Here is a 57,671-nt window from a genome sequence, read left to right on the forward strand (position 1 = left end):
CTACTTTCGTATCAACCATCGGAACAAAGCGATAATCTACCTTATATGGTCTGAAGATAATTTCAGAATCTCTTCGATAAAGGTATAGAATCATTTGACCCGGAAGATTCTGTCGACTGAGATTTCGAAGTCAACATAGCTATATTCGACCTTGACAGCGGATCGAAGTCCATATCGCTCCTGATCTAGAAATACTGATTGTAAATCTATTGAGTGAATTCAATATATATGTCCCGTTTTTAAACAGAGACTCAGCACAGGTGGAGATGCCGAGTGCCAACGTTCTATTGAAATGCGATATGGCTGGTGACGATACGAGGTTGATCCAGGGAAAGGACCTCGGGTTCGATCCGCTGCAGCTCCTCGATATTCCAGTTGCCATTGCGCTCGAGCAGCACCAGGGCCTCGGCCTTGGATGGTGCCAGCACCGTTACATCAGCCTGTAGATAATTTTCCTTGTGGATATGCGGCTCATCCAGCATGGACCAGCTGGAAAAGCGTTTGCTGTGACGCCAGACAAAAAGCAACATCTTTTTCCTCCATAAAATGGATAATGTATAAAACGGGGACAGTCCTACTGTGAAGTTCTTGTTCTTACGAGGCCGAATGCCTATCACATTTTCACTAGCCTCCCTTCCCAAATGTTTCCAGATTGTTTTTGCTGATCACTTTGGAAGGTGTGTCAGGCAGCTTGCAAGAAACTAACTGAGGGTTAACCGAAACCTTAGTTAATTGTCAAAAACGAAAATATAATCATTTACAGTTTATGGTGGCAGGTGGAGTGGTTTTCCTATATGGTCGGCCTGAAAATGAACCGTTTGTATACACATAACAATCTTGGCCTTTGAGGAAACCTGATACTCATGCTTGCGATCATCACCAATTGTTGGGCACTATTCTGCGGAATGGGCCTTATCATGCTCGGCAACGGTCTGCAGGGCACCCTGCTGGGCGTGCGTGCTTCCTTGGAAGGATTCAGTACGACCATCACCGGGTTGGTCATGTCCGGCTATTTCATGGGGCTGATCCTCGGGTGCAATATAGTACCTAAGATGGTGAGAAGGGTGGGACATATCCGCACCTTCGGCGCTCTTGCCTCACTTGCCTCGACGGCCATACTTGTCCAGGCGGTTTTCGTCGATCCGTTCACATGGTGTGCCATGCGGATTGTTACCGGTTTTTCGTACTCTGGGCTCTTCATCGTTGCCGAGAGCTGGCTAAACGAGGCTTCGGACAACGGCTCCCGTGGTAAGTTGCTTTCGGTCTATATGCTGGTCTCTTTAGGCGGCATGGCAGGCGGACAGATGCTGCTGAACCTCTGGCACCCCTCAAGTTACGAGCTGTTCGTTCTTGCTTCGCTGTTGATCAGTATCGCCTTGATACCCATTTTGCTTTCTGTTGCACCTACCCCCCAGTTCGAAGTGATGGAAAACATCTCCATTCTGAAGCTTTATCGGGTATCTCCTCTTGGTGTATTCGGAATGTTGATCAACGGTATGTGCTACGGGGCAATATTTGGTATGGGAGCGGTATACGGTGCAGAGATGGGGATGTCCACCCACCAGGTTTCCATTTTTATGGGGGCCTTGATTGTGGGAGGATTTGTCTTCCAGTACCCTCTCGGTTGGCTTTCTGACACAGTCGGCCGTTCGCTGGTAATTATCATCTCGGCTTTGGTCGGAGCCTGTACTGCAATTTTTGCTATATATTATACGGATACAGGATTGATTCATTATGCTCTGATTGCTTGTGTCGGAGGCTTGACCATGCCTTTATATTCGCTGTGCGGTGTGCATACCAACGACTATCTTACGCCAACGCAGATGGTTGCAGCCAGTGGTACACTCGTGCTGATAAGCGCCACCGGTGCGACTATTGGCACGCCAGTAACTGCACTCGCCATGGAGTACCTAGGCCCAGCAGGTTTTTTTGGAAGTCTAGCCACTATGCTTTTAGTAATCTGCCTGTTTGCCATCAGCAGATCGATGGATCGGGGCCATGCCAAGAATGAGCGTGGAAAATTCGTGGTAATGGCCAGTACACCGCTTGCAGCATCACTCAACCCAGAGGTGGAACTCGACGAACTTGAGGCCGCCGTAGCCGAAAATGCCGAGCAAGTCAAAGAGAGCTTTGATGAGCTTATTGAAGAGACAAGTTAAAGTTGTTCTTTTTATTGGAAAAGGGAAGATCTCTAAAAAGTGATTTAATCGTCACGGCCATCGTGAGAAATTGGCCATAGGCGATTCGACAAATTACTGAGGCAGGCCTTTAAGATGATATTGCAATGGGCAAGGAGGTTGTTGATGAACATGCTGCTGATTGTTCTTTTTGTCGTTTTGATTGCGCTGGTTCAACCAAACTGTGCCGCCAACGCTGATTGCTGCACGCGGCGATGAAACTTCCTTTATGATCCTGCAGCCCAGCGGGAGCGGAACCAGGTACCAGGGCCGTAATGAAACCTTCTGGGAACATCAGGGGGCCGCGACAATCACCTGGGGCTATGGGCAACCGGAGATGCACTGCAAGAAAGCGCCATGAGCTAGAGCCCTTATCTCCGGCAATGGTCTCCGTTCACTATACTGGTAAACTTGCGAATGGCAGCATCTTTGATTCATCAGTCGGAAAAGTACCTCTGGTCTTCACAATAGGCGAGGGCGAAATTATCGATGGCTTCGAGGAGGGCGTTTTGAGTAAACAGCCTTTATTGTAGAAATACATACTCAACTGTAAGGCTTCAGCTGGAAGGTGCCGCCGACAAGATTTCAAAAGTCCAGATAGCTATATTCGATCTCAACTGGATCGAAAATTACCGAAAGGGAGGGATATCTGGTGGAAAAGTGAAAACATCTCAGGAGAGGTGATTGGCGTATTTGACAGATTCGAGGTAACTTTCTCGTAATTGATCGTCTGTGAGCAACAGGTCGTACTGGAGTTTCTTGCACTCAGTTTTCCGATTTCTTTCAAAAGCCTCGGACAGGCGAAGAAAACCAGTATAGGTATTTACTTTTCCCAACAGGGTATCCTTAACAACTGCATTGATAGGTAGTTTCTCCAAAATCCCCGACATTGGCATGTCCAACATTGCATCGAGTAAGGAGAAGAGTCCAATAATGAAGAGATCGCTACATTCACTTCCTGAAAGGGACACTGAATTCCCCAGCAGCTCACAAAATTTGGCACGCACCAGGACCATCCGCACCAGTTCTTCCGGTTTTTCGGAAGCCAGCTCCGAGATGACAATCAGCATGACAAACCGCCTCAGCTCCTTCTCGCCAAGAAAGGCCACAGCATGCGTCACCGACTTGATCTCCTGAAGACGATAGAAATAGGCAGAATTCAAAAATCGCAGCAATTTGTAGGTAATCGCCACATCCGTCGAAATTATATCACGCAATCGATCGATATCGCATTCTTTTCTTGCCATCTCCGCCAGGAGCCTAAGCAGATTTGCCTTAATTGATGATATTTCCCTGATCCTGATCTTTTCAGGTCTACAGAAAAAATAACCCTGAAAATAAGAAAACCCCATACGATTAGCGAGCACAAATTCATTTTCCGTTTCAACCTTTTCAGCCAACAGCTTGACCTGATGGTACTTGAGATGGTTAAGGGTTCGGACCAAGGTGTTGAGGGGAGTAAGACGGACATCAATCTTAACAATGGTTACGAGCTCGAGTAGGGGTTCAAATTTTCTGTCATAAACAAAATCATCGAGAGCGAGGGTATAGCCGTTTTCCTTCAGGTTTCGGCACATAGAGATTATCTCGGCGGTCGGTTCGATATCTTCGAGGATTTCTACCACTATCTTCGTTTTGGGAAAGTTGAGAGGAAGGTTGTTTTCCAGCAGATCCTTGGTGAAGTTGATAAAACAAAGTCGATTATTTGAGATAATTTCTATATCGCCGGTGAGAAAAGCGCTGGAAAGAAGACTCGCGGTCGCCTGTTCACCACTCACCTGGCCCAGCATATTACCGGATGCCCCGCGGTAGAGCAACTCATAGCCATAGAGTCTTTTATTGATATCCAGTATCGGCTGTCGGGCAATAACCTGTTCCATGCTCTGGCCTGTGACCTTACCTCCCTATATCCTCTATAATAACAGTAATAGCTGGACTGCAGATGAAGCATGAGACCGCTTCGCTGTCATTTTTTACGCATTTTTTTTGCAAAATATTTTATCAACTGCTCCTGATCCTCGGTCTCCAAAAGAGTAAAGCAGATGGCCGTAAACCCATTCTCGACCCTCACAACCACTCCCTGTGCCTGGATAACGGAATCCTCGCCAAGCAACGCAATGGAGACGAGGACCTTTTCCTGCATCGACAGTGGCAGACTCGGTTGTTCAAATGCACAGCCTACAGTAGAGACATTAAGCAGCACCGCTTCACCAGCATCATAGGCGGTCTTGTAGCTCACCTGGTGATGGCCGCAGGAGAATCTCAAAGCACGCCGTTTTGATTTCATTTTTGATTCCAGAGAGCTTTATCTTCCAAAAATTTAACTGCACCGTGCCACGGGAGCTTACTACAAAGTGAGATAAACCGGATATTCCAGAGCAATGTCCCTTCCTGTGTCTTTCTATCCCCCCAATGAAAACGTACTCATAATCCTGCTTCAAGCGAAAATACCTTTTTGGGTGACAGTCAAAAAAACAAAACACACCCGGTAGCAGCAGGTATTAATGCGTACGTTGATTAGCGTATCATACAAAATAGTGGCGGGTCAAATTTAGTACATCAAAATGCAAAAAGCCGAAAGGCAGCTACTGGAATCAACATTTTTGGGACAACGGAAAACTGATAAGAATTTGGGATGGGGGGGAACGTTGGTTGTATAGCAGAAAGAGCATAACAATAAGTACATCAAATTATTGGCATAGCTCTATAAATGGCGGAGGAGCAGGGATTCGAACCCTGGGTGGAGTCTCCCCCACAACGGTTTTCGAGACCGTCCCGTTCGGCCGCTCCGGCACTCCTCCGTCCGACGACATTGATACCAATATTTTTTTAGTTCTTCAAGAAGATTAAATGTCTCCGTGAGTATATGGTGTGAAGAAATAGTTTGACGATTCAATCGGCGGGTTACTATATTCTGCCGGACAGAGGAATCACACCGATCAAACGTGCACGAACCAACACCCAAAAAAGCCGGTCATTTGGTCGAACAGCCGACGAAACCCCAGGGACAATCCATGAAAGCATACCTGACCTTATTTTTATTTGTTTTTTTCGTCCCTGCATCCTTTGCCGGCTCCCTGCCGGATGTGCCGCATATCGTCGTTACCGGAGAAGCTGAGCTGCGTACCACGCCGGATATTCTTACCCTTTCCCTGAGCATCACAGAAACCGGCCTTGAAGTGGCTGCGGCCAGAAACAGTATCGAAGCGCGATCGATACAATTGATTAATGCCCTTGCAGCGCTGGACATAGCCAAAGAGGATATCAGTTCGGCCCAGTTACAGATCACACCGCATTACAACTGGAACAACCAGGCGCAGATCTATGTCGGCACCGAGGTGTCGAGAACCGTCGACGTGACGCTCAGGGACCTGAGCCGCTATGATGACCTTATCCGATCAATTATCGATGCCGGAGTGGCACAGATACATTCCACCCGCCTCAGCTCCTCGAAGGAAAAAGAATTGCGCCAGGAGGCACTGGCTGCGGCAATCGCCGACGGCATGAACAAGGCCCGGATCATGGTGGCCCATCTGCCGGAACAAATCGGCGCTGTCTATTCGATGGCACCATCGGTTTCCAGCGCCCCTTTTATGGAGGCCAGGTATAAGATGGCCGCGACGGACAGCCAGAGTGCTTTCGAACCGGGAACCATACTTTTCAGGGAATCGCTGCAGATAGTTTTCTACCTGGTGCTGGGAAAATAAACCGCCGTTCGGTTCACACCCTCACCGTCCTTGCCTGCCTGCCAGAAAGGTGCGGACCACCTGCTCCACCGCATGGCTCAGCAGGTTAAAACCATCCTGCATTGCCGACTCGAGCGTTTGCGGTCCGGTGCAGATGGAAAAGACGGCATCGATTCCAACATCATACAATTCATCAATTCTTTCGCCCACACCGCCGCAAACCGCGATGCACGGTACGCCGGCCTCCTGGGCGGCGCGGGCGACACCGGCCGGGGCTTTATCGTATTTCGTCTGGAAATCAATCCGCCCCTCAGCGGTCAATACCAGATCGGCACCACGGATCTTTTCTTTCAGCTTGACGATATCGATGACCAGGTCAATTCCCTTGCGCAGCTCCGCCCCCAGAAAAGCATGTAATCCTCCGCCAAGCCCTCCTGCCGCCCCGGCTCCAGCCATATGACGGATGTCGATACCCATATCCCGGTCAATGACCCGGGCTAAATTTTCCAACCCGGCATCAAGCTCGATAATCTGCTCAGGAGATGCTCCCTTCTGCGAGGAATAAACGTGCGATGCGCCATTTGGCCCGATCAGTGGATTGGTTACGTCACAAACCCCTTCAACCACCACCGTTTTTAACCGCTTGTCCACCTTACCTCCGTCAATGGTATGAATCAGCCGCAGTGAGCTGCCGATCGGCACAAGCGCTGTACCCTTGTTGTCCAGAAATATATAGCCTAAAGCCGAGGCCATGCCGATACCACCATCGCAGGTGGCGCTGCCGCCAAGGCCGACGATAATTCGCCGCGCACCTTTATCCAGAGCCGCCCGAATCAATTGTCCGGTGCCATAGGTGGAGGTTTTTGTTGGATCCTGCTCATTTTTCGGCAGAAGAGCAAGGCCGCTGGCCTTGGCCATTTCTATGACCGCAACCCCTTTCGCCTCGGCCAGACAAAAGAGGGAAGAGAGCGGTTCCAGCCTCGGCCCCAGCACCGTCGTCTCAATGAGTGTCCCTGCAAGAGCCTCTACCAAGACCTCGGTCAGTCCATCCCCGCCATCGGCAACCGGAACACAGACCACGTGACAATCGGGCATTGCCGCCAGGATACCCTTTTTCATGGCCATGGCTGCATCCATGGCCCTCAAACTTCCCTTGAAGGCGTTCGGTGCGGCAATAATTCGCATGCTCACTCCTCATTCAATTATTTTTTGCTACACTGAAATTATTTGCATATTTCGTCAACAGAGATATTATTAATTATTCTCATTTTGATCTACAACAGGACAAAAAAATGGCGACAGACATTGTAAATAATACGCTTCAGCGGCTGATCGGCGAGCAGATCAATCTTCCTTCGCCGCCGACGATCGCCGCACAGATCCTAAAAACCATCCAAAACGAGGAGAGTTCCCACAACGATCTGGAAAAAATAATTTCGATGGATCCGGCACTTACCTGCAAACTGCTGCGTATTGCCAATTCAGCATTTTATGCACTGCCCTACAAAGTATCCAATGTCAACAGGGCGGTGTCCATCCTCGGCACCAACGTCATTAAAAACATCGCCCTCTCCTTTGTCATCGCCGGTAGTCTACGCGGGGAAACGGACTCCTCCTTTGATTTTGAATATTTCTGGCGTCGTTCGGTAACATCGGCGGTGGCGGCGGAACTGGTTACCGGATTGCTGCAGGAAAAAAATGAGGATATTTTCGTTACCGCCCTTCTTCAGGATATCGGAGTGCTGATCATGTTCCTGAATAAAGACCGGGAATATGTTGCCACCCTGGAGCAATGCAGCATGGACCGGGCAACAGACCAGATCGGTGCAGAACGAAAGATGTATCAGTTTGATCACCAGCAGCTCGGCTGCACGCTCCTGGAAAACTGGGGTATCCCGCAGTCCATTGTCCGGCCGATACGCTACCATCACCAGCCGCAACTCGCCCCCGAAGAAGATCGCAGGACATCTTCCATCCTCTATGTGGCAAATCTGCTGTCTATAATTTACAGCAATACGGAAACTGCCGAAACCGTCCGGGAGCTGCAGACAAAGATGGCCGATTTTTTCAATATCACCGCCGACCAAACGAGAACGCTTCTGGACAACGTTGCCGAGAAGAGTCTTGACATCCTGAAGATATTTGAAATCGATTCAGGCCAACTGAAGCCCTATTCACAGATGCTGCAGGAAGCCAATGACGAACTGGGCAAATTAAACCTCTCCTATGAACATCTGGTGCTGGAACTCAAGGAATCGAAAGAGAAATCGGAAAGATTTGCCAATGAACTGCGCAAAGCCAATATCCGCCTGGAGGAACTCGCTTATCGCGATGGTTTAACCGGTCTGTATAATCATCGATATTTCCAGGAAGCGCTCAGCAAGGAAATGATCCGTACCAAACGCTATAAGCACTCGCTGAGCCTGATCATGTTTGATATCGATTTTTTCAAGGAAGTAAATGATACCCACGGCCATCCTGCGGGCGATCAGGTCCTGATCAATCTGGCCCAAGCCATCAGCGCTGCTGTCCGACCCAGTGACATACTCACCAGATACGGCGGCGAAGAGTTTGCCGTGGTACTCCCGGAAACAACCCAGACGGGGCTGAAAGTTTTCGCCGAACGTCTGCGGCGCTGTGCCGAGGCCGTAACAACGATACATAAGCAAGCGGCGATTAAAATCACCATCAGTTGCGGCGGTGTCCACTTATCGCCACATAACCACGTGATGCAGCAGGAACTGATACATATCGCTGATCGAGGACTCTTTCTGTCAAAAAAAAATGGTCGCAACAGGGTGACCATCCTGCCCATAGAATCAATCGCCAATTAAAGAAAGTAGTGGAAAAGGGGAAACGCGTTTTCCACCCCTGACTTTGTCGATAATAACCTTAAAAAGAGCCCAAAACCTATGAAAAACACATGCCGTTTTTTTCCCCTCTACGTAATTGTGTTTTTGACCTTTCTCGCCCTCCCGGCCTTCTGCCCGGCAGAAGCACAAACCAGGGTCCTCTCCTGGGAGGAAGCGGTAAAAGCGGCCCGAGGTCAGACTGTCGACTGGTACATGTGGGGCGGTTTCCCGGCCGTCAATCAGTACGTCAACGGCTATCTGGCTACTGAACTGAAAAAAGAATACGACATAACCCTGCGCCAGGTCCCGGTAAAAGATATTGCCGAGGTGGTCGGCAAACTGGTCGTGGAAAAACAGGCGGGCAAGGATAGTGACGGCAGCGTCGATCTCATGTGGATCAACGGTGAAAATTTCCGCACCTGTAAGCAGCAGAAGCTGCTCTACGGCCCTTTTACTGACAACCTGCCGAATCAGTACCTGGTCGACTGGTCAAATCCGACGGTACAAAACGACTTCGGCACACCAGTCGACGGCCTGGAATCGCCCTGGGGCAGTGCCCAGATGGTCATGATCCACGATTCGGCAAGAACCCCCGAGCCTCCCCGGTCGATCGAGGCTCTGCTGGCATGGATCAAGGCCCATCCCGGGCGATTCACCTACCCGGCTCCGCCGGATTTCACCGGTTCGGCCTTTGTCCGGCATATTTTTTATCACGTAGCCGGAAGTGTCGATACCTGGCAGGGCGAGTATTCCCAGGCTGCATTCACCAAGGCGGCCGAGGCCACCTACACCATCCTGCGTGAGCTGAAAAAATCTTTATGGCGACAGGGCGATACCTATCCGGAATCGCCGGTGAGGATGAATACCCTTTTTGCCGACGGGGAAATTGATTTTTCCTTTTCCTATCACCAGGGCGAGGCGTCACGGAACATTCTCGACGGCCTCTTCCCGCCGACGGTGCGCACCTTCATTTTCGACGAAGGCACTATCGGCAATACCCATTTTGTTGCCATTCCCTACAACGCAAAAGATACTGCGGCAGCGATGGTCGTGGCCAACTTTCTCCTCTCACCGGCCGCCCAGCTGCACAAGGCAATCCCGCAGGTCTGGGGGGATTTCCCGGCGATCACACCATCCAGGCTGCCATTGCCGTGGCAGGAAAAATTTGCTGCCCTGCCTCGCGGACCGGCTACACTTGGCGATGCGGAACTCCAGTCCCATCAATTGCCGGAACCGCCAAGCAAAATTCTTGTTGAGCTGGAAAAAGGGTGGATAGAACACGTGCTGAAAAACAGATAATGGTGCGTTTGCCCTCCTCCGCCGCACCTCCTGCGCATACAAGGCGCAGGACCTCGGCCCGGCGGCTGTTCGCCCTGCTCGCTCCGGCCTTATGCATTATCCTCCTGCTATTCGGCGGAGGTCTGCTGCTCGGCCTGCTGCAGGCCCTCGGTCATGTGCCGTCGCAGGCTTTGTCGACCATCAGCGGCCAACACTTTCTCCATGTTCTGCAAGATGCCGATTTTGCTAAAAGCCTGACGCTCACCCTGTATATTGCCACAACCTCGACCGTGATCGCCGCCTGCATCAGTGTCGTGCTCGCCCTTGCCCTCACGCGCTGGGCGGCGGACAGCCGGGCCATCAATTTCCTCCTGCAGATTCCCCTCACCGTTCCCCATCTGGTGATTGCCCTCTCGGTGATCCTGCTGCTGACACCGTCAGGACTCTTTTCCCGGCTTTTCTCGACCCTGTCGATCATCTCGTCGCCGGCGGATTTTCCACTCCTGGTCAACGACGGCTGGGGCATCGGCATCCTTATCGTCTATATCTGGAAGGAAGTGCCGTTTATCACCTTTATGCTGCTCTCCGTCCTGAAGAACATGGGATCGGAACTGCTCGAAGCGGGATCGACCCTCAACGCGTCGAGACGCCAGCGCTTTATGTACATCATCCTGCCGATCATCGCCCCCAGCCTCGGTTCCGCCTGCCTGATAGTCTTTGCTTTTACCTTCGGCGCCTTTGAGGTGCCCTATCTGCTCGGCCGCACCTACCCTCTGGCGCTGCCCGTCTGGGCCTACAAAAACTACAGTGACATCGATCTCCTGGCCCGGCCGGAAGGAATAGCCATCGGCCTGATCATCGCCGTGATCGTCATCCTGGCGATCATTGCCTCCCAGCTGCTCCTGCATTTCGGCCGCAAAAGAGGGCTCTCGATATGAGATCACCACGCCTGCTGCTCCTGTCGCTGCTGTTTACCGTGCTGCTGCCCTTTTTGCCGCTGGTGCTCTGGTCGATCAGTGAAAAATGGTTCTATCCGGATCTGCTGCCGCAGGCCCTTGGGCCACGGGCCTGGAGTTACGTCTTCGGTACCGCCGGCAGCCAGCTCGTCTCCGGCCTGTTCATCAGTTTTGCCCTGGCCCTGGTGACCACACTGGTGTCGCTGCTCCTCGGCATCCCGGCGGGAAGGGCCCTCGGCCTGTATGACTTTGCCGGTAAGAAGCTGCTTGCAGTATTACTTATTCTGCCGATAATCGTCCCGCCGCTGTCCGTTGCCATGGGGCTGCATCTCTGGTTTATCCGCCTGGGACTGGCCGAAACCTTCATCGGGGTGGTGCTGGTCCATCTCACCTTCTGTCTGCCCTACACCATCTTTGTCCTCTGGGGCGTGTTCACCGACTATAATCCGGAATTTGAAGAGCAGGCCCGATCGCTGGGTGCCTCGCCGATCAGGGTTCTCCTGCAGGTAACGCTGCCGATGATCCTGCCCGGGATCACCGTCGCCGCTTTATTTTCTTTTCTTCTTTCCTGGTCGCAATACCTCAGTACGCTTATTATCGGTGGCGGCAAAATGCTCACCCTGCCGATCCTGCTCTTCTCCCTGATGGACAGCGGCGATCGTCCGGTAGCTGCCGCAGTCAGTCTGGTCTTTATTTTTCCGGCCTTTCTTGCGCTGCTGGGCAGTGCCCATAACCTTGGCCGTCATGGCCTGCAGGGAGTACGCTGATGGGACAGCTGCAACTACGGAACCTGACCCTCCGCTACGATGAAAAACCGGTTATCAGCGACCTCTCTTTAGATATTCATGACGGCGAAATGGTCTCCCTGCTCGGCCCCAGCGGCGTGGGCAAGACGACTATCTTAAAAGCAATCGCCGGTTTAGTGCAACCCGCCTCCGGACAAATTATCATAAACGGCGAAAGTGTCGATCACTTGCCGGCCGAAAAACGTGACACGGTGATGATCTTCCAGAAACCCCTGCTTTTTCCCTTTCTCGATGTTGGCCGAAATATCGCTTTTGGCCTGAAGATGGCCAAAATGACCGAGCCGACAGCGGAAAAAAAGATCGACAGGATACTTGCCATAACCGGCCTGGAAGGGTTGAAAAACCGGAAAATTCACCAGCTCTCCGGAGGACAGCAGCAGCGGGTGGCCCTGGCCCGCGGCCTGGTCCTCGAGCCCTCGGTTTTGCTCCTTGACGAACCACTGAGCAACCTCGATGCGGAGCTTCGCCAGCAGATGCGGCAACTGATCCGCAGCGTGCAGGCCCAGACCGGAACGACCATGCTCTTTGTCACCCACGATCAGAGTGAGGCCTTTGCCATCAGTGACCGGATCTGCCTGCTGCTCGACGGCAGCCTGCGCCAGACCGGCACGCCGACGGAACTCTTCTATCGGCCGGCCGATGTTGAAGTCGCCCGTTTCTTCGGCTGTACAAATTTTCTGCATGGCAGAATTCGCAACGGCCTGTTCGAGAGTGATCTGGGCAGTTGCCCGACATCTCTTGGCGAATGTCCCGAGGCTACGGCGATGATCAGGCCGGAGGATATCGTGCTCTCTTCCGAAAAAAGAGACAACGTCACTGCCGGCAAGATACGAGAGCTGCAATTTGAAGGCTCGACAATCCGCCTGCGTGTCGAGACTGCGGGCATAACTTTTACCGTGATCAGCCTTCGCGCCGATGTTCATCCGGAGCAAGTCGTCTGGCTGCATTTCCCTCCAGAGCGACTGCATATTTTTCCCAAGGTCGAGGCATCATGAAACCGCTCCACGACCCTTTTACTCACTATCTTGACAGGGTACAGCATTATCTCCGGCGACAGTGCTGGGATGACGTGCCGACGATGGCCGGACGGAAATTCACCGTCTCCCCGCTGGCCAAGGGTGAATATAACCTCAACTACCTTTTGCAATCGGCACAGACCCAGCTGGTCTTTCGCGTCAATATGGCCAGCCAGATCAATCGACAGGACCAGATTGTTTATGAATACAAGGCACTGCAGCTTTTGCAGCATTCAGGGGTTACCCCGATCCCCTGTTTTGTCGATGACAGCCGTCGCCTCATCGACCGGGGCATCTCGATCATGCGCTATCTGCCCGGAGTTCCGCTCGACTACCAGCTCGATCTGGACGGGGCGGCAAAAACCCTGGCAACTGTCCACCAGGTGGAGGTTGCCGCCTCGAACAATCACCTGATTGTTGAACGACAGCCGCTGTCGCTGATCTATGACGAATGCGTCGGTCTGCTGCAGACCTACTTGAGCTCCGAGCTGGCCGATGCGGATATGTGTCGTTTTCTGGGCGAGGTGACCGCCTGGGCGGCAACGGCGAAGGCCAAGGAGCAGTACTTTCTTGACGATCCGTGGTTGTGCATTGTCAACACCGAGGTCAATTCCGGAAATTTCATTGTCAACCGGGCCAAGCAGACAACCCACCTCATCGACTGGGAGATGCCGCGCTGGGGAGACCCGTCAACCGACCTCTGCCATTTCTGCTCGCCGCTCACCACACTGTGGAAAACCGGTTTTCGTTTTTCTGGTGAAGCCATCGCTCTTTTTCTCCGCGCCTACGCACGAAACATCCGCTCGGCCCACCTGCGCGACACTCTGGAAGATCGCCTGCGACTCAAATTCCCCTTTGTTCTGCTGCGCGGCATCTCCTGGTCAGCCATGGCCTGGGTCGCCTACCAGACCGACTACAGCGGCATCCACAACGAGGACACCCGACTAAAACTGCAAGAATATATGGATCTTTCCTTCATTCGTTCTCTCTTTCAACCGTTCATGAAAAGCTGACAGGTCTCCCCAATCATGTACACCAACAGCCGACTGCTGCTTTTTACCAGATATCCCGAGGCGGGAAAAACCAAGACCAGACTTATAGCACAGCTTGGCGCCGACGGTGCCGCCCTGCTGCAAAAACGCCTTACCGAGAGAGTGGTCGTGCAGGCACAGCTGCTTGCGAAGCGATGCGGTACAGAGACAATTGTCCACTATAGCGGCGGCAGCGGCGAAAAATTGACCTCCTGGCTGGGGCCGGTGCGCTGTGTTGCCCAGACGACGGGGGATCTCGGTCAACGCATGTGTGCAGCCTTTACGCACAGCTTTGCCGAGGGGGCGCAGACGGCCGTGCTCATCGGCAGCGATATCCCGGATATCAACGAGGGTCTCCTGCACCAGGCCTTTCTCTGTCTGCTCGGCACCAAAGAGGTGGTCATAGGTCCCAGTGCAGACGGCGGCTATTATCTGATTGGCCTCGTCGCCCGGCAGGCGACACGGCTCCTGCCTGTACTTTTTGACCAAATGGTCTGGTCGAGCGCGGACCTTTTTGGTGTTACCATGGATCGCCTGCGGCAGGCAGGCTATGATGCTGCCGCCCTGCCTGTTCTGCAGGACATCGACCTTCCCGCCGACCTGTCCCTGGCCAAAGCCCGAGGTCTGCTATGACGTTAGCGCTGTCGATCATCATCCCAACCCTGAACGAGGAACAGGTTCTCGGTAAAACCCTTGCTCGGCTTGGCAACGAGAAAAACTGCGAGGTGATTGTCGTCGACGGCGGCAGCAGCGACACAACGCTCACCTTGGCTGAAAAAACCGGCTGCAGAACCATTTCCAGCGCAAAAGGGCGGGGCAGACAGATGAATGCGGGTGCCGCCGCAGCAAGGGGCGAGGTGCTGCTTTTTCTCCACGCGGACACCCTGCTGCCGGATAATTTTTGCCGGCTCATTCATGACGCCGTTCGCCTGCCATCCTTTGCCGCCGGCGCCTTTTCGCTAGCCATCGACAGTCCGGCACGAAGCCTGGCAACCATTGCCTGGTTCGCCAATCTGCGCTCCCGCGTGCTGCAGCTACCCTATGGCGACCAGGCGTTTTTTGTCAGCAAAAGGATGTTTGACGCCATAGGCGGATTTCCCGAGATGGCGATAATGGAGGATTTCGTTTTCATACGGAAAATAAAAGAAGCAGGCAAGATCATCATCCTGCCGGAGCGGGTCATCACCTCGGCCCGTCGCTGGCAAAATATCGGTATCGTACGCACGACCCTGATCAATCAGGCCATCGTTTGCGGCCATGGCCTCGGCGTATCTCCGGCCACCCTTGCCGTATGGTATCGACGCATGCGCGGGGTCGACAGACAGTCACAATGAGAGAGAAAATGATAATCTCCGGAGAAACACCGAAGCAGATGAAGAGTTTTGCGACGTCATCAAACTTTACAAACAAGGATTTCATACACACTGTAGAAAATCAAAACCCATCCATCGGTTCCAGGGACCTTTTTTGAAACTTTCCGGTAACTTCAGCAATTATTGAGAGGAGAACTCTTCATGTCGAGCAGTTTCGGTACACTCTTTCGTATAAGTACTTTTGGAGAATCCCACTGTAAAGCAGTCGGCGTCATCATTGATGGCTGCCCGCCGGGGCTTTCGCTCTCGGCGGAAGACATTCAGCCGCAACTCGACCGGCGACGCCCCGGCCAGAGTGCGCTGTCGACGGACAGGCAGGAGGCCGACCAGGTGAGTATCCTGTCCGGCACGGAGAACGGTAAAACCCTGGGCACGCCCATTGCCCTGCAGGTAGCCAACAAGGACCAGCGGCCGCAGGATTACGGCACGATGCGTGACATCCCCCGCCCCTCCCATGCCGACTATACCTACCAGATGAAATATGGCATCAGGGCGTCTTCCGGCGGCGGGAGATCGAGCGCCAGGGAGACTATCGGTACCGTGGCCTCGGGGGCGGTCGCCGGCAAAATACTGCAGGAAAAATTTAATATCGACATCGTTGCCTGGGTCAGCAGTGTCGGGGAAATCGATGCAGGCCCAATAGACAGCAAGGTCATTAGCCGGGCCGACGTCGATGCCACGATCATCCGCTGTCCAGACCATGCCGCCGCTGAAAAAATGGAGAAAATGGTTGCAGCACTGAAAGAAAAGGGTGACTCGGTGGGCGGTATTGTTTCCTGCGTTATCCGCAATGTACCAGTTGGCCTGGGCGAGCCGACCTTTGACAAACTTGAGGCAAAACTGGCTCAGGCGATGCTGGCCATCCCGGCGACAAAAGGTTTTGAAATCGGTTCAGGCTTCTCCGGCACACGCATGCGCGGCTCCGAGCATAACGACCCTTTTACCCGAAAAGGTGGCCGGCTGGGGACGACCACCAACAATTCAGGAGGGGTCCAGGGCGGTATCAGCAATGGTGAGCCGATAGAGCTGCGCATCGCCTTCAAACCTCCGGCAACTATCTCCCTGCCCCAGAATACCGTTGATTTTGCAGGGGAAACGGCGATACTTGCAGCAAAAGGTCGCCACGATCCGTGCGTCGTCGCCAGGGCCGTCCCCATTGTCGAGGGGATGGCCGCCCTGGTCATTGTTGATATGCTTCTTCGTCAGGAGGCACGTAAGGCCATGCAGTTTAGCTAGCCTTACGAATAACCGGCGAAAAACCCATCTTGCCGAAAATTCGCCGGTCCGGCCACATACCCAATAAAAATTTATTGAATCTCTTGCCGGAAAGCGGTATTAATTCTAGGTTCAGGGCAAGAGATGTGCATGCCTTTTTGCTAGGTATACCGGTATTACCCGTATACTCTTTTTACCCCTTTGTTGCGGCAGTTGAGCTGTCAATTGGCGGCATCACATCCTATAACAGACGAAAACGGCACTGTTTTTCCCTGGCGGAACCTTAAATGACCCCTAAACGCTCCATCTTCAGCTGGTATCTTGACCGTTTTTCCCCCCCTGAAGGACTTCTTCTTCTGATTCTCTCGGTTATTGTCGGGGCAAGTACCGGTCTGGCTTCTGTTTTCTTTGTCAAACTCATCTTTGCCATCCAGGATCTTTCCTACGGCTCATTCTCCGACCTTCTTCCTTTCCTCGGAAAATGGATTTATCTGATAGTGCCGATTCTCGGCGGTCTGCTCGTCGGTCCTCTTATCCTCATGGCGCAGGAGGCAAAAGGACACGGGGTACCGGAAGTTATGCAGGCCCTTATTCTGCGGGGTGGCCGTATCCGCGCCCGGGTGGCTGCGGCCAAGATTACCGCGTCGGCCCTGTGTATCGGCACCGGCGGATCAGCCGGTCGTGAAGGCCCGATCATCCAGGTCGGGGCGGCGCTCGGCTCCTCCATCGGCCAGGTCCTGCGACTCTCCGACGAACGTATCCGTAATCTCGTCGCCTGTGGTGCGGCGGCAGGAATTGCCGCAACCTTCAATGCACCCATTGCCGGTGTGGCCTTTGCCATCGAGGTACTTATGTGCGGCCTGCAGATGCGGGCCTTCGGCAATGTTGTCATTGCTGCGGTTTCCGCCTCCGTGGTCAGCCGATCCATCATCGGCGACCGATTTGCCTTCCAGGTTCCAAGCTACAGCATCAACAGTTCCCTGGAGATCATTTTGTATCTGATCCTTGGCCTCGTCGCTGCCATTGTCGGCATCATGTTCATGCGCATGCTCAATTTTTCCGAGAACGTTTTTGACCGCTGGAAATTCCCCCAGCTTTTCAAACCGGCGGTCGGCGGCCTGCTCCTCGGAGTCCTTGGTCTGCTCTATATGCATCTGCCCAATCTCACCTTTCCGGTCGCTTCGGCTGCGCATGGGGCAGAACTGGATACCCCCATCCCGCATATGTACGGCTCCGGTTTCCCCTTCATTGAGGCGGCAATTCAAGGCAATGCCCCGCTGTGGATTTTAATACTGCTCATCTTTCTCAAACCGCTCGCCACCTCCTGCACCCTTGGCTCGGGAAATTCGGGCGGTGTGTTTGCGCCCTCACTTTTTACCGGAGCCATGCTCGGCGGTGCCATGGGCCACCTGTTCAGTTACTGGTTTCCCTCTATCGGCAATAATACCGGGGCCTTTGCCCTGGTCGGCATGGCGGCGCTCTTCTCGGCCACCGCCCGGGCGCCACTGACCGCCATGCTCATCGTTTTTGAGATGAGTAACGATTATTTCATGATCCTGCCGCTGATGGTCGCCGGAGTTACCGCCAGTTATTTTTCCCAGTGGCTGCATCCGGAATCCATTTACACCATGAAACTTGCCAAGCGCGGCGTCCGTTTTGTTGAAGGCCGGGATATGGATATCATGCAGGGTGTCAAGGTGAGCGAAGTAATGAAGAACAAGCCGGTAACCGTACACAAGGACGCCTCCATTTCCGAGGCAATGGCCCTGTTCCAGGAGACCAACATCCTCGGCTTTCCGGTACTGGCCGACGACAACAAACTTTGCGGCATCATCACCCTTCAGGATGTCCACCGGGCACAGTCACAGGAAAATTTCAGTTCACGGGGCATGAAGGTGTCCGATCTGGCCGTGGAAGATCCGATTACCGTCTTCCCCGACGAGCCGATATGGGTCGCCATCCAAAAAATGTCTCCCCGGGATCTGGCCAGGCTGCCGGTTATCTCGCGTGACGGCTCCGGCAGACTCTGCGGCATCATCAGCAGAAGCGATATCCTTCGAGCTTACGATGTCGGTATTGTCCGGAAGCAGCGGGGACAGATTGTCGAACATCAGGTGGAACTGAGAAAACAGAAAGAAAACGGCTATGTCGAATTTGTCCTGCAGGAAGAAGACACCTGCAGTAACGCGATGGTCAAGGATCTGTCCCTGCCCGAGACCATCAATATGGTTTCCATCAAGCGAGGCGGCCAGATCCTCATTCCCCGGGGCCATACACAGCTGCATGTCGGAGATGTGATCACCGTCTACGGTCGTCTCAAGGATATCGACGGCATCAAAAATTTTCTCAACGCCTGTAAGCTGCCCGCGCAGACGTCCTGAGCCTACTCGGCGGAATCCTTCACACCGCCGAGCAGAACACTGCCGATAATAAACAGCAGGAGAATACTCAGGATCCCCCAGCGTGTCTCTCCGGTCATACGTCCGACCAAGCCCATCAGGAGAGGCCCACTTATCGCCGCGAACTTACCGAACACATTATAAAAACCAAAAAATTCGGCGCTCTTTTCCGCCGGAATGAGTTTGCCGTAATAGCTTCTGCTCAGTGCCTGTAATCCGCCCATGGAAGAGGCGACCAGAAAGGCGATGCACCAGAAAGTTATGGTTTTATGCAATGGGTCCCCGATGACCGGCAGCAAAAAAGCCATAAAGGTCGCCAGACAGTAGACGCCGATCCCGGCAAAGAGCATTCGCCTGGTTGAAAACATTTCCGCCAGGCGGCCAAACAGCAGGGCAAAGGGAAAGGCGACAATCTGGATAAAAAGAAGCATGACAATCAACATGGTCACCCCGAAGCCAAGATCCCGGCCGTAGGCGGTTGACATGGTGATTATCGTCCCGACCCCATCTATATAAAAAAAGTAGGCCGCCAGAAATAGAAACACCTGCTTGTGCTGCCGGACCTCTTTCACCGTATGCCAGAGCCTCGTCAGACTTCCAGCAATTCGACTGGTGTCGGCGGGGAGATAATGTCTCTGGCGCAGGTTTTTCATTGCCGGCAGCGAAAAGAGCAACCACCAGCAAGCGACGATTACAAAAGACGCCCGCAGGGGACCGACCGGCAAGCCGTCCTGCATACCTTCATTGAGGATGAGGCCGATGATGAGCAGGAAAGGCACAACGCTGCCGACATAGCCATAGCCATAGCCCCGGGTGGAGACAATATCCATGCGTTCCTTACTGGTGACGTCAACCAGAAAGGCGTCATAAAAAATATTCGCCCCGGCCCAGCCCACCCGGGCAAAGACAAATAAAACAAGACACAGCAACCATTGCCCTGCCTCGACAAAGAGCAGCAGAAGGGTAAAAACCATGCCGAGAAAGATGAAGAAGAGGAAAAAGCGTTTCTTCATGTCCTTATAATCAGCCAGGGCGCCAAGAATCGGCGAGAGGACGGCGAGAATAAAAGATGCCGTAGAATTGGCAAAACCCCAGTTTGCCGTTGACTCGGCGCCGCTCATCCCGGCCGCCGCGACATCCTTGAAAAAGATCGGCATCAGTGCCGTCACCATGATCAGGACAAAGGCGGAATTCCCCACATCGTAGAGAATCCAGCTGATTTCTTCGTTTTTCCATTTCCTGCCCACCGGCACCCCCTCATTTTCTCAACCGTCCTGCCCTTTGCTCCCCTGCCGTGCATGCCGAGATAAACGAAAAAGTTGACAGCATATGCAGTGGAAAGTATATGCTCTCTGATGGATGTCGAAAAATTTTAACATACCACCTGCTCAGCACCCCCGCTTATGCCTCTTTTAACCTATTTTTCTCTGGTCTTCACCATGCTGCTGTGGGGCGGTACCTTCATTGCAGGAAGACTGCTGGCCGATTCGGTGGCACCGGCCAGTGCCGCTTTTTTACGATTTGTCATTGCCTCCTCGGCAATGCTTGTCGTCACCCTGCTGGTCGAGAAAAAACTCCTCTGGCCTCCAAAAATGCAGTGGCTGCCGCTTATCCTGCTGGGGATGACCGGTGTCTTCGCCTACAATGTCTTTTTCTTTAACGGTCTGCACCATATCAGTGGTGGTCGCGCCTCGCTGATAATATCCTGCACCCCGCTGGTCATAACCATTTTCGCCACCTTCTTCCTGCGCGAACGGCTCACCGCCCTGAAATCCTGCGGAGTTCTCCTGTCTCTGAGCGGAGCCGTCACAGTTATCAGCAATGGTCATCCCGGCGCACTCTTTACCGGCGGTTTCGGCCCCGGCGAACAGGCCCTGCTCGGCTGCGTCCTCAGCTGGTCCGCCTACTCGATTATCGGCAGATCGGTTCTCCAGACACTCTCCCCGCTGAGTGCCGTCTGCTACTCATCGATGATCGGGACTCTGCTCCTTGCCGTGCCGGCGGCCCGCGAAGGGCTGTTCAGCCGCCTGTCAACCATAACTTCCGTTGACTGGACCAGTCTGGCATACCTGGGTTTTTTCGGCACCGCCATTGGTTTTTCTCTGTATTATCAAGCTATAAAGAAAATAGGTGCGACAAGGGCCGGTATCTTTATCAATCTCGTGCCCCTGTTCTCCATCCTGCTCTCCTGGCTCATTCTCGGGGAATCAGTGAAACCGGTCGTTCTGGCCGGCGGCCTGCTCATCCTTACCGGAGTGAGTCTCACCAATTATCAGACAGCCGCAAAAGTATCGTCGGATAACAGCTGACTTGCCTGAAAAGCGCCTTGGATCCCAGGTATTTTCACCGGGCCTCGGCCACGCAGGCGACACCCGCATCGGCGAGCTCGGCCACAACCTGGGCCTGCGAGGCTGGGTCGACAGGGCGGCTTCCCTGCAGCAGGACGCGGGTTTGAAAACCAAGGGAGGCGGCATCGAGGGCGGTGTATTTGACACAATAGTCCAGGGCCAGACCGACAACATCCACTTCTCCGATGCCCTGTTCCAAAAGGACGGTTTGTAAGCCGGTATCATGGCGCCGCGCATTGTCGAAAAAGGCCGAATAGGAATCGACATTGCGGTCCATGCCTTTTTTGACCCGGTGGATCCGCCGTCCTGCTGCTGCCTCTTGTGTTAAAAGTTCTTCAATTTCCTCGGCCAGACCTGCTCCCCTGGTCCCCTCGACACAATGATCCGGCCAGAGCATCTGCGGCAGGCCGGTGAGTTCTCCCAGGGTAAACGGTTCTGCTCCGGCATGGGCCGAGGCAAAGGACCCATGTCCGGGCGGATGCCAGTCCTGACTGGCAACCAGAAGGTCATAGTCATGCCCGCTGCGCACGAGATCGACGACAAAGGACAGGATCGCATCGCCATCGGGTACCCCCAGTGGCCCGCCGGGAAGAAAATCCTGCTGTATATCGACGAGAATAAGTGCCCGCTTCATGTCACCCTCCTTCACTCATTGATAAACTCATAAAAAGTCGGATTTCAAGACGGCTGCACCACCTGCTGCCCGCCTTCGTCGGAAATCCGCTGGGCAGGAATCCTGTCTCTTGCCGGCCAGTGAAAGGTGAGCTGCGGAAAGGGTATTTCCCAATTATATCGGGTTGCCGCATCGACACACCAGCGCTGGATCGCCCGCTCGAGCCTGGAATAGATGTCCGCCACCTCGCCTTTAAAGTCGGCGATCACCAGCAGATCTAAAGAAGAAGCTCCGGCCTCTTTAAATTCGACAAGCAGATTGAGACAGGTATCGCCATACCCTTCCTCTTCAATCTTCTCCTCGATGAAGGTTTTCAAGAGCGTCGGGATACTGGTGGTCACCTGCGCCTGCAAGTCATAACTGACCCCAAAGACTACCCGCAGCCGGAAGTTGCGGGAAAGATTGACCGGATTCTGTCCGAGGAAATCGCCGGTTTGAAAGAGATAACGCTTGCCGCCGCGTTCAACCGTCTCCACCAGCTCATGACTGAGGCTGACCACCTTGGTTCTGGGCCGATCCCCCACCACCACCCAGTCTCCCTTTTTGCAGGGAAACCAGGGTTCTTCCGGGGCATACGGCCTGGACACCATGCCGACAATCTCCTCTATCGGCAGCCGCAGGTGCATGCCCAGGGTAGGGTTAAACAGACGGCAGAAGACATGAATATTTTCAACCTTCCAGGGGACTCCTTGCAGCAGCAATCTTTCTCCCTCGCGGACCGAACCGATGTTGAGCATCAGCCGCCCCTGCTGCCAGAGCCTCGGCACAGTCTGGCGTACGGTCCAAAATAGGCCGAGAAAAAAGATGATGGCCATACTCAACAGAAACCAGTCTTCCGCCTCGTACAACACAAAAAAGAGGCCGATAACGCCTGCCACCAAGGTGAATACGCGCAGTAAAAGGTCGAGAAGCCGGACATGGAAAGGTCGTTTGTCCAGTTTGACCCCAGGCAGATAGCGGAAAACCAGGCGATGCAACAGACGACCGAAAAGAACAATGGTGCCAAAGGCGAGCAGGGCCACCAGAAGATATAAGCCGCGAACGCGAAAGAAATCACGAATGGACTTACTGAAGCCCTCGACAATACTGCCTTCTTTGTCCTGCATCTGGCTCAGTTCAAGCCGAGTAAGCTCGAGTTTGTTGCGGATCCTGTTTTCGGTATTGCGCCATTCCGGCAGCAGTTCCTTGATCTGTTTTTTGATGTCCGGATCCTTGGTAACCTCGTACAATCGCTCTAGCTGAGTGACGGCGTTGGTGGCAACGGGCGTCAAATTTGACAATTCATTAATGGTATCCTTGAGTTTTGTCTTCTGCCGGGCACGAACCGTCAACATCTTCACTTCTTTTATCGCCGGTTCGACGAGGGTGGCAATCTCATCTTTCCAGCTGAAGGTCTCGGTTTTTTTCTCGACAAAAAGACCAATCTCCACCCCGGTAGCGATCCGTTCAAAATCCTTGGTGGAATCAGACAACTGCCTATCCAGGCGGGCCAGCTCCTCCTGCAGTCTCTCCTTTTCCGCATCCGACGTGCTGGTTTTAACCTTCTGACGAGTCAGGTCCAGCTGCTTTCTCAAATTTTGCTGCAACTCAACGAGCGAAGTCAGCATGTCCAAAGTTTCTTCCGGCGATGCCTGTTGGACGAGGGAAAGATCTTCCGAGGGAATTTCCCCGGCCGGGTCAGCGGCGACCAATCGCCCCGGTGAGAAAATTATGACAAGAACAAGCAAGAACAACCGATTAAAATAATACAAGTTTTCAGCCTCCGTCAGAGCTTGTCGCCGCCGCAGCGATCGCCGAAATTTTTTGATTCTCGGTATTGATATAAGGTTGTATTACCGGGACCATTCCCTTCAGCACCTGAAGCGGCAGCGCAGAGGTAAAACTGAAAGCGTTGGCGGATCGACCGCTGACAAAAGCGATCAATGTGCCGAAATGATTGTCGCCAAGATAAAAAACGAAGGTTGCAGTCCGGTTCAAGGTCCGGGATGAGGTTTTGTGCCCGGACGAGGATGAATTTACTATCCGGTTATCGCCAGTGCCGGTTTTACCACCAATGGCCAGCGGCAGACCGTCCCCTTGCTGAAAGCTCTGCGCCAGACGCTTGGCGGTTCCTTCACTGACAACTTTGCCCAGGGTTTCCTTGAGAACCTGGGCGATTTCCGGGCGCAGCACCTGGACTGGTTTGGGCCTTGGACGCTGGGCAATAGTCTCGTAAGGTGTATTTCTGGCAAAGGCGACTTCGGTAAACCGGTGCGTCGGGATGCGTTTCCCATCATTAATAATAATACCCATCAAGTCAGCCAGCGCCGCCGGTCGATCACCCGAACTGCCAAGGGCGGTGGCCAGCGACGGGACCAGATGATCAAAGGGATAGCCCATGTTTTTCCACCGCCGGTGGATATCCGAAAAGGCGTCTATTTCCAGCACGATCCTGACCCGGGAATCTCTGGCATTTTTCGCTTTGGTACGCATCAGCCAACCGTAAACCTCTCGCCGTACCTCCGTGCTTTTCATTATTGCATCCTGGAGAGAGACATCACCTGGTTGCCGCAGATAGTCAAGCAGCCACAATTCCAGGGGGTGCACCGCAGCGAGGTACCCTTTATCCTGCAGGTTGTACGAGCCCGGCTGGTATTTTTCATACATCCCCGCCAGTTGTCTGTTCGTTAAGGTGCTTGTCGGCAGCCGGCTGCGAATAAACCGGATGTAGGCATCCTGATCCGCCTCCGGCAGGAGATGGCGATGGACGATAGTCAACCTCAGGGCTCGCGGATTCATGCCTGCCAGGAGAGTTTCCAGCCGTTGGTCAGCGTTCATGTTGCGATACTTGTTCCAGAAACGGGCGAGGAAGACTCTGCTTTCCCGATCAATAAATTTATCGAGCATCACCTTGCGCCGGGGATCATGGTCATCGATGACGATCTGCCGGTTGTTCTCCCATTGGCTGGCCTGGGTGTACCGGACGATATCCTGCATGATCCGGACAAAGGGCAGGTTGAGTGAATATTGCAGCGCTTCGGTTACGGTGGCCATTCTGTGATTGTCTTCCTTTCTAAAATTACTGAAGGTATGCAGACCACCACCGGTAAAAAAACGCTCGCCAGGATTTGCTGAATATGACCGGAGCATGGCGGCTTCAAGCAATGCTTTCAGCGGCATACTCGGATTCTGCAGCAGCTGATAGCCGACCCAGCGGGAAAGAGTATCCCGGGTCTGCTCCATCAGGTTTTTGAGCTCGGCTGGCGGCCGCGCGGAGAGATCCGCATGCAGCTCGGCCATAATTTCGAGATAGGTGGCCAGCGTGCGCAGCTTGGCCGTCGAACCCAATTCAAGTTTACTTCCCTCGTTTAAATCGAAGGGCAGTTGCGTGGTATCGGTCTGCACCCGTACCATGTTGCCCATTGGCGTGCGCTCGAACAAGGTAAAACTGTAGCTGAGTTCATCTGCCTGGTCCGGGGTCAGCAGATACTTGCCGAGCAGGCCATAGTTGCCGGCGACATCGCTCTTTTCCAGGTTTTTCAGATAAAGGTTAACCTGCTCCTGTAACCGGTTGTTCAAAGTGGAGGTGACAGTGATGTCCATCCGGTCAAGCGAATAGAGAGAGGTACCAAAAAGAGGGCCGAGACGGTTACGAACGACATTTACACCCTTATTGTTAACGATCTGCCGCGCCGCTCCATTGTTACGGAAATCCCGAAAGAAAAGCGGCTGCGCCTGGGCCGCTTCACTGAGGGCCTCGGAAATACTGCCATTCTGGGCCAGCAGCCTGACATAACTGTTCGACAGTATCGCCAGCTCCTTGCGTCCCCCGACAAGATAGAAAGATGGCCGCCGATGGGCAATCATCAGGCTGACAACCTGCTTTATGATCCGGGCCTGTTTCTCGAGGTCCGGCCCCGTTGGATCCTGCAGATTCAACAGCCGGTTCATTTCGTCAAACTCCGTCCCATACCAGACGAACAAACCATCCCCCAGACCATTGACTTCCCCGAAACCTGGAGCTGCAGAAAGGGGAACGGAGTTGACATAGTCAAGCACCAGCTGTCTGCGGAACAAAGAGGTGTCCTCCCCATCCTGATAGGCTCGCACACTTGCCGAAGCCATCTGGATAAGTTTTTCCTTGGCCGAGGAGGTCATACCGTTATCCGAATGACGGAATTTTTCCATCTGGGTGCCCAGGGTACTCCCACCCATTGCCGGCATGTCGAGATTGACCAGTTCGCCGGCCTGTACAACAAGTGCCTTGGCAAAACGTCCCCAGTCAACGGCCGGATTTGTTTTCGGAAACTGCTCTGAAAGTAAGGTCCTGTTTTCGATAAAGAGCAATGTCTGGACAATCTTGTAGGGGATGTCAAAAAAATCATTATACACCCGTTTCGGATTGATCATCCGGTACATCGATTCTCCTGTAGCGTCGAGAATCTGCAGGCCTGCCTGGCTTTTTTCGCTATAGGGTATATGAAAACCTTTTTCCGCATAGTTTCGCAGTGGCTCACTGAACCGGGCCTGCCTGCCGATAACCATGCCGTTTTGCTGCAATTTATCGAGTAAAGTCGGCAGCTGGACATAACCGAGACGAATATCGTAGGGGCCATTTTTGGGAAAGACTATTTCGTCACTTGCTCCATCGGCAACCCGGTAACGCAGGCTGGCGGCATATTCACTGATGAATTTTGCCTGCAGGGTGGAAGATTTGATCTCATAATATCCAACTGAAATACATGCAGCAAGGATGATCAACATAAAGGGCCACCACCTTAAGCGATGCCGGCGTGAAAGGCGCCTTGTCGATTTTTTTTCAATCATCTTGGTGTCTGCCCGAACAAGGAGGGGGGGAAAATTCTTGGTGGATTCGAAATTGACATGGAGAGGAATTTTTCGGTGTGATATAAATCGACAAGATCAGGAATTTTTATCTGTGCTGGATAAGCTGCAATAATTACCACAAGCATATCAGGTCTGCTCTGTTTCGTCAATATTTGCGGCTAACTAACCAGTGACCATTGCATGTCAGGGGTGCCTTTCACGCTCGTTTTGCATCAAATTTATTTATTGACTCGATCATCTTCATTGTTAAGATAAAAGAAATCAATGAACCAACACCCAAAAAAACTATGGAACATACCGTCTCTTTCCTGCCGGACAACATTACCGTTCGTGTTTCTTCCGGTGAAAACCTCCTGACCGCTGCCGCCTTAGCCGGGGTCTATATTCCTGCATCGTGCGGGGGAGACGGCGTGTGCCGGAAGTGCAAGGTCGAACTTATCCAAGGCGAACTGCACGCGCAGAATACCAGCAGCCTCAGCCAGGATCAGATCAGCAAGGGCACTCGACTGGCCTGTATTTCAACGGTTTTTTCCGATGTGACCATCCGTGTTCCGGAGATCGTCCGGTCAGACGGAACGGCACTCAAAGCAAAACCGAAAACCACCAGGGCAATTTCCACCAAATCGCAGGAAAACCTTGTCGGTATCTGGCAAATATCCCCTCCGGTTCGTAAACTGTACCTTACACTTCCGCCGCCGACGCTCGATGACAACATTCCCGATATGCAGCGTCTGATCAGAGGCATCAGCCGGACCGCGCCGGGGATGCAGGAGCCGGATTATGACCATCCGGAGCTTATCCACGACCTGTCGATGACCCTTCGGGAAAGCGACTGGCAGGTGACCGTCATCCTGTTGCAGGGGAAGCGGGCCAATGAGCCGGAGCGGATTATTGCCGTTGAGCCGGGCGACACCACCGACCAGCTGTATGGCCTGGCCCTCGACCTCGGTACGACAACGATCAGCGGCGTGCTCATTGACCTGAACAGCGGTCGGGTCATTGCCGAGGCATCCGCATACAACTCGCAGATCGGTTATGGCGAGGATGTCATTTCACGGATCATCTACTCGCAACGCACCGGCGGTTTGCGTGCCCTGCAGGAAAAGGCCGTACATACAATCAACAACATCATCGAGGAAGTGTGCCGCACAGTCATCATCAGCCCCAGTGATATCAACTATATCATGGCGGCCGGCAACACGGTGATGGCCCATCTGCTGCTCGGCATTAATCCGAAATTCATCCGGGAAGCGCCCTACGTCCCCGGCGTCAGCCAGTTCCCGCTGACCAAGGCTGCCGCGCTGGGGATCATGGCCCATCCTTCCGTCCGGCTGTTTCTCTACCCGTGTATCGCCTCCTTTGTCGGCGGCGATATTGTTGCCGGGGTTCACGCCTGCGGTATGCACAGGAGTGAGAAGATCAGCCTTTTTATCGATATCGGCACCAATGGAGAGATCGTCGTCGGTAATCGCGACTGGATGGTCTGCGCCGCCTGTTCGGCCGGACCCGCCTTTGAAGGGGGCGGTATCAAATACGGCATGCGGGCGAGCAGCGGGGCAATCGAAAACATCCATATCCATTCGGACACGCTGAATCCGATGATTGTCACTATCGGCAACACCAACCCCAGAGGGATCTGCGGTTCCGGAGTGATCGCCATTGTTCCCGAGCTGCTCGAGGCGGGAATCATCGACCGACGGGGCAAGTTTACCGACCATAAGCAACACCATAGGATCAGAAAAGGCGCCGATGGCTGGGAATACGTTATCGCCTGGGCACACGACACGATGATCGGAGAGGACATCGTCATCACCGAGATCGACCTGGATAACCTGATCCGGGCGAAAGGGGCCATGTTCGCCGGCTACCAGACCCTGCTGGAATCGGTCGGCATCGGGTTTGCCGATGTAGAGCGGATTATTCTCGCCGGCAATTTCGGGGCGCATATCGACCTCGAAAGGGCCATCGCCATCGGCCTGCTTCCGGACATCGACAGGGAGCGCTTCTATTACCTCGGCAACGCATCCATGCTCGGCTGCCAGATCAGCCTGACCGATCACATCCGGTTCAGAGAACGAACAGCGGTACGCAGAATCATGACCAATCTTGAGCTGTCCGATAACCTCAACTTCATGAACTACTACATGGCGGCGCTGTTTCTGCCGCACACCGACAGCCGTCTCTTTCCTTCCTTGTCGTATTGATTCCCGCTTGTTAGCAGCTTGTCCCCTTTTTGGACCAAGTATTGCAAAGCAATCAACGAGTCCGCAGATAAAAACTGTTATTTCTCGAAACCCTCAGCTCGACATTTCGGCATGTTATGATTCTAAGATCAAAAAAACACATTATCACCCTGGCCATCCTGACAGCGGTGATTTTCGTCGTTGCCGGCATCAACTATAGAATCACCCAGCATATAGTTGAAAAAACCATCGCCGCACAGCAGGAAGATCTGGCGATCAAGGCGGCGGATACGGTGGAGATGTGGCTCGAACAGCAGATGAAAATTCTCACCGCCACCGCCGACTCGGTTGTCCTCGGTTCCCTCGGGCAGAACGAAGAGACGATGAAACCACTGAAAATGGCTATGAAAGCCGGTCATTTCACCGATGTGTATATCGGCAGAAAAGACGGCGTGCTGCTCGACGGTGCGGACTGGCTGCCTCCCGATGGCTATGATCCCCGCAACCGTCCATGGTACCGGCGGGCCGTTGCGGTTGGCAGTATGAGTTTTACCACACCGTATATTGATTTAGTGACCAACAAGATGGTCATTGCCCTGGTGAAACCTCTGGTCGTCGACGGCCAAATCGTCGGCGTCATGGGTGCGGACACGGTCCTCGACAGCCTGGTGCAGAATGTTTTGAACCTGAAGATCGGCGAGTCCGGGTACGGATTCATCGTCGAGAGAAACGGCACCATCCTCGTCCATCCCAGCGAGGAGTATGTCATGCACGAAAAAATACAGAATATTGAACTGGACCTGGCGGACAAACTGGACCGCTTTATCAGCGGCGATATCGGCACGGTCACCTACCATGGCCAAGACCGGCAGAATCATGTGCTGTCCTTTAGTCTCATTGCCAATTCCGACTGGTTCATGTGCGTCACCGCCCCCCGCGCTGAGGCCTATTCCCTGACCCGCAAGACAACGATGATCTTTGCCACGGAAATAGCCCTCAGGGTTTTAGGGATCCTGGCACTCATTGCCCTGGTGGTGGTCAGCGGCAGCGCCCTGGTGCTGTTTCTTTTCAGCAAGAGATACAGTTCGGCCATCCAGCAGCACCAGCAAGAGCTGACCGGTATAAACAAGGACCTCGAATGGAACATTATCAAAAGAAAGGAAGTCGAGACCTATTATCAGACCCTGTTTAATGTAGCCAATGACGCGATTCTCATCAGCAAAGACAGCCGCATTGCCGAATGCAACCAGAAGACCATGGAGGTCTTCGGTTTTGCCAAAGAGGTAATGCTCGGCAAGAGCATGCTCGACCTGTCCCCCCTGTACCAGCCCGATGGCGTGCCGAGCAAAGAGAAGCTGCAGGACATTCTGCACGCCTCGCATGAAGGGGAACAGCAGATATTCAGATGGGCGTTCATCAGAGCTGACGGGGTGGAGTTTCCCGCCTCGATCAGCCTGAAGATCTTCCAACTCAACGAAGAGGAACTGACCCTGTCAAGCATCAGGGATATCTCCAAACGGGTCGATGCCGAGGGGCAGCTGATGCAGGCGCAGAAGATGGCCGCGGTCGGAGAAATGCTGGCAATCATCGCCCACCAATGGCGCCAGCCCTTAAATACCCTTTCGACCTATATTTCCAGCCTGCAGGCGGCACAATACAATGATATGCTCAATAAATCCTTTGTCGAAAAACTGGTGTCCGGCGCCAATGGCCAGATTCATTTCATGTCGAAAACGATTGACGACTTCAGGAATTTTTTCAAGCCGTCCAAGACAAAAGGACCGGTCGATGTGCTGGAGGTGGTGATCAGTGCGGTGAAGCTCATGGAGGCGCAGATGAAACATGGCGGCATCTCGCTGACCGTCAACAATAAGAGCGGGTCGAGTTCCCTGTTTGTCTTTGGCTATCGGGGCGAATTTGTCCACGTCCTGGTGAATATTATCGCCAATGCCAAGGATGCGATCTGCCAGCATGCCGCCGAAGCAGCCGATGCCGACGGGCAGCCGACAGCCAAGAAAATTGCCATTACCGTCGGCAGCGACGAACAGACGGTTTTACTGCACATCAGTGACAGCGGCGGCGGCATTCCCGAGCATCTGCTGCTGCAGATATTCAATCCGTACTTCACCACCAAGGGTGCCTCGTCCGGCACCGGCATGGGGCTGTATATGGCCAAAATGATCGTGGAAAAAGAGATGAACGGCGAACTGCTGGCGGAAAATACCGAGGCGGGCGCCAGATTTACCATCAAACTGAAAAAAATGATAATGGAAAACAAGACATGATTACCGCAAAAATGAAAAACTGCCAGATACTGCTGGTCGATGATGAACCGGCCGAATTGGAAGCGTACAGCCTGTTGCTCACCTCCCTGGGCATGAAGAATGTCCGGACCCTCAGTGACAGCCGCCATGTCCTGACCACGCTGGAAAGCATGCATTCGCCCGTGCTGTTCCTCGACCTGAATATGCCGCATATGAGCGGACAGGAGGTTTTGCGGCAGCTGAAAATACACAGGCCGCAGATCCCGGTCATCATCGTCACCGCCGACTCGGAGATCGAAACAGCCGTCGAGTGCCTGAAGCTTGGCGCGCAGGATTATCTCGTTAAACCGATCGATTTAAAAATGTTCAGCTCGGCCCTGCGGAATGCCCTGGAGATTGGCCTGCTGCGCAATGAAGTGATGTCGCTGAAGGGGATCTCGTTCAGCAGCAGGGAGTACAGCAACAAGGCCTTTGACCGCATCGTCACCAAAAGCCCGCTGATGTTCGGCCTGTTCCAGTACATCGAGTCTATCGCCACCAGCGGCCTGCCGACGCTGATCCTCGGAGAGACGGGATCGGGCAAGGAACTTATCGCCAAGGCCATCCACGAGGTAAGCGGCCTGCCGGGCGAATTCGTCGCGGTCGACATCTCCGGCCTCGACGACACCCTGTTCTCCGACACCCTGTTCGGCCATGCCAGAGGGGCCTATACCGGCGCCGATACGGTGCGCGCCGGAATGATCGAAAAGGCCGCCGACGGCACCATTTTTCTCGACGAGATCGGTGATCTCAGTGAAGTCTCCCAGGTAAAACTTTTGCGCCTGCTCCAGGAGAAGATCTACTATCCCCTGGGCTCGGATCAGCCGAAACAATGCCATGCACGCATCATTACCGCCGCCAATAAGGATCTCACCAGGCTCGCCGGCCAGGATGGCGAGTTCAGGATGGACCTGTACTACCGACTCAGTACCCACCTGCTCAAGGTACCGCCGCTGCGCGACCGACGAGAAGACATCCCTCTCCTCGTCGAGCATCTGATAGCCGATGGCGCGGCGACGATGCATAAAGACATCCCGACAATCAGCCCGCAGGCCATGAACCTGCTGCTGCGCCACCCCTTCTGGGGAAATATCCGCGAGCTGAAAGCGTATATCTCCGATGCCGTGGCCCGCTGTAGCCATGGCCACATCCAGGAGCATCTGATCGCCGAGCGACTCGCCGGTGCAACCCCCATAACCACCGGTGCCCTGGAAAAAACCACCCCCCTTGAATCCCTGTTCGGCCACTTCCCGACCCTGGACGAACTGGTCGACTATGCGGTTGAAATGGCCTTGAATGTCTCGGAAAACAACCAAAGTCAGGCCTCGCGCCTGCTGGGGGTTTCCCGGCAGGCCCTGAACAAGAGATTAAAAAAGAAAACGGCAACCTCCGTTGACGATGGTTTTTGATACCCATTATTTTCATGCGTTATTGCCGTTGCCTTGTTCAAAAAACGTGTCAACCATAGTTGACAACGTCAACCATGGTTGACGCCACGGGTTGACACGCCCTGCCTCCGCGCGCGACCAGACCGCCGATTTCCCTCCTGCAGTTCCTGAAAAACGACCCCTCCGGTTTATAAGAATCCATGGCACACTACTTGCGTTGATGTCCGACTAGAAGGATCTGTGCCGAGGAATGTTTCGGTGCGGCAAACTCCAGTTCATCAACAGTGCCTGGTGAATGTCTCCACGCCTGTATCCACGCCTGTATCCACGCTTATAAGGCGGAAAATCAAACCGAGAGGAACCTATGAACATCTTACGCACACTTGCTATCCCAGCCCTGGCAATGTCTGTACTTGCCGGCTCGTATGCCACCGGTCATGCCGAAAACGTCAAGATCGGCAATATCATTCCCCTTTCCGGCCCGTCAGCAACCCTCGGCCAACAGGGCAAGGCAGCACGTGAAATGGCCGTGGAAGAGATCAACGCCGCCGGCGGTATCCAGTCGCTTGGGGGCGCGAAGTTCGAGCTGGTCTTTGCCGATTCGGAGTCCAAACCGGAAAAGGGCGTTGCCGAGGCCGAGCGTCTTATCAACACCGAGAAGGTGCATGTGCTCACCGGCTGCTGGAACAGCGCCGTAACCTATCCGACCACGGCGGTTGCCGAGCGTTACGGCATTCCCTTTGTCGTACCGGTCTCCGTCTCTGATAAAATTACCGAACAGGGCTTTAAAACCGTCTTCAGAATCGCCGCCAAGGATAGCTGGTGGACCCGCGATCAGTTCTCTTTCTTAAAAGATATGGAAGCAGAATTCGGCACGAAGGTGGAGCGTATTGCCTTTGTCTACGAGAATGGTGACTGGGGTAAAGGCTTTGCCGGACAGTGGAAAGACCTGGCCGAAAAAGGCGGCTATAAGGTCGTGCTGGACGAACCATATCCATCAACAGCAACCGATCTGAGCCCGGTGGTCCAGAAAATTCGCCGCTCAAAAGCCGATGTGCTGATGCTCGTTTCCAATGCCGCCGATGCCATTCTGCTGACCAATACCCTCGCCGATTATAAAGTCAATTTGAAGGCAATCATCGCCAGCGGCGGCGGCCATGCCGACCCTTCTTTTCTGCAGACCACCGGCAAGAATGCGCAGTATCTCTTCGATATCGTTGAGTGGGAAACCGACGTCAACAAGCCCGGGGCAAAAGAGACCAATGACAAATATAAGGCCAAATACGGTCAGAATCTGACCGGGGAAGCGGTTGACGCCTATGTCGCCATGTATGTGCTGAAAGACGCCCTGGAGCGTGCCGCATCCCTTGAGCCGGAAAAGATCAGAGAAGCACTGGCCGCCACCGATCTCTCTTCCGGTCCCGGCATGATTGTCGGCTACGATGCAGTCAAATTCGACCAGACCGGCCAGAATGAAAATGCCTCCCTGGTCATGGTCCAGGTCAATGATGTCGGCAATGGTCTGGAGCGGATCACCATCTGGCCGAAATCAGCGCGCCGGGCCGGGTACACCCCGGTCTTCCCAATGCCGAACAAATAACCGCTGCATTATGTTTTAGTTCCGTTCCTACCGGAGCAGAGGCTGCTCCTCTGCTCCGGATGCTTGCTTTTTTTGTTTTCCAGGGAGACAATCATGCTCTATATCATTGAGGACTCCATCAACGGCATCCTGATGGGATCTATCTATGGCCTGACGGCCATGGGGCTGACAATCATCTTCGGCGTGCTGAAAGTGGTCAACTTTGCCCATGGCTCGATGTTAATGGTGGGAATGTATCTGGCCTACTGGACGGTGACCCTTTCCGGCATCCACCCCTATCTGGCAATTGTCCTCGTTGCCCCGGCGATGTTTCTCTTCGGCTATTACCTGCAGAATATTGTTATCAAGCCAATCTTTATTGCTGAAAAGAATGTTCGCGAACCCCTCACCGTCATCATTGTCACGACGGGGATCTGGTATATTCTCGACAATATGACCCTGCTGATTTTCGGGCCGCAGTATCGTTCCCTGTCTGACAATCCACTGAGCGGTCAAATGCTGGAAATCGGCGAGATATTTATCTCCGTGCCCAAGCTGTATGGCTGTATTACCGCTCTGATCACCGCACTTGGCATCTACTGGTTCTTTCAGAAAACCGATATGGGCCGGGCGATCCGGGCGACCAGCATGGACCGGGAAGCGGCCAGTCTCATGGGCATCAACCAGTACAAGATTTATAATGTGGCCTTCGGTATCGGGGCGGCAACGGCAGGCATTGCCGCGGTCACCCTGGTGCCGTTTTACAATGTCTTTCCGACGGTAGGCGTCCTGTTCGACATCAAGGGCTTTATCATCGTCGTCCTCGGCGGGCTCGGCTCCATTGGCGGAGCCCTGGTCGGCGGCATTATTATCGGCCTGATCGAATCCGTCGGGCCGCAATTTATGACAGCCACCTGGACCGAAGCTATTGTCTACGGACTGTTTCTTGTCGTGCTGTTCGTCAAGCCTTCAGGGTTATTTGGCCAGAAACATGACTGGTAACCGATAAAACAAGGATAACTCTCCAATGAATCCGAAACAAATCAATAAAATAGCCCTGATAGCTATCCTGCTTATCGCCTTTGGCCTGCCGCTGGTTATCCGGAGTGCCACCTATCTGCATATTCTGGTGCTGCTGTTCTTTTATGCCTATCTGACAACCAGCTGGAACCTTGTCGGCGGCTTTGCCGGGGTGCTGCCGCTGGGCCATGCCGCCTTTGTCGGCATCGGCGCCTACTCCTCGACCATCCTTTTTCTGCAATACGGCATCAGTCCCTGGATCGGCATGCTGGTCGGCGGGGTGCTGGCAACCTTGGCCGGGGTGTTGATCGGTCTGCCGACCTTTAAGATGCGGGGGGCTTACTTCGCCCTGGCCACCATTGCCTTTGCCGAAGGGTTCCGGGTGATCGTCGAAAATGTCGACTACCTCGGTCCGTTCAAGATCAACGGTCCCCGCGGCCTGCAGATCCCGCCGCTGGATACCGGGCTGGAAAATTTCCTGTTCACGACCAAGGAACCCTACTATTACATCATTCTTGTCATGCTCATTGCCGTGCTCATTCTCACCTACGTTATCTCCCGATCAAAACTCGGTTACTATCTCAATGCCGGCGGGGAGGAACCGGAGGCGGCCATGGCGCTCGGGGTCAACGTGGCCCGGGCAAAACTGATCGCCATGGCCATGAGTTCCTTTCTGACCGCCCTGGCCGGTACCTTTTATGCCCAGTTCACCCTCTATATCCACCCGAAGAGTATCATCTCCCTCGACCTGTCGTTTGAAATCGCCTTTATTGCCCTGATCGGCGGACGCGGTTCGATCGCCGGACCGATTCTTGGTGCACTCTTGCTCAGGCCGGTCGGCGATTTCTCACGTATCTATTTCGGCGATACCCTGCCGGGTATGCACCTGGTCATCTTCGGTCTGGTCCTGATCCTGGTGATGCATTACCAGCCTCGAGGCCTGCAGGAGCCGCTCACCCGGTTATACACCAATCTGGTGCAGCGTATAACCCAAACACCCCACAAAAGGGTATAAGAACCTTCAAACAGATTGTATTCCTGCAAAAAACAAGAAAACAAGCTGTAAGGTTCTAAAAACGACTGGGAGATAAGACATGATTCTTCTTGAAGTAAGCGGTATGACAAAACAGTTTGGCGGCCTAAGGGCGGTTGATTCTCTGGATCTGAGCATAGAAAAGGGCCAGATTTTTGGACTGATCGGACCAAACGGCGCGGGGAAATCGACTGCCTTCAATTGTATTGCCGGGGCCTTCGCCCCGACAGCCGGCGTCATTACCTTCAACAATGAAAGGATAAACGGTCAGAAGCCGTGGGATCTGTGCAAGAAGGGATTGGCCCGCACCTTCCAGATCGTCAAGCCATTTGCTTCCAAAAGCGTATTATACAACGTTATGGTCGCAAGTTTTGTGACGACCAACAGCCGTTCGGTGGCCGAGGAAAAAGCCCTCAAGGTTCTCGAATCGCTCAGTTTCGCCGACAAGAAAGATGTCCTGTCCGGCAACCTGACTATCGCCGACCGGAAAAGACTGGAGATTGCCCGAGCCCTGGCCACGGAACCGAAACTCCTGCTGCTCGACGAGGTTATGGCCGGTCTGCGCCCCGCCGAGGTGGACGACATGGTTCAGGTTTTGAAAGCCATTCGCGACCAGGGCACGACTATTTTTGTCATCGAACACATCATGCGGGCCATCATGGCCCTGTCCGATCGAATAGTCGTCATCCAGTTCGGCAAAAAAATCGCCGAGGGGACACCGAAAGAAATCGCCAACAACGAAAATGTTATTAAAGCCTACCTGGGAGAAGATTATGCCGCTGCTTGAAGTGAACAACATCGACGTTTCCTATGGCGATGTCCAGGTCATCTTCGATCTGTCACTCAAGGTCGAAAAAGGGGAAGTCGTCAGTATTATCGGCGGCAATGGTGCAGGAAAATCGACCCTCCTGCGAACACTTTCCGGGCTGATGTCGACATCGGCCGGGAACATCAGCTTTGCTGGGCAGCCGATCCACAACCATACCCCCGAGGACATAGTCACCAGTGGCATTATCCACGTTCCGGAAGGACGCCGTCTGTTTCCGCTGATGAGTGTCAAGGATAACCTGATTGTCGGCGCCTATAACAGGCGCGCCAAAAAGGATACCCTGCTCACCCTGAAAAAAGTCTACGAACTGCTGCCTCGCCTGCAAGAAAGGGAAAACCAGATTGCCATGACCCTCTCCGGCGGCGAACAGCAGATGGTGGCCATCGGCCGAGGCCTCATGGCCCAGCCGCATCTGCTCATGCTCGATGAACCGTCCCTCGGTCTGGCACCGATTCTCATCAAGGACATTTTCGAGACGGTGCGCAAGATCGCCGATCAGGGCACAACCGTGCTCATGGTCGAGCAGGATGTGAAACATTCGCTTAGTTTAAGTGATCGCGGCTACGTGCTGGAACATGGCCGGGTGGTCATGGAGGGCAAAGCCGTCGACCTGATCGACGACCCGCATGTGAAAGAAGCATATTTAGGTATTTAGTCGTTGGGCATTTAGCCGTGCATCGTTTTTGTCAGGAGCCGGTCCGAGAAGAGGTATTTTATCTCAGATCAAGGCATTTCAGAAAAATAAGCACAGCCATATATTGAATATCGGAGTCTTCGCTTACCTGCGAGCATTATGTTTCTGAAACAACGCGGAGCTGGGGAAAAAGGGCATTCTCGGACAGCCTCCTAGTGCGCAGTACAGCCCCAGGACAATTATGAAGTGACTGAGGGCACAACCGTTACCGGAATTTTGGCCCTTTTCAAAACACCTTTTGTCGTACGCCCTACGGATGTTTTGGAAAACAGGTTCTCGTGGCCACCAAGTACAATCAAATCACATTTATGTATCTTGGCATTATGTAATATATCTTCAACAATTTCACCCTGGCTGACTATAATTTCACGAGATTGGATATCACAGGAATCATCAGCGATACCTTCCTGTTTGCAGAAATCATGTATGGCCTTCCTGACCATTGCGTTTGTGGAAGTTTTACCAAGGAGGGATTTATGCGCAGACATTTTATGGGAATTAATCATTTCCTCCCATTGATGCGTACCAACCAGATTTTTTACCCTTTCATCCACATGCTCAGGTAATTTTTCCATAACATAGAGCATATAGATTTTAGCATGAAAACGAACTGCCATAGCTATTGTATAGTCAAGGGCCTGCTGGCAACTTGATGACAAATCTGTAGCAAAGAGAATCGACCTGATTGGTTTTAGCATGATATTTTATTCCTATTCAAAATAACTACTTAAAAAAACAGTATACACCTCCTTCCGGAGATCACAAAAAATTTGCGGCTTACATACCAACAAATGAAGGAAGCCACAAGACTATTGCAGGAAATACCATAACAAGGATCAGACACAAGGCCTGGATTCCAATAAAGGGCCAGACGGATTTATAAATATCGCCCATTGTAACTCCCGGGGGCACCACTCCTTTCATATAAAACAGGACGAATCCAAAGGGTGGTGTCAGATACGCCATTTGCATATTGACAATAAAAAGGATACCAAACCAGAGGGGATCAAAGCCGAGGAGAGTTATTAACGGAACGTAAATGGGGACCGTAATCATAATGATGGGAAGATCATCCATCACCATTCCCAGCAAAAAGAAACTCAACATCATGGCAATCAGAACGGACCAGCGGTTCAATCCGATGGAATCGATGAGATCTTTCAAAAGGAGGGGGAGTCCGAGTGTATTGACCACAGCGGAAAAGGCAAGTGTTCCGATAATAATCCACATGACCATACTGGTCAAAAAAGCAGCGCTTTCAGCTGCACTCGAGACTACCTCCATGCTTTTCTTGAGGGATTTCTTCCTCAAAAAAACAATTGCCATTGCAACAACCGCTCCGACGGCAGCTGCCTCGGTAGGAGTTGCCAGCCCTGAAAAGATAGTGCCCATGATGGAAAATATCAGGACGAACGGCATGACCAGATTTTTCACCGAAGCAAATTTTTCTCCCCAGGACGCCCTTTCTTCAACGGGGATTGGCGGTGCAAGGGCAGGGTTTATCAGACTTCTTATAAGGATATAGACAATAAAGAGAGAAGCCAATAATAATCCCGGGATAATACCGGCTAAAAACATTTTCCCGATGGAGAGGTTGGATAAGGATGCATACACAATCATGGTCACACTGGGCGGAATTAAAAAACCCAGGGCACCGCCTCCGGAAATGCAACCAATAGCCAGGGAGGTTTTATAATTTCTTTTCAGCATTGCCGGCAGGGCGATCAGGCCCATTGTGACCGTTGCAGCACCGACGATACCTACCATGGCGGCGAATATTACACAGATCAACACGGTGCCGATGGCAAGCCCGCCGGGCAAGGGGCCAAGCCACTTGTAGATCATTTCAAAAATTTCATCGGCAATACCTGATTTTTCTAATAGACAGCCAATGAAAATAAATAACGGGATGGCCAGAAGAATGATACTGGTCATGTTTTCAATGATCGATGGCGGCAGCATTTGTAAAAATCTGGGCCCATTTATCAGATAGAGGGTCAAAATACCCACACTTCCCAGGGTAAAGGCAACCGGTGTCCGCAGCACGAAAAGGACAATGACGGCCGTAAACATGAGCAATACGATTAAAGCGGGATTCATTGCACGCTCCCTTTTTTAAATTCCAAAATGATTTTGCCAAAATCGGCAAATATCTGCAGGATAAAAAACACAGCACCAAGCGGCAGCAGCGCTTTCACAGGCCATAAAATCGGAGCAAAGAGGGTGTGGGAATGCTGATTTGTCACAAAGGCATGCCAGGCAAATTTATATCCCTGCCAGAAGAGAATAACAAACATAAAAAGGGCGACGATAGAGACTATGATATCCGCCGTGAACTTCACTTTTTTGGGAAAGTACTGATAGATAATATCAACGGCAACATGCCCTTTTGTAAGAAGGACCCAGCCACCGGTCAGAGCAACATAGGCTGCAAAAAGATACCCACACAATTCATGAACCCAGATGGTCGGGCTTTGAAGAAAATACCGTGCAATGACTTCATAAACCATCAGAAACATGAAAACAAAAATCAAGTTACTGGCTGCCTTGCCGACTATTTTGTTCAATTTTTCTATGAAAAATATTATTTTTTCAATAGCTTGCATTTCAAATCCTAATATTTGTTCCCTTTGGATATCATACAGTGTGATACCCAAAGGGATAATATGGCTTATTTACTGAACGTACCCACGACTTTTCAGATCCTTTTTCACAAGGGCAATATAGTCAGCAGAAAGTTTGTCTGTGGTCAGTTCTTCATCCCACATTTTGACGGCGGTCTTAATCCAGTGTTGGAGAACATCGTCGGGAAGCTGTATGAATTGCGTACCCGCATCGGTCATTTTGCTCATTACATCTGCGTTTTCCGCATTAAATGCTTTCACCATATTCACCGCAGAATCCTTAAGCGCTTGTTCAAATATCACTCGCAGGTCCGCAGGAAGCTCGTTCACTCTGTCCTGATTGGCAATGACTTCACAGTTCTGGGCTCCAGATATATATGGAGTCGTCTGAAATTTTGCCACCTCATAGGTTTTGCCCAGATAGCTTTCGAGATGATTTCCGCTGATTTCAGCATCAATAGTTCCCCGGGAGAGGGCCACATAGATCTCAGAGAAAGGAATGAAAACAGTAGGAATATCCATCTTCTGCAAGGTTTTTGCGATGGTACCCGAAGCCCTGACCTTCATTTTTTTCAAATCATCCCAGGTTTGAATGGGTTTTTTAGAAACGATGGTATAGCCGTCCATAACCAGTGGCGCCCCATAAAAAACATTTTTTGTGGCATAGCTATCCCTGAGGAAGGTCAGGGTCTCATCCTGATAGATGAAATCCATGATATCATCTACCCCCCTGGGATCTCCAGGCAATGCGAAAGCTGTAGCTGCAACCGGCAAGATACCAGCATGATACGTGGAACAGGTGGTCCCCATATCGATAGAGCCCATTCCCACGGATTCAAAAATAGACGGCCCTTTGACAAGGGCCCCTGACGGCAGAACCTGAATGGTTATCCGGCCACCGCTCTTTTCCTTCACATCTGCCGCCAATTGCGTCATGGCTAAAGTTGCTGGATGATTCAGAGAAAACATGTTCTGCATCGTGAATTTGTAGGTCTTTTCGGCATAAGCAGAGGTCATCATCATTGAGATAGCTACGGCTATTACAAAACTGAACGACAACCTTTTCTTGTTTTTTGACATCGTTTTCTCCCTCTAAAAATGTGTTTTTAAGGTAGTTTCATGTATTTGCTTTTTACAAAGGTGTAAAAGAAACACAAATCCACCCTCTTCTTTTCTGACCAGATGACGTACATACAGTGCCTTCAAAACCCAATTTTGGCTGAACGTATCTTGACCAGCTGGCTTCACATAGCATACACTCTATTCTCTCTTGAAACTTCCTCTACTCATAACAGTTCCATTTGATTTTTAAGACTCACATTGAACCAACACCTTGTTTTAGCGGATACCCCTCGTGTCTATTTTTTACCTACCGATGATCAACCTCTGGGGGTCACATTTTTCACGGAGAATACGCAGTTCTTCCTTTGAAGGCGGTATCAACTCCTTTGCCTGTGAAATATCCACAGGAAAGGACATGTTTTCTAGAATTTTCTCTGGAGTAATACCAGGATAATAGCTCTCCAAAACCATTTTTCTTGTGGTTTTATCAAAACCCATGATGGCCATATCGGTAATCACTTTTGACGGTCCTTTTCCTGGCAGCCCTGCGCGTTCACGTCCACCGGGGCCGTCCAGCCAACCAGGGCTTGTCAGGTAGTCAACCTTGTCGACAAATTTTCTTTTTTCGTGCTGCATGAAAATAATGCTCTCATCCACAAAAGATGCGACGTCACAGGCTCCACCGCTGCCGGAAAACCTGACGTTTGGTTGATGATAATCGCCAATAACCGTTGAATTGAGATTACCGTAGCAATCGATTTGAGCAGCACCCATGATTCCGACCACCATTCTCCCGGTTTTTTTATTCTGCATGTATGCAAAAGCATCGGCAAGATTGCCGTTCACCGCTGTATAATACATGACCCTCGGGTCGGCCACGGCCATAGGAAGCTCTTCAAGGAGAGAGTCGATGGCTCCTGTTTCAAAAAAGAGAGTGCTGTTTGGAGCATTGATATGTTTTGCGGCCATGGCAGCGACCATGGAAATACCTGTGCCGCAAAAAGTGATAGCACCGTCCGGGATCTCTCTGGCTGCGGCAATGGTCATGAGTTCTCTTAAGGTATAATCAGCCATTGCCGGCGCTCTCCTTGGTTGTTTGAAATGGTTTTGGCATTGTTTATTTTCTGTCAAGGTTAACGGCATAACCGGTCCTCGGATCTGCCTTGATGGTTTTCAGGCGGAGGCTTCCTGCGACATCAAGGCGCTCCTGGTGGTTTTTTGTCCCGTGGATATAATCGTCAAGATATCTTTGATACAGGCTTTCATCGGAGGCGATTTTTTTATAGTCATTGAGAAAAAACGGGTCATAATCGTAGAAGTTGTAACAGGCAGTGGGATAAGCGCCCCATGGCAGATGCACCACGGCATCGACACAAAAATGGGGAATCTGATTGGTGTCAGGCTTTAGTTTCATTTCATGGGAAGAGACAAGTTCCTCGCAGGTAACGATCAGATATTTTGCTGCTTTGGCCTGTTCCACGTCTGCCATGGTCAGACCCTGTATCCTTGCTGTGCCATGCTCGTCTGCCTGTTGTACATGGATAATAGTGACATCAGGATTAATGGCAGGCACAAAGACCAGGGTTTCGCTATCAGTCCACCCCTTAAATGGATTATCACTCACGATGAGTTTATCATCGGGAATTCGGGAATCTTTCCGTCTAAGTTCCTTAGAGAATCCCCATTTACTGATAATATCGGTTCCCAGGGATGAACGGGTGGGCAGAAATGGCACCCCCATGGCCCCAGCCTGGAATCTTAAGGTCATTTGATAGTTAGAATAATCTTCGACCAGAATAGTCCCCTCCTGCACCGCACGTTTAAATCTTATACAGGTAGGTGCAAATCGGCCGTTTCCCGCGTAGGCAATCTCAACTTTTTCAACACATCCGGCCCCAACAAGCTCGTCAACACCCTGGCCGTTAGAGTGGGCATAGAGGTGCATTTTTTTCCTGCCCTGGCGAATGATCTCATAAACGGCACCCATAGGGTTTCTGTTCACAGTGAAACCACCGATGGACAGATGACAGCCATCGGTAACAAAAGCTGCGATAGCCGAGGAAAGATCCATCAATTTTTCAGATCTGATTGTCATTACCTTTCCTAAGGAGAGAGATGATACGTAAAATCGCGTTTCCAGGAGCCCTAGCAAGATTCCTGGCCATATTCAAACATCATTTGCAACAACACTAGCTTTTCCATACCAATAACGCAATACATTTCTGCAATGCGGTTTATATTTTTTATATGTTTCTTTTTACAGCATTATAATTCCGCAGTGCAGAATTAAAACACATTTCTCTTTCTATCTTTATTAACATGTCTGTAATTGCTGTTTATAGGATACGGCAGATGAGTGGATTTTATCCTTTGCTCTTCGGCGGATACGGCAAAGAAAGCGCAAGGCATCAAGCAGAAGGTGGATACAAGAACTTGTGGTTATAAATGACGCCTGGGGGCCATCACCAAGTCGACCGAGAATCATGGAATTATGGTCAGGAGGACTTTGCCCCTTGGTGTGAAAGCAGATTACATTTTCATTGAGGGAGGTTTTGCCGACATTGACCTTTACCTGTGTCTCATTGCCGTTTTGACATTTGCGACCAGATTGAGCAGACGGGGTCCGATATCATCCTCAAGCTCCTGGGCCCGCAGCTGAAAAGAGGCGCCGCTGCAGCTGAAGACAATGATTTCCGATCCCTCCTCGGGTACGAGAGGGACGGCGATGGCATTGGACTCCGGCCGCCAATCGCCGATGGAAAGGCAATACCCCTTTTCCTTAAATTCAATTAGAGCTCTGTCCATCCCCTCTTTGATAACCGGCCAATTTTCCTCATCGCTTAAACGAATTTCCTTCATCAGCTCCTGCCGCTGTTCTTCTGGGAGAGCAGCCAGATAGGCCCTTCCCATGGAGGTGGTGGCAATACTGATCTGGGAGCCGACATCGAGTTGCACTGCATAGGTAGAGGAATTGCGATAGGTGTCAATATACACCATGCTCAGGCGGTCACGCACGCCGAAGTTAACTGATGCCTGGGTGTGCTCGGCCAGTGCCTGCATCAGCGGCCGAGCGATCTTGCGGACATCCATTTGGGCCAGACTCGCATAACTCAGGCTGATCACCGCCGTACTGAGCCGGTATTTGTTGTGCTCAGCCAAAAACTCCAGATACCCTTTATCGCAAAGAGTATAGGTGAGCCTTGATACGGTGGACTTAGCCAGGCCGGTCCGCTCTGCGATCTGGTTATTGCCCAAAAAAGGGTCTCCGGCGCCGAAGCATCTGAGCACATCAAGGCCTCTCGCGAGGGCGGTAACGAATTTTCGTTCCTTTTGACTGTTGTCGTTCATATTTTTTCCTCTGGTTGTCGTCACGTCGATTCTACGGACCGCTTATCCAATGGGTATGGGTTCAATACTGCCGACCAGGTGCCACTAATACTTCCCCCCCAGACACTTGTCAATCGATGCGGAATATCTTTAAGCGCAATAGATGCAGCCAAAGATATCGACATCATTCATGATTCCTTTGTTCGACAAAGCCCTGCAAAATCGCCACCCAAACTGGGTAAGCTGAGTAGCAGAGCGCCGGCAAAGAGCAACAGGGACATACAGCACGGCTTGGTGACTATTGTTTTTGGGTTGTCCTATGACAAGATTGAACATCCCTCAACGCAATCGGCAGAGAGATTTTCATTGCAGAGCTCCTCCCCTTTGATAGTACGCGACAGAAGCATCAAAGGAACAGGAGTAATCGACCTGGGGTTCTGGTCGTTGGCAACGGCGAAGGCCTCGATCTTTATGATGGATCGCCTAGACTCGTATTATAGCCATTTCAGGTATCTCAGCCTGACGGCTGAGATACCCACTGTGGTTTTCCTTATTACTATTGCAATGCCTTGTAGAGCGGCGCAAGAAAATCCTTGTTTAATTCCTTCAGGAAACTCTCCCAGGTGTTGCCAAATCGGTAGAAGGCCATTGAGGCAAGTTTCTTGGTGACAATAGCATTACGGTATGCCTGCAACTCAGGGGTGCTAAAAATCGCCATTATAGTCTCTCGTCCGAGTTTGTTAATGAGCACCGACGGGACATAGTGCGTCATCACCAGCCAGACCAGCTCTTCATCGGCCAGTATCTTATCAAGCCGACCCACCAGGATGTTTTGCAAGGCGAAAATCTGCTCACTGGTTCTCTCTGAAAGGTCAAACAGAGGAACAGCAGGATCGGTGTCGTGGATCTGCAGGAGAAGATTTGTTTCCAATCGGGAATATCGTTCAACAAGATGGAGAATATCTTTAATCAACGCCCATCGTGTTTTTGTGTCATTCAGCAGTTCTTCCTCATATTTTTCCTGGAACAGAAAACCGGTGAGAACTTCGGCGATGGAACTACTGAAAACACCGCCTTTATTAGCGGTGGAATCCTTCACCTGCTTAATGTCGGTCGATGTGGCGATATAACGTCTTGCGACATCATCAAAAAAGACGTTCGCGCCTTCAACAATAAACCTAAGCTCTTGAAAATTATCTACAAATTGCTTTACATTTCGTTGGTTAACGGTATCTTTAAAGCCCCCGCAAGGGATGAACGCTTTAATGTTCGCCTGGCTGATATATTTTCTGTTTTTGACGTTGGCTAGAAAGGTGCGGTGAAACAACGCTCCATCGTCAATAATTGTGCCATCCGGAAGAGTAATGTTCTTTGCCGAAATCGGCACCTTAAACCCCTGGGCAGTCAATTTTTCCACAGGGAAAATTGACGAATTCGCCCTTGGCGATGAGTTTCTCTGGAATGCAATCTTCATCAGCTCCTTTTTGTCGAGACCAAGGGGGTCAAAAAGGATTGATCCGCCGTCGATTACCAGACAGATATTGCCCTTGTAGCACTGTATTTCATTGGCACCGAGATCACCGTCAGGTCCACCGGTAATCATCAGGTTCAGATCCTCTTCCTTGGCATTATAATGTGAGATAAGCGAACGGAACGAGCTCATGATACAGGTGGTTGTCATACCGCTGGATTCAATTCGTCCGCCGATTCTATTGTAGATTTCGTCCATATCATTGGTGAGGATAACTGAGGTGCCATCAATCTGCAGCTCAACCCCTTTGTCCTCATGGCTATACAGACCAAAGAGATCGCCGGTGTCAAGAAGACCAAAAGTATCATGCGGTATACCAAAACTTTTCCCGGTGGTAAGTGTTCGCCAGTGAGGATATCCACGTTCCTTGGCACGCAGGGCCACAGCATCCATCAGCGGTGCAGTCCCCTCATCCGGCCCGAAGAAAATCAGTTCGGGTTTGCCGTAATAATCGACAATAGAGTCGTCAAGCAGCATGAGATCCATGATGCCTTCGGTATAATCATAGAGTGACTCCATCGAGTAACTGGAATACTGCGGATGGGGGACAACAACACCTTTTGACCCGCTCTCACAGATGTCCTTATGCTTCAACCGCTGAGCCTTAGGTCCAAGGGCATAATTCAACAGCACCGCATTATCCAGCTCGGTCTCATGATTGGCAGGAGAAACGCGAAGAAGCCGCAAACCTCCTCTGGATATGTCGTCAGCCCGCATATGCGTACCACAGCCGTAATGTCCGTTGACATAAAAAATACCGTGCACGAATTGACTGAACACCAATGGATCGAGAATAGCATTATCGAAACGGAAAGAAAAAGAGCGCTTTTCATCTTTGTAAAAATTGGTCTTCAGAGTACTGGTGACCAGTTTAAACATGAATTTAAAGATGTCGTAACCTAGACTGAAATCTATAAACCTTGAGGTAATTATTTTATCGAATTCCTGCCATTTTTTTTCAAGCTGTTCACTGTTGATCTGGACCGAGGATTTCGGGTCATATTTCTCGGCAAATATTTTATAGAGAAACTTGATCAGATCTATATTTTTTTTCACCGTGCATTCAATCAGAGAAGTCCCATATGTCGACTTATTCGAATTCTGCAGTCGTTTGGCAAAGGCTTCCCGGTGGTCTTTGTTCGACAGGTTCTCAAGTATCTCTTTATCAGTCGCATTTTCGCTTTCTTTGAAGATGAACATGTGAGTGAAGTCGATGGCGTTGCCGGCAAAGAGCATTTCCTGGAAGGTAATGTCTCCTTGTAAATACAAATCCTTTGCACCGTTGATGGCAAAGGCCAAAACTGATCGAAGATCGGCAAGCAATGAAGCTTCTTTGGCTCGGGACAGTTCTCCCTGTATATAGAGGGCACACACAGAAGAAGGTACCGAAGATTTAACCAGATAAGGTTCCCAGTAGGCACGCAACAGAGTGAGATCGTGATCGGCGAGCACTTTTCTCAATAGAGGAAGCTGAGGTGTCTCAAAGTCACTGTTGAACATCAACCGTGTCTCTCCGGTCTCCGGCAGGTTGAATACCTCAATGAGCGGAGATACCGCTTTTTCATGCTTTACCAGAAATTTTTCATATCTCACCCTGGTCGGCTCCGGCATTTCTTCAAAATCTCCAGCAAGGCTAAAGAGAAATTTCGACCCGGCAAACTGCGTCTTGGTAAAATCGGTCACTGTTTCGGGACGGATGAGATACGTGTAATACTGACTTTCGGGGCTGTAATAATATTCCCGCCGATGTCCGGTAATAAGCTCCTCAAGCACCGATTCCATGGTGTCACGGGTTTTTTCGGTGGCTATCCTGACTCGCTCCCGAAGCGTATTGTTTTCCTGGGTAAGGTCAAAATCTACATGTGCCACACGGCCAACAAGAACTACTTTGCCGTCGACCAGCTTGATACTTGTGGCAATGGACTGCAGGAGGTTGATCAATGAGTCTTTCTGAATGTGCTGGAAAAAATACAGCGGAAGACCGAGATCATTGAGGAGAATTCCCGCCGCCATATTTATGCAGTTGGCGGTGAGAAGCCCCTTTGAGGACAGATCAATAACAGCTTCATAAAGAATCCGGGGATCCAGGCCGACACTCTGGGCTTTATTGATGATATCGGCGCCCTGGGTGACAGATTCCGTAATGCTTACAGGTTTGTTCATAGTACCCTCCTTTGGAGTACAGACCAAATCATTATTTTTCAAATACTCTCTTCAGGAACAATGGAGTGATAGGTTCAGCATGAGCGTACACATCAAAGCGGAACTCTCTCTCCCTGCATATCCTTGACAGGGCATGTATTTCAAACATAAATGGTTTTCACAACGACCCGCAGAAAGTTCTGTTACTCTTTGGCTGGAATTCCAGCGTCGCTCCAGCCTCGCAATCGGTAATAATCTTGCAGCATATATTCCATTTCGTCTTCAGAAATTGATTTTCCCGAAGGCAGGGCTTCTCGAGTAATACGTTTGGGCAAACGGTCATCCTGGACTTGCAGTCCTTCCTGCAGGTTGAATAACCGGGTCATGTTGACAATGTTTCGTGCTACTTTCATCAGGTCTTCTTTAGCGCTTGGCTGTCCTGTCACACGGTATAGAATTGTTTCCAGTTCCTCCCAGGGATACAGGTCTCGGTAGAAACGGCAGAGCACCAAGGTGTCAAAAATATTCAGGCGGTCTTCATAATCTATGAGCATTTCTGCTTTGTCTTGGATTTGATCCGGTGCAATGAGGCCGGAAAGCTCAGGTTTGTAAAAGGTGGTGCGCAAGTGGCAAGCCCCTCTCGGGGAGGTTCCGAATGTGAGTCCCATGCCTTTCAGGACACGAGGATCGTAACCTGCAGGCTCAAGCCCTTTTACATGGACGGCAATATCTTCTACATCCCAGAGCCGCGAGGCAGGGATTATACCGTTTGCCAGAATTTCTCCGATACCTTCACGTGCCGAAATCATTTTGACGAGTGCAGCAATCTGCTCAGCATTGCCATAGTCGATGTCAAAATCAATCTTGCCTCTGGCTTTTGCCTCAATTGCCAGACCACAAAGATTACCGGCGGTAATAGTGTCCATTCCTAATCTGTCGCAAAGGTCATTGAGATGGGCAATTTCTGCCATGTCGTCAACCATGCACAGACCACCGAATGCGTATATAGTTTCATACTCCGGGCCTTCAATTTTCAGGCCGGTGTGTCGTCCTTTTTTAATTGTTGCCATACGGCCACAGGCCATAAAGCACTTTGCGCAGGCGTGCGGTTGTACATCGTGTTCCTTATGAAATTGCTCCCCGCTTATGTTTTCCGAGTGAGCACAGGATCCCTGGCTCCAATATTTTGCTGGAAAGGCGCCAACAGAATTCATCAAGGTCACCATCATCGTGGTTCCCATGGCCTTATAGCTCTTTACGCCTGGGAGTTGGCTGTTTTTGCCAGCGAATTCCTTGGCATACTGAGCAACACCGTCAGGATCAAAATATTGCCGTTTTCTATCACCCTGAAAAACAATGGCCTTAACGAGCTTGGAGCCCATTACCGCACCCGCTCCGGTCCTGCCGGCACAGCGCCACTTATCATTGGCGATCAGGGCAAATTTCACCAAATTTTCGCCGGCAGGCCCTATTGAGACGGCACCTGGCTTTTGATAGCCTGCGCTATTCGGTGCAAATCGTGCAACAGCTTCCTCTTCGGCAAAAATGGAGTCGGTACCCCATAAATCATCTGCATCGTGGAAGTCGACGCCATCAGGGGTGATACTCAATACAGTCGGGGTCTCGGACTTACCGCTTAAAATAATGGCATCAAAGCCGGTAGAGTCGATGGCTTCAGGAACTTTCCCCCCGGAATACGACTCGGCATACAAACCGGTGAGGGGGGATTTAGTGTATACTCCATACCGGCTCCCGCCCCAGAGACGTCCTCCACAAAATGAACCCGTTGCGAAAATAAGATGATTGTCCGAAGACAGCGGATCGACACCTGGCTTGTTACGTTCCAGGAGCAGCCGAGTCGCCAACCCCTTACCGCCAAAGCATTCGGTGAGCACCTGGTCAGTAATTGGTTCAATAGTTGCCGATTTGGCACTGAGATTGATCGTTAAAATCCGATTGTAGTATCCAAACATCTGTTACCTCGCTGGTCATAAATAAAACCGGTTCGAATGAAACAACTGACTGGCCAGTTGTTTCATTCGAACCTGGTTGGTCTCTGGGAAACAACTCCCGCTCCTGGTGGTCTGCAGATAAAAACTCCCTAAGGCACTGGAACAAATGGGAACATTAACTGATTGCAGTCAGCCCATTATCTATAATTTCCATCCCCGTGGTCAGTTGTTCCTCTGTCGTCACCAAAGGCATTAATAACCGGATAACATTGCCATAGGTGCCACAGGCTAAAATGATAAGGTTTCTGTCCAAACAGAACTCGACAAGCTGCTTGGCCTTGTCTGGCGCAGGTGTCTTTGCCTCCCTGTCATAAACAAGTTCCATAGCAATCATGGGACCTAGTCCTCGAACGTCACCGATGACAGCATGTTTCTCCTGGAATGCCTTCAAAGTGGAATGAAGTTTTTCTCCCAGGACTTTCGCCTTAGCAAGGAGATTTTCTGACTCAAATATGTCAAAAACCGCAAGGGCTGCCTCACAGGCTACAGGGTTAGCACTATAGGTTCCACCAATCCCGCCTGGATGTACAGAATCCATTATTTCCTTTTTACCTATTACTGCACTGATAGGCATACCGGCTCCCAGACTCTTGGCAACTGTTGTGATATCTGCCTCAACTCCATAATACTCCATTGCAAACATGTATCCGGTCCGGCCCATACCCGTCTGAATTTCGTCGGCAATCATCAGAATTGAATTTTTTTCACAGATTGCTTTCAGCCTCTGGAAATACTCTTTGGGAGGTGCAATAAAACCACCTTCACCTTGAACTGGCTCAATAACGATTGCCGCTGTCTGTTCCGCGCCAACATGACTAATAAGGATTTCTTCCAGGTGATCTGCACAGGCAATGTCACAACTTGGATACGTTTTGCCAAAAGGGCAGCGGTAACAGTTAGCATAAGGCATACGGTAAACTTCAGGAGCAAACGGACCGAGGCCATGTTTGTAAGGCTTGATTTTTGAGGTGAGCGACATGCCCAATAAAGTGCGGCCATGAAAAGCACTCTCAAAAGCAATTATCCCTGTTTTCTGGGTGTAATATCTGGCAATTTTTACCGCGTTTTCGACAGCCTCGGCGCCGCTATTGACAAACATGACGGATTTTTTGGAATTCCCAGGGACTGCATCACACAATTTTTCTGCAAGCGTTACTGGCGATTCATAGGGGGCAACCATAAAACAGGTGTGGGTAAATTTTTCCGCCTGATCCTTAATTGCCTGAACCACCTTTGGGTGAGAGTGACCTACATTCATCACGGCAATACCACCTGCAAAATCGATATATTCGTTGCCCTCCACATCTGTAATAACAGCCCCTTTAGCGTGGGCTACGTACTTGCTGGTGGAACTGCCGAAACCTTTTGCGATAACATTATTGCGACGCTCCTGGAGCGCTGCGTTGGTTTGTAGCTTTGTCATTTTTGTACCCCTTTTTTTGATTTTTAACAGACGACTGACACGCTTGGAACAGATACAAGCAAAAATGATACCAAACCGCAGAGCATAGATAAAATCACAATAAAACAGCGGAAAGAGAGGTGCGAAAGGGTGAGGTTAAAGCATGCGTCGATGCACAAATGCATCAAAAGCTAGCATGATGTTGTTTTTACCCAAAATTATGCCGATGCCCAATTGCATCAAGACAACAGAAAGAAGCGTCAACTTACAAAGAGCAAATAAGTTATATCAGTTGTTTCAGGCTGTTACATTATTTTACTTGGGTATCTACAGAGAAGGTGACAACGCCTGGCAAACACGACGATGTAAACAGAGTGGAAATCTATATCGATAGAAGCAAAAATTGATGCGTTATTGCATCAAAGGATCCTTTACGGTGGGCTTTTTGTCGCCGTAATTGAGCTTCTCCGCCAGGGGCGTTACCCCTCAGTTAAATGGTCCGGATACTGAACTCGACTAATTTTTCAGGACACCAGACCCTATAACACCCCTGATCAAATTCCAGGTTTTTCGATTCAACACCAAATCGGGCCGTCATAACCCAGGGATAAATGGCCATAAGTGCAGTCACACAAATGGTATCGGATTTATCTTTATCAATCAGAGGACCCTTCAGGTACAGGCAATCGCCTTTCTTCATGAGATCGCACTCGCATTGTGTCACTTCGATTTTAACCTGTTTATCCGGTTCAAGATACATGTTGCAACTCCTGTTAGATGTTTACTCTTTCAACCCTCAATTCAGCTAGCAAAAGATGCTGCAGCAGATTGTTCACAGACCATGCTTTTGCAATTTTCTGACCACAGTTGATTGGCAGATATTAAGATAGCGAGACATTTGTCGGGTTGTCGCACAGTGCCGCTTCGCCTTAATAAGAAGTTGTTTTTCAACTTCATCAAGAGTCTCGGCTAGATCTATGGGCTTTGAGGATGCTGGCAGATCGAAGACTGGGACGAGAGGATTACTGTTTTTTTCAATTTTTGCAAAATATCTATCCAACGATGCATCTTCACTGAGGACGACACCATTTTCTATTAAACTTTTTAATTCACGAACGTTACCGGGAAAGGAATAGTTTTGTAGATGTGCCACAACTTTGGCACTGATGTGGGTAGACCGGTTGTATTTTTTATTATATTTCTCCAGATAAAAGCGAACCAGTCTCGGAATATCATCCCGGCGATCACACAAGGATGGAATCTCCAATGTAAAACTACTGAGGCGGTAAAACAGATCTTCTCTGAATAAGTTATTTTGCACACGATCCCGCAAATCCCGGTTCGTCGCCGAAATAGTAGCGCATTCGACATTTATTGATTTTGTCCCACCGAGACGCCTGAATTGTTTATCATCGAGATATTTCAGCAGTTTCGTTTGCAGGTTTATGGGCATATCCCCGATCTCATCAAGAAAAAGGGTTCCTCCCTGGGCCAACTCAATCAATCCTACTTTACCTATTTCAGCTGCACCGGTAAAAGCCCCCTTTTCAAAACCAAATAATTCCGCCTCCAGAAGATTTTCAGGAATTGCTGCGCAGTTGATTTCGACAAAAGGATCTTCACGCCTGTTGCTGTTTTTGTGGATAAACTTTGCCAACAATCCCTTGCCGGTACCTGAAGCTCCAAGAATCAAAATATTCGAGGCGCCAATATGGGCAAGCTTCAAAGATTTCTGGAGAATTTGTTTCATTGGCATACTGTCTGCAATGATGGTGTTATCTTCGAGTTCTTTTAAGGTCCGTCCTGACAACTCTTCCTTGAATTTTTCGGTAAGCTTCCGGTTTTGTGCAAATTTTTTGCGTAAATTTTCGAGTTCGGTCATGTCTCTTTCATTGACGACGATGAGCGCGATATTGCCATTTTCGTCCCGGGCAGGGGTTCCGGTGCACAAGAGAACCCGGTTGGTCTTTTTGATATGCTGAACGATAGTTTCCTGTTTGCCGCTGGCAATAACTTTTGTGGTCACCAATTGATCAAAGCTCTTATTGTCGAGAAGCTCAGAAACATGTTTGCCTATGACATCTTTTGCCTTGATGCCATTGAGCGATTCCGACGCACTGTTAATAGTGACGACGAAGCCCTTTGCATCGCAGACCCATATACCATCGGAGGAGGCAGCAATAATAGCCTTAAGCTGACGGTTCAGTTCCTTGTAAGAATCAGATTTCCTGGCAGAGGCTTCGAAGCTATCTGAGGCGCGAAAATTGAGGATTACACCGACAGTTTCCTGATCGCGCAACACTGGATTGACATTGATAACCAATTGCCCCTGAGCCACCTCGAGCAATTGATTCATGAGAGGTTTGCCGCTTTGCAGACACTCCGTTATACAGGGGTGAAAAAAAGGCAAAACTTGCGAAATGTTCTTACCAATCAGGTCGCTTGCGACGATCTCCAGGTTTTTTTCACTCTGACGGTTGATATGGGTGATTATCGCTTGACAGTCGGTCACAATAATCCCACTGCTGAAGGAATCGACAATTTCTTTGTCACTGATCGTTTTAATCAATGTAATTACCTAATATTTATCTCAAAACACTCTTAAAAAGCACATCGATCTTGATCTTTCCTTACCTCAGTACACTGTACAGAGTAAAGCTTACAACAAAAGATCGCTCATATAATATCTTGGGTTTTTCAGTACTCAAAAAAATTTTAAATGAACCACCATAATGGCCTACGCAATTCTTCTTTCTTTGGTCAGCTTTCCATTTGAAGAAATTTATCCCGATATTCTCTTGGCGAAAGACTGGTGTGTCTTTTAAACAAACGTCGAAATGCGCTTTCGTCTTCGTACCCCACCCGGCGGGTTATTTCATTGATACTCTCCAAGGTATTTTCCAATTGGTTCTTCGCCTCATCAATCCGCAATTTCTGCAGATAACTGAGGGGTGAGTCACCCGTGGCATTTTTGAAGCGTCTTTTGAAGTGTCTGGGGCTTATACAAACAAATTCAGCCACTTCGTCAATAACAATATTGCGGTCTAAATGCTCGAGCATATATTGCTCCGCTTTCAATATCTCGGCATCTTTATGCCGTTCCGATTGAATGTACAGGGAGTATGGAGCCTGACTTTTCCTGTTGGGATCAACGAGCAGCGCTTTGGCGCAGGCAGATGCCAGTCTGGCCGATCCTTCGCGTTTAATTATTGTCAAGGCGAGGTTCATGATGGCGGTGACTGCGCCCGTACAGATAAGGTTGTCCTCTTCGGTAAGGATACTCTCTATATCGAGGCGCACTTTTGGATATCTATGTCTGAATTTTTTGGCAAATTGCCAGTTTGTCGTGGCGATTTTTCCATTCAATAATCCCGTTTCCGCAAGGAGAAATGCCCCGGTGCAAACGGCGGCGAGGGTTGTGCCACCAGTGTGCTGTCGATGTAAAAAATCGAGGATCCTCGGGTTCTGCATTTGACGGGATGCAGGAATAGGCACGAATGCCGGAATAATCAGGTAGTCGGATCTGGTAATATCTTCCAGCGTACGGTGTGGGTTGATTTGAATACAATTGTTGCTGACAACCGGTTTGCCGTCCAGGGCGACGACCTCCGTAGCAAATAAAGTTGTCGTTTTTCCCGACCAAAAGCTGTGCCAGAGATTGGCAATGGTAAAGGCATCCATCAAATTGGATATGCTGGAAGAGAGGCAACCTTCCACGGCAAGGAATGTGATTTTGATCATATTGAGGGCAACAATACAAGGGTTCTAAAGCAAACACCCCACAAGGGGGTACTTTTTACAGTGCCCGTGCTTTGCGGGTGTAAGTATCTTCACGAAATTCATTGCTCAAAAATCAACAAATGAATTTCTAAGGTACTAATGGCCATTTTCGCACGGTTTAAGTCGTATATGCCACTTTTAACAAAGAAAGGCAAATGCTATCTTGAGGTCATTACCTCGCTGCAAGAAAAATTGATTGTAATCTCATGGAGGCTGTATGGAAAGGTGGCAGAAAACCGGATGTGTGTTGTGTGCGCAGAATTGTGGGCTTCTGGTTAAAATTGTCGATAACCACATTGCCAAGGTAAAGGGAGATAACGAAAACCCGAGAAGCAGAGGCTATCTCTGCCGTAAAGGGGCAAACATCGCCAATTATCAGCATCATGATGATCGCCTGACAACTCCTCTCAAGAAAACGGACAAGGGTTTTGTCGAGATCTCCTGGGCTCAGGCAATTTCGGAAATCGGCGAAAAAATGCGGGCCATTATCGATGCCCATGGCCCGCAATCTTTTGCAGTTATCGGGGCGGGTGGGCAGGGATCGCATATTGATGCAGCCTTTGCAACCGCCTTACTCAGAGGCATTGGCTCAAGGTTTCTTTACTCATCGATAGCGCAGGAGTTGACCGGCTATTTCTGGTGTGCCGGCCGGTTGTTCGGAAGACAAAACATCTTTCCTATCCCAGATGAGCACCACGCAGATATGCTTCTGGCCATTGGTTGGAATGGTATGGTCTCGCACCAGATGCCAAGGGCACCCCTGGTGCTGAAAGAATTTGCCGCAAACCCGGAAAAACTTCTCGTCGTCATCGATCCGAGAAAGTCGGAGACGGCGAGTGTCGCCAACATGCACATTGCCCTAAGACCGGGGACCGATGCTCTTCTTGCCCGAGCGATGATTGCCCTGATTTTAGCCGAAGGCTGGCAAGACAAGGAATACCTTGCACGCAATACCTCCGGTTTTGAATCGATAAGGAGCTGGTTCGAAAATTTCGACATCAAACAGGCCTTGGCGGTTTGCCAGGTAGAGTACCAGCAAATCAAAGAGCTCTGCCAGGAGCTGAGTCGGCGCAGGTGGTGCATGCATACCGACCTGGGAGTCTTAATGAACCGACACAGCACCCTTGCGAGCTACCTGTATATGCTGCTTGCGGCGGTCTGTGGCAGATTGTGTGTCTCGGGCGGAAACGTTATCCCTGGCTCCGTGATGCCGCTGGGAAGCCATAGTGACGAGCGAAAGCCAGGGATATGGCGCACAAAAGAGACTGATTTTCCGGAGATTATGGGGTATTTCCCGCCAAATGTTTTTCCGGAAGAAGTGCTCTCCGACAATCCTGAACGGTTACGGGCGGTAGTGGTTGACGCCAGCAATCCGCTACGCTCCTATGCCGATACCTCTGCTTATGAAAAGGCTTTTGCCAGACTGGATTTGAAAGTCACCATAGATGTGGCCATGACGGAAACGGCCGAACTCTCCGATTATGTCCTCCCCGCCAGATCGGCCTATGAATCCTATGATGCCAGCTTTTTCGCATGGAATTATCCGGAAATATTTTTTCAAATGCGCCATCCGGTTATACAACCAGAGTTACCAACCAAAGAGACCGGGCAGATTCTTGCCGAAATTGCTGATGCCTCCGGTGTTGTTCCCGATCTGCCGGCGTATCTATATGCAGCCGCGAAAAAGGATCGCTTGACCTTTACCATGGCTCTTCTGACCTATATCAAGGCACACCCCAAGGCCGCCCGGCTCATGCCTCTTGTCATGGCCAAAGCAAGGAGTGGCGTAACCGAATCCGGCAATCTCGATGCGCTGTGGGGACTATTTCTTGCCTCTCCTGGCAAATTCAGAAGAAACGCCGCAAGAGCCGGATATCCCATGCCCTCCTTCTGCAAAGCAGCCCTTGATTACCGTAAATGGGCAAAGGCTTGTTACGGCATGGTGAAATACAAGTCACTGGCACCGCTTGCCATTCTCAGTCCTCAGGTTGCCCATGCCGAACTCTTGTTTGCCAGTGTTCTTGCCAATCCATCCGGGCTGTGGATTGGCAAGATAGATGAGAACAACATGTCCCTGTTGCAGACAAAAGACAAAAAAATCAATGTGCACATAGCGGAACTGGCA

Annotated in this window: 46 protein-coding genes and 1 tRNA gene (1 of these 47 running past the window's edge); 24 read left to right on the plus strand and 23 right to left on the minus strand. The window is 51.1% G+C overall.

The features are described 5' to 3' along the window. Positions 1 to 284 precede the first annotated feature (284 nt). Complete coding sequence (locus ACYQ8U_RS04750; protein WP_459944372.1) at positions 285 to 530, minus strand: hypothetical protein; 246 nt, start codon at positions 528 to 530, stop codon at positions 285 to 287. A 333-nt stretch (positions 531 to 863) separates the two neighbouring features. On the opposite strand from ACYQ8U_RS04750, the gene ACYQ8U_RS04755 reads away from it, so the two are divergent. The 3 genes from ACYQ8U_RS04755 (at position 864) to ACYQ8U_RS04765 (ending at position 2,710) form a co-directional block, all read left to right on the plus strand. After that, positions 864 to 2,159 (plus strand): MFS transporter, encoded by a 1,296-nt coding sequence (locus ACYQ8U_RS04755; protein ID WP_459944373.1) that lies wholly within the window; start codon positions 864 to 866, stop codon positions 2,157 to 2,159. 247 nt (positions 2,160 to 2,406) lie between these two features. Beyond that, complete coding sequence (locus ACYQ8U_RS04760; RefSeq protein WP_459944374.1) at positions 2,407 to 2,538, plus strand: MliC family protein; 132 nt, start codon at positions 2,407 to 2,409, stop codon at positions 2,536 to 2,538. 22 nt (positions 2,539 to 2,560) lie between these two features. Further along, positions 2,561 to 2,710, plus strand: a complete 150-nt coding sequence (locus ACYQ8U_RS04765) for an FKBP-type peptidyl-prolyl cis-trans isomerase (RefSeq protein ID WP_459944375.1) — start codon at positions 2,561 to 2,563, stop codon at positions 2,708 to 2,710. A gap of 138 nt (positions 2,711 to 2,848) precedes the next feature. Here the strand turns inward: ACYQ8U_RS04765 and ACYQ8U_RS04770 are convergent, their stop codons facing one another. The 3 genes from ACYQ8U_RS04770 to ACYQ8U_RS04780 all read right to left on the minus strand — a co-directional run bounded on the left by ACYQ8U_RS04770 (position 2,849) and on the right by ACYQ8U_RS04780 (position 4,978). Further along, positions 2,849 to 4,057, minus strand: a complete 1,209-nt coding sequence (locus ACYQ8U_RS04770) for an EAL and HDOD domain-containing protein (protein ID WP_459944376.1) — start codon at positions 4,055 to 4,057, stop codon at positions 2,849 to 2,851. A gap of 86 nt (positions 4,058 to 4,143) precedes the next feature. Next, a complete protein-coding gene (locus ACYQ8U_RS04775; protein WP_459944377.1) occupies positions 4,144 to 4,464 on the minus strand; it encodes a PilZ domain-containing protein in 321 nt (106 codons plus the stop codon). Between the two features lie 424 nt (positions 4,465 to 4,888). Further along, positions 4,889 to 4,978 (minus strand) — tRNA-Ser (locus ACYQ8U_RS04780). A 144-nt stretch (positions 4,979 to 5,122) separates the two neighbouring features. On the opposite strand from ACYQ8U_RS04780, the gene ACYQ8U_RS04785 reads away from it, so the two are divergent. Next, positions 5,123 to 5,884 carry an SIMPL domain-containing protein gene (locus ACYQ8U_RS04785; RefSeq protein WP_459944378.1) on the plus strand — a complete coding sequence of 254 codons (762 nt, stop codon included), beginning with the start codon at positions 5,123 to 5,125 and terminating at the stop codon, positions 5,882 to 5,884. A gap of 21 nt (positions 5,885 to 5,905) precedes the next feature. Here the strand turns inward: ACYQ8U_RS04785 and ACYQ8U_RS04790 are convergent, their stop codons facing one another. Continuing rightward, complete coding sequence (locus ACYQ8U_RS04790; protein WP_459944379.1) at positions 5,906 to 7,048, minus strand: glycerate kinase; 1,143 nt, start codon at positions 7,046 to 7,048, stop codon at positions 5,906 to 5,908. 107 nt (positions 7,049 to 7,155) lie between these two features. On the opposite strand from ACYQ8U_RS04790, the gene ACYQ8U_RS04795 reads away from it, so the two are divergent. The 10 genes from ACYQ8U_RS04795 (at position 7,156) to ACYQ8U_RS04840 (ending at position 18,771) form a co-directional block, all read left to right on the plus strand. Beyond that, a complete protein-coding gene (locus ACYQ8U_RS04795) occupies positions 7,156 to 8,697 on the plus strand; it encodes a sensor domain-containing diguanylate cyclase (RefSeq protein ID WP_459944380.1) in 1,542 nt (513 codons plus the stop codon). A gap of 78 nt (positions 8,698 to 8,775) precedes the next feature. Further along, positions 8,776 to 10,014 (plus strand): ABC transporter substrate-binding protein, encoded by a 1,239-nt coding sequence (locus tag ACYQ8U_RS04800; protein WP_459944381.1) that lies wholly within the window; start codon positions 8,776 to 8,778, stop codon positions 10,012 to 10,014. Continuing rightward, on the plus strand, positions 9,984 to 10,931 hold the full coding sequence (locus tag ACYQ8U_RS04805; protein WP_459944382.1) for an ABC transporter permease: 948 nt from the start codon (positions 9,984 to 9,986) through the stop codon (positions 10,929 to 10,931). The genes ACYQ8U_RS04800 and ACYQ8U_RS04805 overlap by 31 nt, the downstream gene beginning before the upstream one ends. Further along, entirely contained in the window at positions 10,928 to 11,716 is a 789-nt protein-coding gene (locus ACYQ8U_RS04810) for an ABC transporter permease (RefSeq protein ID WP_459944383.1), read from the plus strand. Before ACYQ8U_RS04805 ends, ACYQ8U_RS04810 begins: the two co-directional genes overlap by 4 nt. Continuing rightward, positions 11,716 to 12,750 carry an ABC transporter ATP-binding protein gene (locus ACYQ8U_RS04815; RefSeq protein ID WP_459944384.1) on the plus strand — a complete coding sequence of 345 codons (1,035 nt, stop codon included), beginning with the start codon at positions 11,716 to 11,718 and terminating at the stop codon, positions 12,748 to 12,750. The genes ACYQ8U_RS04810 and ACYQ8U_RS04815 overlap by 1 nt, the downstream gene beginning before the upstream one ends. After that, positions 12,747 to 13,784: a phosphotransferase family protein gene (locus ACYQ8U_RS04820; RefSeq protein WP_459944385.1), complete on the plus strand. Its 1,038-nt coding sequence runs from the start codon at positions 12,747 to 12,749 to the stop codon at positions 13,782 to 13,784. The genes ACYQ8U_RS04815 and ACYQ8U_RS04820 overlap by 4 nt, the downstream gene beginning before the upstream one ends. A 15-nt stretch (positions 13,785 to 13,799) precedes the next feature. Further along, a complete protein-coding gene (locus tag ACYQ8U_RS04825; protein ID WP_459944386.1) occupies positions 13,800 to 14,435 on the plus strand; it encodes a TIGR04282 family arsenosugar biosynthesis glycosyltransferase in 636 nt (211 codons plus the stop codon). Beyond that, positions 14,432 to 15,136, plus strand: coding sequence for a TIGR04283 family arsenosugar biosynthesis glycosyltransferase (locus tag ACYQ8U_RS04830; RefSeq protein WP_459944387.1), 705 nt, complete (start codon positions 14,432 to 14,434; stop codon positions 15,134 to 15,136). Before ACYQ8U_RS04825 ends, ACYQ8U_RS04830 begins: the two co-directional genes overlap by 4 nt. 180 nt (positions 15,137 to 15,316) lie before the next feature. Then, positions 15,317 to 16,411, plus strand: a complete 1,095-nt coding sequence (gene aroC / locus ACYQ8U_RS04835; protein WP_459944388.1) for a chorismate synthase — start codon at positions 15,317 to 15,319, stop codon at positions 16,409 to 16,411. A gap of 266 nt (positions 16,412 to 16,677) precedes the next feature. Next, positions 16,678 to 18,771, plus strand: a complete 2,094-nt coding sequence (locus tag ACYQ8U_RS04840; protein ID WP_459944389.1) for a chloride channel protein — start codon at positions 16,678 to 16,680, stop codon at positions 18,769 to 18,771. 2 nt (positions 18,772 to 18,773) lie between these two features. On the opposite strand, the gene ACYQ8U_RS04845 is transcribed toward ACYQ8U_RS04840, so the two are convergent. Next, positions 18,774 to 20,036: an MFS transporter gene (locus ACYQ8U_RS04845; RefSeq protein WP_459944390.1), complete on the minus strand. Its 1,263-nt coding sequence runs from the start codon at positions 20,034 to 20,036 to the stop codon at positions 18,774 to 18,776. Positions 20,037 to 20,192: 156 nt separating this feature from the next. Here ACYQ8U_RS04845 and ACYQ8U_RS04850 point away from each other — a divergent pair, with 156 nt between their 5' ends. Beyond that, positions 20,193 to 21,098, plus strand: coding sequence for a DMT family transporter (locus ACYQ8U_RS04850; RefSeq protein WP_459944391.1), 906 nt, complete (start codon positions 20,193 to 20,195; stop codon positions 21,096 to 21,098). 34 nt (positions 21,099 to 21,132) lie between these two features. Here the strand turns inward: ACYQ8U_RS04850 and pncA are convergent, their stop codons facing one another. The 3 genes from pncA to ACYQ8U_RS04865 are packed head-to-tail and all read right to left on the minus strand — an operon-like array spanning position 21,133 to position 26,553. Continuing rightward, positions 21,133 to 21,771: a bifunctional nicotinamidase/pyrazinamidase gene (gene pncA, locus ACYQ8U_RS04855; RefSeq protein WP_459944392.1), complete on the minus strand. Its 639-nt coding sequence runs from the start codon at positions 21,769 to 21,771 to the stop codon at positions 21,133 to 21,135. Positions 21,772 to 21,815: 44 nt separating this feature from the next. Next, positions 21,816 to 23,561 carry a hypothetical protein gene (locus tag ACYQ8U_RS04860; protein WP_459944393.1) on the minus strand — a complete coding sequence of 582 codons (1,746 nt, stop codon included), beginning with the start codon at positions 23,559 to 23,561 and terminating at the stop codon, positions 21,816 to 21,818. A gap of 4 nt (positions 23,562 to 23,565) precedes the next feature. Next, positions 23,566 to 26,553: a transglycosylase domain-containing protein gene (locus tag ACYQ8U_RS04865; RefSeq protein WP_459944394.1), complete on the minus strand. Its 2,988-nt coding sequence runs from the start codon at positions 26,551 to 26,553 to the stop codon at positions 23,566 to 23,568. A 371-nt stretch (positions 26,554 to 26,924) separates the two neighbouring features. Between ACYQ8U_RS04865 and ACYQ8U_RS04870 the strand changes: the two genes are divergently transcribed. From ACYQ8U_RS04870 to ACYQ8U_RS04880, 3 genes are all read left to right on the plus strand, one after another. Further along, positions 26,925 to 28,841, plus strand: coding sequence for an ASKHA domain-containing protein (locus tag ACYQ8U_RS04870; RefSeq protein ID WP_459944395.1), 1,917 nt, complete (start codon positions 26,925 to 26,927; stop codon positions 28,839 to 28,841). A 116-nt stretch (positions 28,842 to 28,957) separates the two neighbouring features. Then, positions 28,958 to 31,105: a cache domain-containing protein gene (locus tag ACYQ8U_RS04875; RefSeq protein ID WP_459944396.1), complete on the plus strand. Its 2,148-nt coding sequence runs from the start codon at positions 28,958 to 28,960 to the stop codon at positions 31,103 to 31,105. After that, positions 31,102 to 32,532 (plus strand): sigma-54-dependent transcriptional regulator, encoded by a 1,431-nt coding sequence (locus tag ACYQ8U_RS04880; RefSeq protein ID WP_459944397.1) that lies wholly within the window; start codon positions 31,102 to 31,104, stop codon positions 32,530 to 32,532. Before ACYQ8U_RS04875 ends, ACYQ8U_RS04880 begins: the two co-directional genes overlap by 4 nt. 49 nt (positions 32,533 to 32,581) lie before the next feature. Here ACYQ8U_RS04880 and ACYQ8U_RS04885 read toward each other — a convergent pair whose 3' ends face one another. Then, positions 32,582 to 32,713, minus strand: coding sequence for a hypothetical protein (locus ACYQ8U_RS04885; RefSeq protein ID WP_459944398.1), 132 nt, complete (start codon positions 32,711 to 32,713; stop codon positions 32,582 to 32,584). 201 nt (positions 32,714 to 32,914) lie between these two features. Here ACYQ8U_RS04885 and ACYQ8U_RS04890 point away from each other — a divergent pair, with 201 nt between their 5' ends. The 5 genes from ACYQ8U_RS04890 (at position 32,915) to ACYQ8U_RS04910 (ending at position 37,627) form a co-directional block, all read left to right on the plus strand. Continuing rightward, a complete protein-coding gene (locus ACYQ8U_RS04890) occupies positions 32,915 to 34,111 on the plus strand; it encodes an ABC transporter substrate-binding protein (RefSeq protein ID WP_459944592.1) in 1,197 nt (398 codons plus the stop codon). Between the two features lie 93 nt (positions 34,112 to 34,204). After that, positions 34,205 to 35,092 carry a branched-chain amino acid ABC transporter permease gene (locus tag ACYQ8U_RS04895; protein WP_459944399.1) on the plus strand — a complete coding sequence of 296 codons (888 nt, stop codon included), beginning with the start codon at positions 34,205 to 34,207 and terminating at the stop codon, positions 35,090 to 35,092. Between the two features lie 25 nt (positions 35,093 to 35,117). Then, positions 35,118 to 36,125, plus strand: a complete 1,008-nt coding sequence (locus ACYQ8U_RS04900) for a branched-chain amino acid ABC transporter permease (RefSeq protein WP_459944400.1) — start codon at positions 35,118 to 35,120, stop codon at positions 36,123 to 36,125. Positions 36,126 to 36,204: 79 nt separating this feature from the next. Next, the gene (locus tag ACYQ8U_RS04905) at positions 36,205 to 36,930 is read left to right on the plus strand and encodes an ABC transporter ATP-binding protein (protein WP_459944401.1); all 726 of its coding nucleotides are present in this window, start codon (positions 36,205 to 36,207) and stop codon (positions 36,928 to 36,930) included. Then, on the plus strand, positions 36,917 to 37,627 hold the full coding sequence (locus tag ACYQ8U_RS04910; RefSeq protein WP_459944402.1) for an ABC transporter ATP-binding protein: 711 nt from the start codon (positions 36,917 to 36,919) through the stop codon (positions 37,625 to 37,627). The genes ACYQ8U_RS04905 and ACYQ8U_RS04910 overlap by 14 nt, the downstream gene beginning before the upstream one ends. A 218-nt stretch (positions 37,628 to 37,845) precedes the next feature. Here ACYQ8U_RS04910 and ACYQ8U_RS04915 read toward each other — a convergent pair whose 3' ends face one another. The 13 genes from ACYQ8U_RS04915 to ACYQ8U_RS04975 form a co-directional block, all read right to left on the minus strand. Further along, entirely contained in the window at positions 37,846 to 38,364 is a 519-nt protein-coding gene (locus ACYQ8U_RS04915) for a universal stress protein (protein WP_459944403.1), read from the minus strand. A 79-nt stretch (positions 38,365 to 38,443) separates the two neighbouring features. Next, positions 38,444 to 39,766, minus strand: a complete 1,323-nt coding sequence (locus ACYQ8U_RS04920) for a TRAP transporter large permease (protein ID WP_459944404.1) — start codon at positions 39,764 to 39,766, stop codon at positions 38,444 to 38,446. Further along, entirely contained in the window at positions 39,763 to 40,272 is a 510-nt protein-coding gene (locus ACYQ8U_RS04925) for a TRAP transporter small permease subunit (protein WP_459944405.1), read from the minus strand. The genes ACYQ8U_RS04920 and ACYQ8U_RS04925 overlap by 4 nt, the downstream gene beginning before the upstream one ends. 69 nt (positions 40,273 to 40,341) lie before the next feature. Further along, positions 40,342 to 41,370, minus strand: coding sequence for a TRAP transporter substrate-binding protein (locus tag ACYQ8U_RS04930; RefSeq protein ID WP_459944406.1), 1,029 nt, complete (start codon positions 41,368 to 41,370; stop codon positions 40,342 to 40,344). Between the two features lie 285 nt (positions 41,371 to 41,655). Continuing rightward, positions 41,656 to 42,426: a CoA-transferase subunit beta gene (locus ACYQ8U_RS04935; RefSeq protein ID WP_459944407.1), complete on the minus strand. Its 771-nt coding sequence runs from the start codon at positions 42,424 to 42,426 to the stop codon at positions 41,656 to 41,658. A 43-nt stretch (positions 42,427 to 42,469) separates the two neighbouring features. After that, positions 42,470 to 43,447 (minus strand): CoA transferase subunit A, encoded by a 978-nt coding sequence (locus tag ACYQ8U_RS04940; RefSeq protein ID WP_459944408.1) that lies wholly within the window; start codon positions 43,445 to 43,447, stop codon positions 42,470 to 42,472. Positions 43,448 to 43,920: 473 nt separating this feature from the next. Then, complete coding sequence (locus ACYQ8U_RS04945; protein WP_459944409.1) at positions 43,921 to 44,700, minus strand: IclR family transcriptional regulator; 780 nt, start codon at positions 44,698 to 44,700, stop codon at positions 43,921 to 43,923. A 535-nt stretch (positions 44,701 to 45,235) separates the two neighbouring features. Then, the gene (locus ACYQ8U_RS04950; RefSeq protein ID WP_459944410.1) at positions 45,236 to 48,373 is read right to left on the minus strand and encodes an NAD-glutamate dehydrogenase domain-containing protein; all 3,138 of its coding nucleotides are present in this window, start codon (positions 48,371 to 48,373) and stop codon (positions 45,236 to 45,238) included. A 182-nt stretch (positions 48,374 to 48,555) separates the two neighbouring features. Further along, the gene (locus ACYQ8U_RS04955) at positions 48,556 to 50,325 is read right to left on the minus strand and encodes an aldehyde ferredoxin oxidoreductase family protein (protein ID WP_459944411.1); all 1,770 of its coding nucleotides are present in this window, start codon (positions 50,323 to 50,325) and stop codon (positions 48,556 to 48,558) included. Positions 50,326 to 50,479: 154 nt separating this feature from the next. Next, entirely contained in the window at positions 50,480 to 51,787 is a 1,308-nt protein-coding gene (gene gabT / locus ACYQ8U_RS04960) for a 4-aminobutyrate--2-oxoglutarate transaminase (RefSeq protein WP_459944412.1), read from the minus strand. A 469-nt stretch (positions 51,788 to 52,256) separates the two neighbouring features. Further along, positions 52,257 to 52,526 carry a TIGR04076 family protein gene (locus ACYQ8U_RS04965; RefSeq protein ID WP_459944413.1) on the minus strand — a complete coding sequence of 90 codons (270 nt, stop codon included), beginning with the start codon at positions 52,524 to 52,526 and terminating at the stop codon, positions 52,257 to 52,259. Between the two features lie 72 nt (positions 52,527 to 52,598). Next, positions 52,599 to 54,335, minus strand: a complete 1,737-nt coding sequence (locus ACYQ8U_RS04970) for a sigma-54 interaction domain-containing protein (RefSeq protein ID WP_459944414.1) — start codon at positions 54,333 to 54,335, stop codon at positions 52,599 to 52,601. A 191-nt stretch (positions 54,336 to 54,526) separates the two neighbouring features. Beyond that, positions 54,527 to 55,507 carry a GlxA family transcriptional regulator gene (locus ACYQ8U_RS04975; protein ID WP_459944415.1) on the minus strand — a complete coding sequence of 327 codons (981 nt, stop codon included), beginning with the start codon at positions 55,505 to 55,507 and terminating at the stop codon, positions 54,527 to 54,529. Positions 55,508 to 55,763: 256 nt separating this feature from the next. Between ACYQ8U_RS04975 and ACYQ8U_RS04980 the strand changes: the two genes are divergently transcribed. Continuing rightward, positions 55,764 to 57,671: the 5' portion of a molybdopterin-dependent oxidoreductase gene (locus tag ACYQ8U_RS04980; RefSeq protein WP_459944416.1), read on the plus strand. The gene runs 444 nt beyond the window's last position; the window shows 1,908 of its 2,352 coding nt (coding positions 1-1,908); the start codon lies at positions 55,764 to 55,766; its stop codon lies off the right edge, out of view.

The sequence above is a fragment of the Desulfocastanea catecholica genome, from assembly GCF_054657295.1.

Coding starts and splice junctions, on each gene's coding strand:
- ACYQ8U_RS04750 (WP_459944372.1), bottom strand. CDS start 530: ATGTTGCTTTTTGTCTGGCGTCACAGCAAACGCTTTTCCAGCTGGTCC.
- ACYQ8U_RS04755 (WP_459944373.1), top strand. CDS start 864: ATGCTTGCGATCATCACCAATTGTTGGGCACTATTCTGCGGAATGGGC.
- ACYQ8U_RS04760 (WP_459944374.1), top strand. CDS start 2,407: ATGATCCTGCAGCCCAGCGGGAGCGGAACCAGGTACCAGGGCCGTAAT.
- ACYQ8U_RS04765 (WP_459944375.1), top strand. CDS start 2,561: ATGGTCTCCGTTCACTATACTGGTAAACTTGCGAATGGCAGCATCTTT.
- ACYQ8U_RS04770 (WP_459944376.1), bottom strand. CDS start 4,057: ATGGAACAGGTTATTGCCCGACAGCCGATACTGGATATCAATAAAAGA.
- ACYQ8U_RS04775 (WP_459944377.1), bottom strand. CDS start 4,464: ATGAAATCAAAACGGCGTGCTTTGAGATTCTCCTGCGGCCATCACCAG.
- ACYQ8U_RS04790 (WP_459944379.1), bottom strand. CDS start 7,048: ATGCGAATTATTGCCGCACCGAACGCCTTCAAGGGAAGTTTGAGGGCC.
- ACYQ8U_RS04795 (WP_459944380.1), top strand. CDS start 7,156: ATGGCGACAGACATTGTAAATAATACGCTTCAGCGGCTGATCGGCGAG.
- ACYQ8U_RS04800 (WP_459944381.1), top strand. CDS start 8,776: ATGAAAAACACATGCCGTTTTTTTCCCCTCTACGTAATTGTGTTTTTG.
- ACYQ8U_RS04810 (WP_459944383.1), top strand. CDS start 10,928: ATGAGATCACCACGCCTGCTGCTCCTGTCGCTGCTGTTTACCGTGCTG.
- ACYQ8U_RS04815 (WP_459944384.1), top strand. CDS start 11,716: ATGGGACAGCTGCAACTACGGAACCTGACCCTCCGCTACGATGAAAAA.
- ACYQ8U_RS04820 (WP_459944385.1), top strand. CDS start 12,747: ATGAAACCGCTCCACGACCCTTTTACTCACTATCTTGACAGGGTACAG.
- ACYQ8U_RS04825 (WP_459944386.1), top strand. CDS start 13,800: ATGTACACCAACAGCCGACTGCTGCTTTTTACCAGATATCCCGAGGCG.
- ACYQ8U_RS04830 (WP_459944387.1), top strand. CDS start 14,432: ATGACGTTAGCGCTGTCGATCATCATCCCAACCCTGAACGAGGAACAG.
- aroC (WP_459944388.1), top strand. CDS start 15,317: ATGTCGAGCAGTTTCGGTACACTCTTTCGTATAAGTACTTTTGGAGAA.
- ACYQ8U_RS04840 (WP_459944389.1), top strand. CDS start 16,678: ATGACCCCTAAACGCTCCATCTTCAGCTGGTATCTTGACCGTTTTTCC.
- ACYQ8U_RS04850 (WP_459944391.1), top strand. CDS start 20,193: ATGCCTCTTTTAACCTATTTTTCTCTGGTCTTCACCATGCTGCTGTGG.
- pncA (WP_459944392.1), bottom strand. CDS start 21,771: ATGAAGCGGGCACTTATTCTCGTCGATATACAGCAGGATTTTCTTCCC.
- ACYQ8U_RS04865 (WP_459944394.1), bottom strand. CDS start 26,553: ATGTTGATCATCCTTGCTGCATGTATTTCAGTTGGATATTATGAGATC.
- ACYQ8U_RS04870 (WP_459944395.1), top strand. CDS start 26,925: ATGGAACATACCGTCTCTTTCCTGCCGGACAACATTACCGTTCGTGTT.
- ACYQ8U_RS04875 (WP_459944396.1), top strand. CDS start 28,958: ATGATTCTAAGATCAAAAAAACACATTATCACCCTGGCCATCCTGACA.
- ACYQ8U_RS04880 (WP_459944397.1), top strand. CDS start 31,102: ATGATTACCGCAAAAATGAAAAACTGCCAGATACTGCTGGTCGATGAT.
- ACYQ8U_RS04885 (WP_459944398.1), bottom strand. CDS start 32,713: ATGGATTCTTATAAACCGGAGGGGTCGTTTTTCAGGAACTGCAGGAGG.
- ACYQ8U_RS04890 (WP_459944592.1), top strand. CDS start 32,915: ATGTCTGTACTTGCCGGCTCGTATGCCACCGGTCATGCCGAAAACGTC.
- ACYQ8U_RS04895 (WP_459944399.1), top strand. CDS start 34,205: ATGCTCTATATCATTGAGGACTCCATCAACGGCATCCTGATGGGATCT.
- ACYQ8U_RS04900 (WP_459944400.1), top strand. CDS start 35,118: ATGAATCCGAAACAAATCAATAAAATAGCCCTGATAGCTATCCTGCTT.
- ACYQ8U_RS04905 (WP_459944401.1), top strand. CDS start 36,205: ATGATTCTTCTTGAAGTAAGCGGTATGACAAAACAGTTTGGCGGCCTA.
- ACYQ8U_RS04910 (WP_459944402.1), top strand. CDS start 36,917: ATGCCGCTGCTTGAAGTGAACAACATCGACGTTTCCTATGGCGATGTC.
- ACYQ8U_RS04915 (WP_459944403.1), bottom strand. CDS start 38,364: ATGCTAAAACCAATCAGGTCGATTCTCTTTGCTACAGATTTGTCATCA.
- ACYQ8U_RS04920 (WP_459944404.1), bottom strand. CDS start 39,766: ATGAATCCCGCTTTAATCGTATTGCTCATGTTTACGGCCGTCATTGTC.
- ACYQ8U_RS04925 (WP_459944405.1), bottom strand. CDS start 40,272: ATGCAAGCTATTGAAAAAATAATATTTTTCATAGAAAAATTGAACAAA.
- ACYQ8U_RS04930 (WP_459944406.1), bottom strand. CDS start 41,370: ATGTCAAAAAACAAGAAAAGGTTGTCGTTCAGTTTTGTAATAGCCGTA.
- ACYQ8U_RS04935 (WP_459944407.1), bottom strand. CDS start 42,426: ATGGCTGATTATACCTTAAGAGAACTCATGACCATTGCCGCAGCCAGA.
- ACYQ8U_RS04940 (WP_459944408.1), bottom strand. CDS start 43,447: ATGACAATCAGATCTGAAAAATTGATGGATCTTTCCTCGGCTATCGCA.
- ACYQ8U_RS04945 (WP_459944409.1), bottom strand. CDS start 44,700: ATGAACGACAACAGTCAAAAGGAACGAAAATTCGTTACCGCCCTCGCG.
- ACYQ8U_RS04950 (WP_459944410.1), bottom strand. CDS start 48,373: ATGAACAAACCTGTAAGCATTACGGAATCTGTCACCCAGGGCGCCGAT.
- ACYQ8U_RS04955 (WP_459944411.1), bottom strand. CDS start 50,325: ATGTTTGGATACTACAATCGGATTTTAACGATCAATCTCAGTGCCAAA.
- gabT (WP_459944412.1), bottom strand. CDS start 51,787: ATGACAAAGCTACAAACCAACGCAGCGCTCCAGGAGCGTCGCAATAAT.
- ACYQ8U_RS04965 (WP_459944413.1), bottom strand. CDS start 52,526: ATGTATCTTGAACCGGATAAACAGGTTAAAATCGAAGTGACACAATGC.
- ACYQ8U_RS04975 (WP_459944415.1), bottom strand. CDS start 55,507: ATGATCAAAATCACATTCCTTGCCGTGGAAGGTTGCCTCTCTTCCAGC.